40 protein-coding genes and 1 pseudogene (1 of these 41 cut by a window edge) are annotated in these 57,671 nt (G+C 43.9%); 25 read left to right on the top strand and 16 right to left on the bottom strand.

Going from position 1 to position 57,671, the window contains the following annotated elements:
• Positions 1-810: 810 nt before the first annotated feature.
• Positions 811-1,599: an SDR family oxidoreductase gene (locus ACYQ0Y_RS05850; RefSeq protein ID WP_407884488.1), complete on the bottom strand. Its 789-nt coding sequence runs from the start codon at positions 1,597-1,599 to the stop codon at positions 811-813.
• A 124-nt stretch (positions 1,600-1,723) separates the two neighbouring features.
• Between ACYQ0Y_RS05850 and ACYQ0Y_RS05845 the strand changes: the two genes are divergently transcribed.
• Positions 1,724-2,281 carry a TetR/AcrR family transcriptional regulator gene (locus tag ACYQ0Y_RS05845; protein ID WP_407884489.1) on the top strand — a complete coding sequence of 186 codons (558 nt, stop codon included), beginning with the start codon at positions 1,724-1,726 and terminating at the stop codon, positions 2,279-2,281.
• A gap of 208 nt (positions 2,282-2,489) precedes the next feature.
• On the opposite strand, the gene ACYQ0Y_RS05840 is transcribed toward ACYQ0Y_RS05845, so the two are convergent.
• The gene (locus ACYQ0Y_RS05840) at positions 2,490-3,182 is read right to left on the bottom strand and encodes a GDSL-type esterase/lipase family protein (RefSeq protein ID WP_407884491.1); all 693 of its coding nucleotides are present in this window, start codon (positions 3,180-3,182) and stop codon (positions 2,490-2,492) included.
• 123 nt (positions 3,183-3,305) lie between these two features.
• Here ACYQ0Y_RS05840 and ACYQ0Y_RS05835 point away from each other — a divergent pair, with 123 nt between their 5' ends.
• Positions 3,306-3,737: a MarR family winged helix-turn-helix transcriptional regulator gene (locus tag ACYQ0Y_RS05835; RefSeq protein WP_407884493.1), complete on the top strand. Its 432-nt coding sequence runs from the start codon at positions 3,306-3,308 to the stop codon at positions 3,735-3,737.
• Positions 3,738-3,790: 53 nt separating this feature from the next.
• On the opposite strand, the gene ACYQ0Y_RS05830 is transcribed toward ACYQ0Y_RS05835, so the two are convergent.
• A complete protein-coding gene (locus ACYQ0Y_RS05830; protein ID WP_407884495.1) occupies positions 3,791-4,486 on the bottom strand; it encodes a DUF4811 domain-containing protein in 696 nt (231 codons plus the stop codon).
• Positions 4,486-5,943, bottom strand: a complete 1,458-nt coding sequence (locus ACYQ0Y_RS05825) for an MDR family MFS transporter (RefSeq protein WP_407884555.1) — start codon at positions 5,941-5,943, stop codon at positions 4,486-4,488. The genes ACYQ0Y_RS05830 and ACYQ0Y_RS05825 overlap by 1 nt, the downstream gene beginning before the upstream one ends.
• A 224-nt stretch (positions 5,944-6,167) precedes the next feature.
• On the opposite strand from ACYQ0Y_RS05825, the gene ACYQ0Y_RS05820 reads away from it, so the two are divergent.
• Entirely contained in the window at positions 6,168-7,127 is a 960-nt protein-coding gene (locus ACYQ0Y_RS05820; RefSeq protein WP_407884497.1) for an alpha/beta hydrolase, read from the top strand.
• A 715-nt stretch (positions 7,128-7,842) separates the two neighbouring features.
• On the opposite strand, the gene ACYQ0Y_RS05815 is transcribed toward ACYQ0Y_RS05820, so the two are convergent.
• Together ACYQ0Y_RS05815 and ACYQ0Y_RS05810 are read right to left on the bottom strand one after the other, a co-directional pair.
• Entirely contained in the window at positions 7,843-9,465 is a 1,623-nt protein-coding gene (locus tag ACYQ0Y_RS05815; RefSeq protein WP_407884499.1) for an ABC transporter permease, read from the bottom strand.
• The gene (locus tag ACYQ0Y_RS05810) at positions 9,458-10,420 is read right to left on the bottom strand and encodes an ABC transporter ATP-binding protein (RefSeq protein WP_407884501.1); all 963 of its coding nucleotides are present in this window, start codon (positions 10,418-10,420) and stop codon (positions 9,458-9,460) included. The genes ACYQ0Y_RS05815 and ACYQ0Y_RS05810 overlap by 8 nt, the downstream gene beginning before the upstream one ends.
• Before the next feature lie 163 nt (positions 10,421-10,583).
• Between ACYQ0Y_RS05810 and ACYQ0Y_RS05805 the strand changes: the two genes are divergently transcribed.
• The gene (locus ACYQ0Y_RS05805) at positions 10,584-11,222 is read left to right on the top strand and encodes a TetR/AcrR family transcriptional regulator (protein WP_459935464.1); all 639 of its coding nucleotides are present in this window, start codon (positions 10,584-10,586) and stop codon (positions 11,220-11,222) included.
• An 80-nt stretch (positions 11,223-11,302) separates the two neighbouring features.
• Positions 11,303-11,974, top strand: a complete 672-nt coding sequence (locus ACYQ0Y_RS05800; RefSeq protein ID WP_407884505.1) for an HD domain-containing protein — start codon at positions 11,303-11,305, stop codon at positions 11,972-11,974.
• A 94-nt stretch (positions 11,975-12,068) separates the two neighbouring features.
• On the opposite strand, the gene ACYQ0Y_RS05795 is transcribed toward ACYQ0Y_RS05800, so the two are convergent.
• Positions 12,069-12,905 carry a LysR family transcriptional regulator gene (locus tag ACYQ0Y_RS05795; protein WP_407884507.1) on the bottom strand — a complete coding sequence of 279 codons (837 nt, stop codon included), beginning with the start codon at positions 12,903-12,905 and terminating at the stop codon, positions 12,069-12,071.
• Between the two features lie 111 nt (positions 12,906-13,016).
• Here ACYQ0Y_RS05795 and ACYQ0Y_RS05790 point away from each other — a divergent pair, with 111 nt between their 5' ends.
• The gene (locus ACYQ0Y_RS05790) at positions 13,017-14,051 is read left to right on the top strand and encodes a YeiH family protein (protein WP_407884509.1); all 1,035 of its coding nucleotides are present in this window, start codon (positions 13,017-13,019) and stop codon (positions 14,049-14,051) included.
• A 374-nt stretch (positions 14,052-14,425) separates the two neighbouring features.
• Here ACYQ0Y_RS05790 and ACYQ0Y_RS05785 read toward each other — a convergent pair whose 3' ends face one another.
• Together ACYQ0Y_RS05785 and ACYQ0Y_RS05780 are read right to left on the bottom strand one after the other, a co-directional pair.
• Positions 14,426-15,223, bottom strand: a complete 798-nt coding sequence (locus ACYQ0Y_RS05785; RefSeq protein WP_407884511.1) for a hypothetical protein — start codon at positions 15,221-15,223, stop codon at positions 14,426-14,428.
• Between the two features lies 1 nt (position 15,224).
• Positions 15,225-15,722, bottom strand: coding sequence for an aminoacyl-tRNA deacylase (locus ACYQ0Y_RS05780; protein WP_407884513.1), 498 nt, complete (start codon positions 15,720-15,722; stop codon positions 15,225-15,227).
• A gap of 113 nt (positions 15,723-15,835) precedes the next feature.
• Here ACYQ0Y_RS05780 and ACYQ0Y_RS05775 point away from each other — a divergent pair, with 113 nt between their 5' ends.
• Positions 15,836-16,564 (top strand): GntR family transcriptional regulator, encoded by a 729-nt coding sequence (locus tag ACYQ0Y_RS05775; protein WP_407884515.1) that lies wholly within the window; start codon positions 15,836-15,838, stop codon positions 16,562-16,564.
• A gap of 129 nt (positions 16,565-16,693) precedes the next feature.
• On the opposite strand, the gene ACYQ0Y_RS05770 is transcribed toward ACYQ0Y_RS05775, so the two are convergent.
• Together ACYQ0Y_RS05770 and ACYQ0Y_RS05765 are read right to left on the bottom strand one after the other, a co-directional pair.
• Positions 16,694-16,819 (bottom strand): hypothetical protein, encoded by a 126-nt coding sequence (locus ACYQ0Y_RS05770; protein ID WP_407884517.1) that lies wholly within the window; start codon positions 16,817-16,819, stop codon positions 16,694-16,696.
• Positions 16,820-16,981: 162 nt separating this feature from the next.
• Positions 16,982-17,398 (bottom strand): pyridoxamine 5'-phosphate oxidase family protein, encoded by a 417-nt coding sequence (locus ACYQ0Y_RS05765; RefSeq protein WP_407884519.1) that lies wholly within the window; start codon positions 17,396-17,398, stop codon positions 16,982-16,984.
• Between the two features lie 915 nt (positions 17,399-18,313).
• Here ACYQ0Y_RS05765 and ACYQ0Y_RS05760 point away from each other — a divergent pair.
• Entirely contained in the window at positions 18,314-20,701 is a 2,388-nt protein-coding gene (locus ACYQ0Y_RS05760; RefSeq protein ID WP_407884521.1) for a phosphoketolase family protein, read from the top strand.
• A 177-nt stretch (positions 20,702-20,878) separates the two neighbouring features.
• Positions 20,879-21,631 (top strand): CPBP family glutamic-type intramembrane protease, encoded by a 753-nt coding sequence (locus tag ACYQ0Y_RS05755; RefSeq protein WP_407884523.1) that lies wholly within the window; start codon positions 20,879-20,881, stop codon positions 21,629-21,631.
• A gap of 327 nt (positions 21,632-21,958) precedes the next feature.
• On the opposite strand, the gene ACYQ0Y_RS05750 is transcribed toward ACYQ0Y_RS05755, so the two are convergent.
• From ACYQ0Y_RS05750 to amaP, 4 genes are read right to left on the bottom strand one after another with little or no spacing between them, the layout of a single operon-like run.
• On the bottom strand, positions 21,959-22,351 hold the full coding sequence (locus ACYQ0Y_RS05750) for an Asp23/Gls24 family envelope stress response protein (RefSeq protein ID WP_407884525.1): 393 nt from the start codon (positions 22,349-22,351) through the stop codon (positions 21,959-21,961).
• Positions 22,352-22,396: 45 nt separating this feature from the next.
• Complete coding sequence (locus ACYQ0Y_RS05745) at positions 22,397-22,831, bottom strand: Asp23/Gls24 family envelope stress response protein (protein WP_407884527.1); 435 nt, start codon at positions 22,829-22,831, stop codon at positions 22,397-22,399.
• A gap of 26 nt (positions 22,832-22,857) precedes the next feature.
• The gene (locus tag ACYQ0Y_RS05740) at positions 22,858-23,043 is read right to left on the bottom strand and encodes a DUF2273 domain-containing protein (RefSeq protein ID WP_407884529.1); all 186 of its coding nucleotides are present in this window, start codon (positions 23,041-23,043) and stop codon (positions 22,858-22,860) included.
• A 19-nt stretch (positions 23,044-23,062) separates the two neighbouring features.
• Complete coding sequence (amaP, locus tag ACYQ0Y_RS05735; protein WP_407884531.1) at positions 23,063-23,623, bottom strand: alkaline shock response membrane anchor protein AmaP; 561 nt, start codon at positions 23,621-23,623, stop codon at positions 23,063-23,065.
• Positions 23,624-23,857: 234 nt separating this feature from the next.
• Here amaP and ACYQ0Y_RS05730 point away from each other — a divergent pair, with 234 nt between their 5' ends.
• The 5 genes and pseudogenes from ACYQ0Y_RS05730 to ACYQ0Y_RS05710 all read left to right on the top strand — a co-directional run bounded on the left by ACYQ0Y_RS05730 (position 23,858) and on the right by ACYQ0Y_RS05710 (position 26,555).
• A complete protein-coding gene (locus ACYQ0Y_RS05730; RefSeq protein WP_407884533.1) occupies positions 23,858-24,079 on the top strand; it encodes a hypothetical protein in 222 nt (73 codons plus the stop codon).
• A 142-nt stretch (positions 24,080-24,221) separates the two neighbouring features.
• Positions 24,222-25,067, top strand: coding sequence for a glycosyltransferase family 8 protein (locus tag ACYQ0Y_RS05725; protein ID WP_407884535.1), 846 nt, complete (start codon positions 24,222-24,224; stop codon positions 25,065-25,067).
• A 27-nt stretch (positions 25,068-25,094) separates the two neighbouring features.
• Entirely contained in the window at positions 25,095-25,430 is a 336-nt protein-coding gene (locus ACYQ0Y_RS05720; RefSeq protein ID WP_407884537.1) for a hypothetical protein, read from the top strand.
• 13 nt (positions 25,431-25,443) lie between these two features.
• Positions 25,444-25,629: pseudogene (locus tag ACYQ0Y_RS05715) on the top strand (DUF2188 domain-containing protein); the annotation flags it as partial.
• Between the two features lie 35 nt (positions 25,630-25,664).
• The gene (locus ACYQ0Y_RS05710) at positions 25,665-26,555 is read left to right on the top strand and encodes an SDR family oxidoreductase (RefSeq protein ID WP_407884538.1); all 891 of its coding nucleotides are present in this window, start codon (positions 25,665-25,667) and stop codon (positions 26,553-26,555) included.
• A gap of 113 nt (positions 26,556-26,668) precedes the next feature.
• Here ACYQ0Y_RS05710 and ACYQ0Y_RS05705 read toward each other — a convergent pair whose 3' ends face one another.
• A complete protein-coding gene (locus ACYQ0Y_RS05705) occupies positions 26,669-28,204 on the bottom strand; it encodes a glycosyltransferase (RefSeq protein WP_407884540.1) in 1,536 nt (511 codons plus the stop codon).
• Between the two features lie 312 nt (positions 28,205-28,516).
• On the opposite strand from ACYQ0Y_RS05705, the gene ACYQ0Y_RS05700 reads away from it, so the two are divergent.
• The 11 genes from ACYQ0Y_RS05700 to ACYQ0Y_RS05650 all read left to right on the top strand — a co-directional run.
• Positions 28,517-28,738 carry a hypothetical protein gene (locus ACYQ0Y_RS05700; protein WP_407884542.1) on the top strand — a complete coding sequence of 74 codons (222 nt, stop codon included), beginning with the start codon at positions 28,517-28,519 and terminating at the stop codon, positions 28,736-28,738.
• A gap of 910 nt (positions 28,739-29,648) precedes the next feature.
• A complete protein-coding gene (locus tag ACYQ0Y_RS05695) occupies positions 29,649-36,719 on the top strand; it encodes a KxYKxGKxW signal peptide domain-containing protein (RefSeq protein WP_459935463.1) in 7,071 nt (2,356 codons plus the stop codon).
• Positions 36,720-36,982: 263 nt separating this feature from the next.
• Positions 36,983-37,789, top strand: a complete 807-nt coding sequence (locus tag ACYQ0Y_RS05690; protein WP_407884908.1) for a hypothetical protein — start codon at positions 36,983-36,985, stop codon at positions 37,787-37,789.
• 38 nt (positions 37,790-37,827) lie between these two features.
• Positions 37,828-39,309: a glycosyltransferase gene (locus ACYQ0Y_RS05685; RefSeq protein WP_407884910.1), complete on the top strand. Its 1,482-nt coding sequence runs from the start codon at positions 37,828-37,830 to the stop codon at positions 39,307-39,309.
• A gap of 6 nt (positions 39,310-39,315) precedes the next feature.
• Positions 39,316-40,839: a glycosyltransferase gene (locus ACYQ0Y_RS05680; protein ID WP_407884912.1), complete on the top strand. Its 1,524-nt coding sequence runs from the start codon at positions 39,316-39,318 to the stop codon at positions 40,837-40,839.
• A gap of 1 nt (position 40,840) precedes the next feature.
• A complete protein-coding gene (locus ACYQ0Y_RS05675; RefSeq protein WP_407884914.1) occupies positions 40,841-42,367 on the top strand; it encodes a glycosyltransferase in 1,527 nt (508 codons plus the stop codon).
• 60 nt (positions 42,368-42,427) lie between these two features.
• Complete coding sequence (locus ACYQ0Y_RS05670) at positions 42,428-43,984, top strand: glycosyltransferase (RefSeq protein WP_407884916.1); 1,557 nt, start codon at positions 42,428-42,430, stop codon at positions 43,982-43,984.
• Entirely contained in the window at positions 43,985-45,466 is a 1,482-nt protein-coding gene (locus tag ACYQ0Y_RS05665; RefSeq protein WP_407884918.1) for a glycosyltransferase, read from the top strand.
• Between the two features lie 32 nt (positions 45,467-45,498).
• The gene (locus tag ACYQ0Y_RS05660) at positions 45,499-46,761 is read left to right on the top strand and encodes a sugar O-acetyltransferase (RefSeq protein WP_407884920.1); all 1,263 of its coding nucleotides are present in this window, start codon (positions 45,499-45,501) and stop codon (positions 46,759-46,761) included.
• Between the two features lie 121 nt (positions 46,762-46,882).
• A complete protein-coding gene (locus ACYQ0Y_RS05655) occupies positions 46,883-48,232 on the top strand; it encodes a DapH/DapD/GlmU-related protein (RefSeq protein WP_407884922.1) in 1,350 nt (449 codons plus the stop codon).
• A 540-nt stretch (positions 48,233-48,772) separates the two neighbouring features.
• Positions 48,773-57,671, top strand: the 5' portion of a protein-coding gene (locus tag ACYQ0Y_RS05650; RefSeq protein ID WP_459935462.1) for a mucin-binding protein. Its footprint extends 7,031 nt past the window's final position; only the first 8,899 of its 15,930 coding nucleotides appear in the window; the start codon lies at positions 48,773-48,775; its stop codon lies beyond the right edge, outside the window.

Raw genomic sequence — 57,671 nt, 5'->3', positions numbered from 1 at the left:
CACCTAAAAGCCCCCTAGCAGCGTCATCTGCTAGGGGGCTTGGTATTTCGTGTCTCAATATGTTCTTGAAGAGATATTGTAACCCGACTGTATTGAGCCTTGCAAGCATTAAGATAGCCTTAGATGGTGCCAACCTTTGATGGGTTGGCAGGTAAGACTAATGCTGAATTAAACTTTTACAGGGTTGTTCACTGCCGACCAGGCTGGGCTGCGCGGGTATTCGGCTGGAACGCCGTGAGCCTGCTCTGAACCTGGAAGAGCACCGGTTTCACAGTCAGGCTTTATCGTAAGCGAAGTACGCTAACGATAACGACACTGGCTGAGCCGATTCCCACTACGCCCAGCCTGGTCTACTTGCCGGCCAATTCGCCTATCTTTCGACTTGCGGCGTGATTGCTTCCATCGGGCATACCGAAGGCGACTTTGACCCTATTAGACAAGCTGTGGGCTTGCCATCTTCGCTATACTGTGCCAACACTCGTGTCTAGCGTTCGTTCGCGAATTTCTTTGATTCGATAGGCTTGTCGCCTAGAATCTGATTCGGCAGTTTGTTGATCGGCTTCTTCTTGGGTTCACCCTAAAGCTGCTTGTCCGGTTAAAACAAACCGGGAAAAACACTGTTGAACTTCAAACAACGAAATACCGGAATTTTCAACTGAAGTGATCATTTCGGTGATGCTTTGTTGCCATAACGGAAACAAGTGGTGACAAGAGGCGCCAACCCACTAACTAAAACTTGACACTAACGTCCATCCCCCCAAACCACCATAGCTAACTAGTTCCACATGCCGATCTTTAATTTACGTTGATTTAAATCAGGCCATTGGGAAAGTATTGCGGAATCATGGTCGTGGCTAAGCGATGTTCGGCTGGATCAGGGGCAATTTTTCCTGCTAAACGCATCCCTTTTGATAACCCTGGATTGACGCGCTTTTTATCTTGGTTCATTCCCTTAAGGGCAGCCGTAATTAAATCAGGCAACTTCATGTTTCCTGGGGCAGTCGTTGAGGATACTGATTCTAGATTAGTTTCAGCAACCATTGGCGGTACCAGCTCCATGACGTGTACTTGAGTTGCGCCAATTGATTGTAGTTGTTCGTGTAAAGCATCAGTGAACATGTGTACACCGGCTTTAGAGGCGGAATAACTAGGGTGCGTGGCCACGCCTAAATTAGCTAATCCGGAAGAAATATTGACGATGAGCGCCTCAGGTTGTGTCCGCAGTTGATTGATCAATAGTTTATCCACGGCAATCGTCCCAATTAAATTTGTTTGAATATCACTGACAAGCGCGTTTACGGACACCGATTCATCAAACAAACTGAAAGCGCGCATTGTTCCGGCAGAATTAATGACGATGTTTAGTTTGGGATAATGAGTCTTCAACCAACTCGGTAGGGCAGCGAGTGTCTCGGGCCGACTGACATCGGCTTGATAAGTGGCAAATTTTGGGTGTCGCTGTTGGACTTGCGTTAATTTTGTTTGATTGCGACCTAAGATGATGATTTGATTATCGGCTTCGTCAAGTCGTTCGGCCAACGCTAGCCCGATGCCAGAAGTGCCGCCCGTAATGAGAATAGTATTATTCGTTAATTTCATGATGACCTCCAAAAAGTATCAGATTAGTTTGGTTACAAAAACTGTTTTGCGTAACTTTTATCAAAGCTTAACGCGTTAAGTTACTAAATGCAAGTTTTGTAACAAAAAATGTTATACTAAATGCATGGCGAAATTAACGAAGGCTCAAATTCTCGACACAGCAGAATTATTAGTAGAGCAAAATGGCATTCAAGGCGTTACCTTGGCGGCGGTTGGAGCAACTCTTGGCGTTAGTCATGCCGCTTTATATAAACATTTTAGTAACAAACAAGACCTGTGGACATCGTTAGCGCTGCGGTGGTTAAATCAAGCACTGCAACGATTATTTCCATTTGATACAAGTGATCAAACGGATAAATTAACCATCGCTCACGATTGGTTATGGGCGTTAACGGTGGATAAGATGGCGGCTTATCATGATGACCCACGGATGTTTACGGTATATACAACCTATATTGACGATAATCCCAAGGCGTTAACCATTCATATTACTGATTTAGCACAAAGTTTGGCTGCCGCATTATCGACTGACAAATTGACGGTTGTGGACGCTGTTTTGCAGGCCTTTTCGATGTTTTCCGCACCGGCCTTTGCACCGAGTTGGGGGTCTGCCACTAAAGCTCAATTTGAGGGTGTATGGACACTGGTTGCTCCGGGCTTGAAAGAATCATTAACCACATAGGTTGTTAATGATTGCGATCGTCTTAGATGGAATGAACGTTGGCGATCGATATGCTTTTGAGAGGAACCAAATGGATAAATTGGTTGCCCGTTGGTAGTGATTATTTTCGGCGATGGGCTGTCTTGGGTTGGACTTTAAAAGCCGTTATTTTCTCTTAATTGGGAAAATAGCGACTCTTCGTGTGCGGCCTGTTTTGATTAACTTGAAATTAATTGAAATACGGACGAAGGTTGTTTAATACAAGTTCAAATCCGGCTGGTGATAAATGGGTGCCGTCAAAAGTGAGTTCCTTTTTCAAGTAACCATTTTTGTCTGTCAAACCAGCATTGGCATCAATGTAAGCGATCTTTAGGCTGGCAGCTAAGTCGGCCACTTTTTTATTAGCCTGTGAGAGCTGATCATTTGATCTTGTCTCGTTAAATTGATGGACTGCTCGTTCTTTTTCTGGATTTGACTGACTGAAATCAGCTTGAGCATTCATGGGATAATATTTCATAACATAAATTTGAGTTTTTGGTAGACGTATCTGAATCTGATTGAGGATTTTTCGATAATTATTTAAAAAGGTGGTCTCAGGGACATTAAAGCCTAAGTCATTGGATCCGATGTTGATAAAAATTTTGCTGGGGGCTAAGTCAAAAATTTGGACATCTAAATGGGCTAATAAGTCCGCTGTCGTCGTTGCTCGCACGCCACGATTATAAATGTGTTTCGGTAAATTTAACGCCCGTTCTTTTTCCCACTTTTCAATGGGAAAAATTTCCATGAGCGAGCTTCCGACAAATACGATCTGTCCAGCAGTGACTTGTTGATTGGCAATTGCGTATTTTGCGTATAACTCGGTTTGAAATGCTTTGATTTTTGGATCTAAATTCGTGAGGGATGTTGTCTGATCAGTCATGGCTATTGCCTCTTTTTATGTTAGTATATCTTACAGTTAGATATACTAACTTAGCGACTAACGTTCGTCAAATAATTAGTTCAACCAGTGAAACTTTGATTTGCTTTGGAAGTGAGAATGAGAATGTCAGATAAATTAGTCATGCAAAATTTGCAATTACAGACACAATTATTACAGGCGGCCCGACAACAACGCGCGTTGATTAATCAGCAATTGACAGCAACATTTGATGTGACCGATCAACAGGCTGCCGTGCTGGAATTTGTGCAAGATCATCCTGGACGTATGCAAAAGGATGTCGCAGAAATGTTACACCGCCGTGCCGCGACCGTCTCATCACTGTTAAAAAGACTTGAAACCGGGAACTATTTGATTCGAAAAATTCCAGTCGATAATACGCGCCAAAAAGTTTTATTGATCACGGAGCAAGGCCGAGCGGTGGTCGCTGCTTTCAAACAATCTCGACAGGTGGCGGCAAATAAAATGGGTTCCCAATTAACTGATGATGAACAGCAACTATTCTTGAGCTTGCTGCAAAAACTCACCAATGATTGAGTGAAAACAAATCAAAAACGTCATTCATGATGAATGGCGTTTTTTAGCAAATCCTATTTAACTTGTTGTTCAATCGCACTCTTTGTCAGTTGCTGTTCTAGCAGTAGCCGATCATTAGCTGAGATCTGAGGCTGTCGCTTTAGTGCAGCAGCCATTTTTTGGGCGACAATGGCCTGCAGTGCGTCTTGTTTAGCAGGATCCTTCATAAGTTTAGCCAATTGCTTAGCTTGTGAAGTGCTCAGCGTTAGCCAACTGTTTGGCACTTGAAACACATCTTGTCGGGAAACGAGTTGTCCGCCTTCACCAGACAAGCCAAACAACATTTGGGTCCAGCCATTTTGATATCGCCAGCGGGTGGTCTTAGTCATCAAGGTTGCGTTACTAGTGGCGCTAATGGCACGCACTTTAACGGTCGTATGCTGGCTGGGTGTGGCCTGTGGTTTTGTCTGTGAGGCGTTGGTCCGATAGAGATAAATTTTTTCCTGACCGTTACCCAGGGGTTGATACAGTAAAATGTTTGGTTGACCAGCATGTTGGTTCGGCGTGCTGCTGACCAAGGTTTGCGTGGAGGTGGTGCTGACCTTTTTCAAACCGAAATGGTAATTATCATTCGCAATGAGCAGGCCAATCATGCCCATGAATACGACTAATGAGCTGATGATCGTGATGGTACGAGCCGAACTAGCGGTCATCAAAACGACGCTGAGAAATAAACTCAAGGTGGCGAGAATTAATAACGTAATAACCATTAGCCACGCCTCCTTGAATTACCTGGCTTAATTCGAAAAGCCAAAACCAGCCCAACTAACGCAAAGATGGTTGCCGTTAAAAAGGCAGCGTGATAACCAGATAGGGTCGCGTTGATTGCATGGTTGCGATAAGCCAATGGCGTGGTATGTAACAGTGCTTTGGCCGGCATCTTATTTTGAGTCACATTGGTCAAAATTGAAATTAAAATGGCCGTCCCCATTGATGAAAAGACTTGACGTCCAGTGTTGTTAACTGAAGTGCCATGACTAAGCAAATTAATTGGGAGGGCGTTCATGCCCGTGGTTGTGACCGGCATCATGACCATTGCAATTCCGAACATCCGAATCGTGTAAAGTAACGTCACGAAGATAATTGGTGTGTTTTCCGTCAATGTGACGAAAAAGGCCGTCCCGACGGTTAATAAGAACATCCCAGTAATCGCCAAGCGACGAGCACCAATCCGATCAAAAATTCGACCAGTAATCGGACTCATGATCCCCATCATTAAGGCCCCAGGTAAGAGGATTAATCCAGAATGAAACGCTGATTCGCTGCGAACGGTTTGAATATATAATGGCAGGACCATTTCGGCGCCGACCATTGCCATATTCACGACGGCGACTTCGATAACGGATAATGTGTAGGCTGGCGAGGAAAAGACGCGTAGTTCCAAGAGCGGATTGTCGATGGTTAAGGAACGCCATACGAACAATCCGACAAAGACGAGACCAATCACTAAGGTTGTTAAGACGATTGGATTAGTCCAAGAACTTGAGCCAACACTACTAAAGGCATACAGCATACTGCCAAAACCAATGGTGGATAAAATAACTGAAAGCCAATCTGCGCTCGTCTTTTTGGTGGGGAAAATTTTGCGCATTGTAAACAGTGCAAGGGTAAACACAATCACTGGAAATGGCAGAATAACGACGAACAGAGAGCGCCATGAATAATTGAGTAATAACCAACCTGATAAAGTTGGGCCGATTGCGGGGGCCAAACCGATGACAATTCCGGCTAATCCCATGGCCGACCCACGTCTTTCTGGCGGAAAGATCGTCAACATCGTGGTCTGAAAGACGGGCGCCGTGATCCCCACCGCAATCCCTTCGATGAGTCGACCAGTTAGCAATAGACCGAATGTCGAGGCAGTCATACAGATGAAAGTTCCGACAAAAAAGATTGCCATGGCAGCGAGATATAATAATTTCGAACTAAATCGTTGCAATAAAAAAGCAGACACGGGGATGGTAATTCCCATAACGAGCATGAACCCAGTCGTGAGCCACTGAACAGCATCAGCGTTGATGTTAAAAGTCCGCATCAAGGTCGGAAACGCGGTCGTCAGGGTAGTTTGAACAATAAATGTACTGAATGTCCCGATAAGCATCGTGATGACGAGCAACAGGCGATTAAATGGCTTGCCGTTCGCGTCAACGACCTTAAATTCTGAAATCGATTCTGACACGAAAAGGCCTCCTTTGGCGTAAGATAAGTGTGATTTAAAAAACAAAAAATCCGGCAGCATTCAATTATACACGTTTTACTAATAAAATGTTAGCGACGTCGTATGGGTGATTGATTAAAAAATGAGATAAATAGTTGTTTTTGATTGACCTAAAGGCGCGCAGTTATTAGGATGAACCAGTGTTAGTTAAGGGATAGAGAGAAGGAACTTCAATGAAGAAAACGACAATGGCCAGTCTTGCCGCGCCGTTTGTTTTGGCGACCGGTGTAGCCGGGATTTCTGAACGTTTATATCAATACGCTTTTAAACGGGTTAACCAAGTCCCTGAAACCTCCGCAGAAAAGCAAAAATATGCATCCGTCTACTATGACTATGTCAAGTGGTTACGCGACCAACCAACGGAAACATGGATGTTGCATGAAGATGATCCACAGCAACAATTGGTGGCGACTTACTTAGCTGCAACGCCGGCGAGCAAACAAACGGTGATTATCTCCCACGGTTATAAAGGTAATGGAGAGACAATGGCTAACTACGCACAACTCTTCCATGAATTAGGGTATAACGTGTTGTTACCGGATGATCGGGCTCATGGCAAATCGGCCGGCCGCTACATTACCTTTGGCTGGTTGGATCGCCTAGATTATTTAGACTGGCTAAAACGCATCATTAATCACGACGGCGAAGAGGTGCGCATTGTTTTATTTGGCGTTTCTATGGGCGGAGCCACGGTTGAAATGATGAGTGGTGAGCAGTTACCAGATCAGGTTCGCGCAATTATTGCGGATTGTGGTTATTCTAGCATTGATGACGAGTTAGTTTATCTGTTGAAACGAAACTTCCACCTACCAAAGTATCCCTTTTTGCCCGCTGTAAGTGCCATTAATCGGCGACGATTGGGGTTTAATTTAAACCAAGTGTCTTCGGTAGCTCAGTTAAAGCGCAATCATCGACCGATTTTATTTATTCATGGTGAGAAAGATGTCTTCGTCCCCGCCAGCATGTTAGAAGAAAATTATGCGGCCACTCAAGGACCGAAAGTAAAATGGATCGTGCCCAATGCGACACATGCTGAAAGCTTTTGGGTGGACCCAGCCGCTTATCAGCAACACGTGCGTGACTTTCTCCAACAATATGTCGTGGATTCAACGCCGCTACCAATCGCTGAATAATAATGGCTTAAGCTTTTTGATCGATAAATAATCGATAAGATGAGGCTAAATCTGAATCAAAACCAAAAATTGACTGGTAACTTAAACTTCCATACAGGTGATTACTGCCGGCAATCCGAACTTCGCGGGCGTGCGGCTGGAACGCCGTGGACCTGCGTTGAACCCGGAAAAGCGCCGATTTCAAAGCCAGGTCTTATCGTAAGCGAAATGCGCTAACGATAACAACACAGGCTGAGCCGATGCCCGCTACGTTCAAATTGACCTACTTGCGAATTAACTCGTTTATTTTTCACAATCATGTGGGTGGCGTGTCCGTCTCGGTAATGGCAAAAATTCGCAGCACATAAATTTTACGTAGCGCATAAAGGCGACCTTCACATGATGATTCACTCATCATGTGAAGGTCGCCTTTAATATTGGTCACTAACCAGCTTACTCGTGCTCGACATCACCCAGCTTGTTTCACTCTGATTCATTGTCGAGCTCCGTCAGCCTGCTCCTTGTGCCTAGCCCAGTCTGAGCAATTGGCCAAGATCGCCAACCACTCAGACTCAGCTAGTGCTCAGGATCACCCGGCCGACTCTGCTCTAAGTCTTTGTCGAGTTACACAAGCCTGATGTCTGTGCCTAGCCCAGCCTAGTCAATTGGCCAAGATCGCCAACTGCCTAGCCTCAGCTAGTGCTCGACATCACCCAGCTTGTTTCACTCTGATTCTTTAATTAGCCGCGTCAATATCACGTCTTTGATAGCCGACCAAACCAACGATCACGATGACTAAAGCAATCCCCAACTGCCACCAGAACGTTGGCCATTGGACAGCCACAGCTGGTACGCGGCCGATAAAGCCAAAGGGCGTCAATTTTGTGGCCCAACTTGGTAGATCAAGTAAGCGACCGAAGTAACCGACACCAAAGGTTAAGCCTAAGTATCCCCAGTTGAGGGCGATTAGGCGCGGAAGCCAACCAACTAGACAAACGCTGATGGCCACCATGACTAACATCGGTGCCAAGTTGGCCGTAAAGGCGTTCACGAATAATTTTGTGGCTAAGGGGTGCTTCAGAACACTGTTGGCCGCAATTTCTAGACCAGCAACACTGGCGGCTAACGTTATCGTACTAGTGAGGAGGCCCAGGCAGGTTAAGGTGCCATTCAGGCGTAGCCGACTGATCGGCCGAGCGTGCAAAGATTCAAAGAACCCTTTTTTCTCGTCACCAACGAGTCGATTGATGATTTGAATGCCAGGAATAGCAGAGACGACGGCGAAGATAATCATTAACATAGCGATGAATGATTTAAGAATTTGGGTTTGCGCAGCGGCAGCGGCATGTGGATCGGCCAATAAGCGCATGGTCAAAGGATTCGTTTTCAAAATGCCAGCGACAGTGTCAAACACTGAGCCATACATGGCGGCAAAAAGAAACATGCCAATAACCCAGATAAGAATGGTGTTGCGTTCTAGGCGCCAGAACAAGCCAATGGGCCCCTGCAACATGAAGGAAGCCGATTTTCGACCGGGACGAGTCGCAATAATCCCGGCATTCAAGTCGCGGTGGGATCGCAGGAAGATGGCACCCCCAATAAAGATCGCTGAAGCAATTAACATGAATAAAGCGGGCAGCCAGTTGTTCTGCCGATAAGTTTGAAATTTTTCCACCCAACCTAATGGTGACAGCCAGGTGTATTTCGGATGAGAAACGTCGGCTGCCATACGACTGAGATAGGCAAGTCCAAAAATCGCATAGGAGAGACCAGTGGCTGCGCGGCTACTTTCAACGAGTTGAGCTAAGAGAATGGCAAGTACGCCGAACATCAGACCGTTGAGTCCTAGCCCAATGCCTAAGACAAAATTACCGGCAGTATCGGTGCCACGCAGGCCAGCAAATTGCAGTCCAAACGAATACAATAGGGCTAATGTACCATTAAGAACCAGTAGCTCGGTGATGGCGGCGGTTAGCGTCGCATAAGGACCAACGGCGTGAGCAGAAACCAATTCGGTGACGCCTGAGTCTTCGTCACCACGGGTGAGCGAAATGGCAAAACTAAAATTCATAATCGCCCCAAAAATGGCCATAAAGACCGTCATTTCCGACGCAAAGATGTCTGCGGTGGTATAAGGCCCACCTGGCAGCCGTCCGAATAATGAAATCATTGCTGGTGTTTTAAGGGTCGTAATAATTTGGGCGATCGCTGTCTTAGTCCCGTAAAGGTCGTTGAACTTAAAGGCGACACTAGCAAATAGACCAGCCATGACGAGCATCCAAGTGGTCATTTTTAGCCAATCGCGACGTAAATTGATCGCTAGTATACGACCAGTTCGAAAATAAGCACGTTTAGGCATGGGGTCTCACGTCCTTTGCGGTTGGCTGATCAATTGGATCTGTGGTCGTTTCCCCATAATAACGGAGGAATAAGTCTTCCAAAGTTGGCGGCGTACTCTGCAAGCTAGTGACATTATGAGCCGCTAGATAATCTATGATCTTAGGCATCGCCTCGGAGTCGGTTGCAAAAGTGGTGGTGTGATGTGCGGCATCGGTAGTGACTTGATGCACACCTGTTTGTTGGGCGAGGTCAGTGAGCGGCTGCTCGGTGGCGACAGTAATTTGTGTGCGGGTTAAATGGCGCATTTCGGTTAAGGTACCTGTTTCGATAATTTCTCCGGCGCGGATGATCCCAATCCGATCACACATGCGCTCCACTTCAGACAGAATGTGACTGGACAAGAGAACCGATTTGCCTTGTTGTTTTAACGCCAGGACGGCGTCTTGAAAGACACGTTCATTAAGTGGGTCTAGGCCCGATGTCGGTTCATCAAAGATATAGAGATCCGCATCTTGAGAAAGGGCGGCAATCAAGGCCACCTTTTGGCGATTTCCTTTCGAATAAGTACGTGCTTTTTTAGTCGGATCGAGGTCAAATTTCTTGAGTAGTTCATCTGTGCGGACGTTGTGTGCTTGGCCGCTCAGCTTTAAGAAGAGATCAATAATTTCGCCACCAGTTAAGTTTGGCCACAAGTACACATCACCGGGAACGTAGGCCAACTGACGGTGAATGCTGACCGCGTCGTGAAAGACATCCTTGCCAAAAATAGTGGCTGATCCTGATGAGGCCCGCAATAGTCCCAGTAATGTGCGAATAGTTGTTGATTTCCCGGCGCCGTTGGGACCGATAAAGCCGAAGACTTCCCCCGGACGTACATCAAACGTAATATTTTTAAGCGCCTGAAATTTGCCGAAATGCTTTTGGAGATGATCTAGGTGGACCACTGGGTTTACAGTTGGATTTGAACTTGCCATGATTGTCACTCCTTATAATTGAACTAATAAACAATCGATAGTTCAATTTTTAACGCCAGTGTAGAGCTGACGACAGGTGGTGTCAATAAAATCACTTGTAAAAAATGAACTATTGATGTATACATAATTCAAAAGTGGATAAAGTCGACTTAGAAAATGAACTATGCCCAGAAAAAAGGTGATTAAGATGGACGGGAACCAATTGCGCAAGGTTCGTAAACGCCAAGCAATTCTGAAGGCGGCCAATCAGCTGTTCATTAAAAAGGGTTATCAAGAAACTAGTGTGGCTGAAATTGCCAAAGCAGCCGGTGCATCACAAGTGACGGTTTACAAGTATTTCCCAAGCAAGTTACAACTTGGGCGGGCGGTTGCCATTGCATTGATTGAGGATGGGTATCAGTATTACGGGGCAATGTTGGTTGATCCGCAATTAGATTTTATGTCAAAAATGAAGAAAATGATGGTTGAGGCCGCTCAAGAATCCAACACGTTATCGCCAAGCTTTTATCGGTTATTAGTGGCAGAAATGCGGGGCGATAATGGCGATCATTCAGTACAACGTAGTTACGACCGTCAGAAAGCAGCTTTCTGGCATCGATTGTTTGAACAGGGTCGTGCTGAAGGCAAAATTGATGATGCCATTACCGATCGCGCACTCATGATCTACGTTGATATGTACGTCACTTATGTTCAGCGTTTAAACGGAAAAGCAAAGGATTCAACCGTGCTAGATGCTCTACATGCGGATGGTGAGCAAATTATTCAGCTGTTTTTTTATGGGTTGATCGGGGACGTAGGATAATCGTGGTTTGTTTGAACGTGCTAAGGTATGGGGATAAGTGATCATTATAGGCGCTGAACAGAATGGAGAGGAGTGTTCAAATGGGTGAACCACAAGTCGCGTCTGAACAACAGCAGTTGGTACAAATTATTAATTATTCACGTCATATTTTGGGTACTGATCGGTCTGGACATGATTTCTTTCACGTTCAACGGGTTGCCAAATTGGCGGAGCGCATTGAGGCTAGTGAGCAAACCGGACAGCGGCTCGTGATCTTGGCGGCAGCGTATTTGCACGATGTCGTGGATGATAAAGTGGTTACCGATTCGATGGCCGCCCACCAACAATTAAGTGATTATTTGAATCATATTGGTGTGAACGCAGCCCAAATCACAGCCATTTTTGAAATTATTGATCATATGTCATTTAGCGATAACCTTGAGCATTCACAAGCCTTGAGTCAGGCCGGACAGGTTGTCCAGGATGCGGATCGCATGGATGCCATTGGTGCAATTGGCATTGCTCGTGTCTTTACTTATGGTGGTCGACATCAGCGGGTGCTCTACGATCCCGACATTGCGCCACGCACGCAACTCACTAAAGCGACGTATCGCAACGAACAAGGCACGACGATCAATCATTTTTATGAAAAATTGTTGCTGATTAAAGACCAACTGAACACTGAGACAGCCAAACAATTGGCAACCGTTCGCCAACAAGTGATGCTCGATTTTTTGGCCGAATTTAAACAAGAGTGGTCTGGTGAAGCTTGAATCATCGGTCAAATAATAGTTTCGTTATAAAACGTGCCCGCAACAGGACAGGCTTTCAAGCCTATCCTGTTGCGGGTATTTTAACGTGTTTAACTTAGCGCTGCTGAGGCGATTCCGTTGTTAATTGATCTTGAAGTAATTGGGCTAGTTGATTTAATGGCGACGTGGGTGGTAATGGACGGCTCAAAAAGTAAAATTGGCGGGTGAATTGGGGTCCTAGCGATTGATAGGCAACCTGCTGTGGCAGGACGTTTTGCGACACGATTGTTTGTCCAATGCCTTGGGTTAAGAGGCGAACAATGATGTCATTGTTATTGACAACCATGACTTGTTTTGGCGTGAGGTTGTGCTGGGCTAGGTAACGATCAGTGTAATGGCGGACGCCGGATCCAGCCTCACGTAGCAACCACAATGGCCGCTTGGGATCACCAGCATGAACAAGTTGATCGGTGAAAAAAGCCCGTCGAGCAATACCACTGGCCGTCAGTGGTTGTTCGATGAAGCCAAATTCCAAATTATGAGCCACAAGTTCGTCGACAATCCCCGCCGAATTCATGAGTAAGAGTTGACAATCAAATTCTTGTAGCGCAGTTTGTGGCAATTCGGCGATGATCGGTGGCAGTTGGGTCGCCGCGATGGTGTTTGAAACGCCGATCCGACAAGTGACGTGTGGCTTAGTCGCGTGTTGAACCTGATCGACCAATTCTTGCCAACGATCCGTTAAGACTAAGCCCTCCTGATACAAAAGGTCGGCCGCGGCGGTTGGTGAAACACCGTGATGATTGCGGGTAAACAGTGGTGTTCCTAGCGTCTGTTCGAGTTGTTGAATCTGAACGGAGACGGTTGGCTGCGAGATGTATAGTTGCTCGGCGGCTTGCGAGAAGCTGCGGGTCTCATAAACAGCTTGAAAGACATTGAAAAATTTAATCATGGGTTCCCTTTCATAGATAAATGTAATAACAAGAATTTAGCATATGTATTTCCACTTGTAACGCGTTTTGGCTACGATAAGACCATCAATTAACGATGGGAGTCAGGATCAATGAAACAGCCAAGTGTTGATCGAAGTAGTATGGGGCGCAAGATTGGGCCCGGTTTGTTGGTTGCGATTGTCATTGCAGTCATTAGCCAAGGCCTAGCCCAAGTGATTCCATTAGTCGGGGGGCCGACCATTGCCATCTTACTTGGCATTGTGTTGGGTAATACGTTTATTCGTCAACCACAATTGGAACCTGGTACGCGTTATGCGGAAAGTAAATTGTTGGAATTTTCGGTGGTTCTGTTAGGGGCGACCGTGACGGTGCAAACGATCAGTCAAATTGGCTGGTCTGGCGTCCTATTTATTTTATGTCAGATGACGATTACGATCTTGGCGGCCATCGGTTTAGGTAAGGCGCTACATTTTAACGAAGGCACGACCTTGTTGATGGCTGGAGGTAATGCGGTCTGTGGATCCTCTGCAATTGCCGCAATTGCACCAGCGATCGAAGCTGATGAAGCGGATCGCGGGATGGTGATTACTTTGGTCAACTTGATGGGGACGATATTGATGTTAGGCCTGCCAGTTGTCGGACAACTTGTCTTTGGCAGCATAGCCTTAACTAAAGGGGCGCTTATCGGTGGCACCCTGCAATCAGTTGGTCAGGTGGTGGCCAGTGCCAGTATGATCAATCCGGCGACAGTTCAATTCGCGACGTTGTTTAAAATTATGCGGATTATGATGCTTGTCGTTGTGGTCTTCTTATTTGCTCGGATCCATGCCAAACATTTGGCTACTGAAGCACAAGAAGGTGCCTCAATTAGTGGAAATGGTAGTGGCAAAGTGTTGCCTTGGTATGTGGCGGCCTTTTTGGTCTTTTGCTTAATCAACAGTTTGGTGCGTTTGCCTCAGATGGTCAGTGTCAGCGCACATTGGCTGAGTGGTTGGTGCGAAATCACCGCGTTAGCAGCGATCGGTTTGCGGCTAAACTTGCAAGCCTTCCTGCGTGCTGGTAAACGGTTTGCGTTATACGGACTTGGCGTTGGGATCGTACAAGTGGTGACCGCATTATTGCTCATTGCGCTGTTGATCCACTAGTTAATGGCTGAGTTTTAACGTACCGATCGAGGGAAAAACATTGTTGCAAAAATGAGTTAGCGGACGTGCTAGCAGCTTTATTGTTTGGTAATTTTATTGATGAGGTGGCGTGACATGGTCAAGAAGTATTAAGCCTTGCCTTATGTGGTAGGAGGAACTAAATCGTTATCTTAATCACAGCAGCTTTAAACAATAAAAATGTCAAAGCTTCCACCGTACATTAAAACGTACCGGTGATGGTGGAAAGGGTTTCGCATTGAGTTGTTTTGACCATTAACTTTATTGAATCCTCCTTATATTTAAAGACGATAAACCCCCTCAACCAACTTTAACTGGCTGAGGGGGTTCATTGTATAGTAAGGATGTTCCTAATTTTAAAATTTAGTCTTGGTGATCCAATGAATGGCGATATTCACCACACCAGAAATGGCCACGACAACACTGAGTGCCAAGTAAATTGGCAGTAAATGGTGTTGGGCCCAAGTGGCGACTGGCCATTGCAACAAACCAGCACTCAAACCAATGAGGCCGAGCAATAAGGTATAGGTCGCCAAACCAGTGCTAGAATTACGTAAATCGGCACTACTGAGGTCAAAACCGCCGACACTCAAATTTGTGACAAACACCAACCACACTAGTATGTGGATCATGGCTGCCCCGATGGGGATATTGGTCACCGGTGCGTGAAACAAGGTGCCAACCTGCGGGTTGACCGCAAAGGCGAGCCAGTTAGCTGATACGGTTGGTAGTAACCAAGCAGTCAGACCGAAAATTAAAACGCTGACACCGACAATGGGCGCAAAGCCGATAAAAAAGTTGCCCATTGTTTGATAGGTACTTCCACTGTTCCAACGATGATTGACGTAGCCGAGGGTGAGCGCTTCTGGGTCATCAGGGGCTTGCTGCGGATGTGCAAATTTAATCAACCGAACACCGGTTATTTTGTGGGCGAATAATAACGCCATTAACAAATGGCTGGATTCGTGGATAATGATGCCTAGTGCACCGAGGTAGACCTGCGAATTGATGCCAAAGTGACTGGCTAGGACTTGTTTGCTATTGCGATTAATGATTGTCAGTACCCAACTAAAGAAAAGTGGCAGCCCTAAGCCATAGAAAAAGGTGGTCAGCAGACTAATCAGAACTTGCTGACCAAAATCGGCAATCGTCATGTTAATCCTCTTCTAAATCGGTAAAGGTGCCATGAACTAATTGCGCGACTGCGGCAGCATTAACTTTAACAGAGCGACCAATTTTACCGGAAGAGACAATGATATCGCCTTGAACTTGGGCAGCGTGATCAAAGTAAATCGGATATTGGTATTTTTCCCAGATACCGATCGGTGTATTAGCGCCGTGTTCGTAGCCGGTTGTCTTTAGCAGGTCTTTTAATGGCACCATGCCGACTTTTTTATTGCCAGAAGCGGCGGCTAATTTTTTGTAGCTCAGGTGGGTGTCTAACGGGACAACGCCGACTAAAGGACCAGTGACGTTGCCGGTTAAGACTAATGTTTTATAAATGTGATGTTCATCATAGTCTTCGTGGTTAACATCTAACTGAGCGACGTCACCGGCTTGGTGAGTGGCAAATTCAATTTGTTGATAAGGAATAGCCGCCTTATCTAAAATTTTTTCGACCAAGGTTTTTTGAAGTTTCTTTTTCTTTGCCATAACAGATAACCCTCTTTTAATTGGTACGGACCTAAACATAAATTGGATGGACCAATATTTTTCTGGTATACTCACACTAGACAGTATACAAGAGAAAGGAACCGAGCGTCGACATGGCAGACCTAGTTTATAAAAACGTTATGCAGGATCTGAAGCGCCGGATCAATGACAACCAGTTTCCGGATAAACGGTTGCCTGACGAACGCAGCTTAAGCGACGAGTATCAAGTGAGTCGTTCTTCGGTGAAGCGCGCCTTAAACGTGCTCGCCCAACAAGGGATTATTTTTAAGAAACGTGGCTCAGGGACCTTCGTGAACCCATTGTATTTAAAGAATCAGGCCGTGTTTAGCTATGAAGGCCGTAATTTAGGGGTCACAGACTCTATGCGAGTCGACGGCAAACATCCGGGCATTAAGCTACTAGATTTCCAAGTTGTGCCAGCGACTACCGAGCTACAACAGGATCTCTTCTTAAATGACGATGATTTCGTTTATCAAATTAAACGGCTGCGGCTGCTTGATGATGAGCCGGTAATGATTGAAACAGGCTTTATCCCGATTAAGATTATGCCCGAGTTATCTTCGACCGTGGCATCCAGCTCAATTTTCAACTACTTAGAAGACATTAAGCACGTGTCAGTGACCAAGTCTTTTATGACTGTTGCTGCTGAACCATCGACGAGTGAAGACCAACACCTATTAAGCTTGAAAGCAACTGAGCCAGTGGGTGTCCTTGGTGGGATTTTTTTCTTGGATGATGGCACGCCCTTTGAAGTCTCGAATATGCGGATTCATTATCAATTCATGAAATACAATACCTTCGTGGATTTGGATGCTGATTGATGATTTTTAAATTGAAAATATTTTTGGCTATTCCATTTCTTTGTCTGGCTCGATCAGTGTAAGTGAAGTAGTAGAGACCTTCTTCGATTAGTGTTCTGAGCTCCTTCAATCTCGTTCAAATAATTTTTGTCACTTAGTTAGTGCATTTGTAGAAACGTCGTAGGAAGCAACATAATCCTGAATGGTTAACTCTGTCTTCAACACATCTTGGATGATTTTGTACTTTTCTTCAGCATTGTACTTGGTTCTAGGCATAGAAAAAGCCCCTTTAAGTTGATACAGATGAATTATTATTTTCATCCATCAACTTAAAGGGGACTATAGCAGTTGCAGCTTCCAAGGCACTTTTATTAGTTAGCGTGGTTATTCGGTATTTTCAAAGATACAAAGGATAAATAGTTTGTGCAAATTCGATTGCTAATCATCTAAAGGTGCGTCCTCAATCACGGTGCCGGCTTCTGGACCAGCATTCAATGTCAGCGTGCGATCGATACTGATGACCACCGCCGCAATGGCTTTTGGTAATTTATTTTCAGTTGCATAAGCAGTCGCGTCGTCAAAAATCTGCCCACTTTCGTAAATCTTGACATGACCTTCAACCCGAAAGCCCTTTAAGCCAGGAAATGGATGGAAAGCAACGGCAATCTTCCCGTTAGTTTGCAAATTGTGCCAAGCTTGTCGACCGGTTTCTTCGTTGTAAATCAAATGTTCGTCGTCAAGAATCCGCATCGTACCTTTAGGGCCAACCTGTGGGTTACCATTTTCATCAACAGTTGCAATAAAAGCAAAGGCCCGGTTAACGAGGTCCTTCATCTCATCATTTAATTTTGCCATGTGAAACCCTCCAAATTATAAGCAATTAATTCGATCTAGGCTGAGTATAAATCACCTTCGAATTGGCGACCAATATTTCGCCTTTTGATTTCCGAGTTGGCACCATTAAGCAAATTAAGCTTTGCAACGCGATATTACGCCGGCGATGACTTAGTAAAAAAGGTATCGCACCGAATTTGGTTTGTGATTAATGGAACTGGCATAAGCTGGTGCTGAAAATGCGGCGCGGCTGTCTTGGTGATGAAAAATCGAAGTTTGGGCGAAAGTCTGAAAGCTCGCGCAAACTGCGAAATATAGATGAGTTAACCGTAAAGTAGATCAATCTGGACGTATCCCAGATTGGTCGGCAGTGTCTCTTTCTGTAAAAATTAAATCTGATGTTAAGTTGCGCAGGTTTGTTAATACTTTGCTTTGGTTAAAACGCGCTTGCCAGAGCTAAGTCCTGTGTACAACCAGCAACCACTACCGGGTGAAACCCACCCGTCCGTGGTTTCCAGTTGTACCCGGTCTGGCTCACGCTCTTTCCTAAACGCGCTCGCCATTGCTGAAGGTTGCGCCCAACTAACAATTGTAACCGGGCCAAGACCGCCCAATTATGATTGTCTGTTGGTGCCCACCTTCACTCACGATGGTTCACGCTCTCCGATTTTAAACCTTTTTATGTTCCTTTTAAGCTGCAATTTGTTAGGATAAGGGCAGATTAGCGGGTCAACTGAACACGTGAATCCCAGTTGATTTTCACTATGACGTAAGCGGTGAAGGTACCTTTTGATAATTGGGTCGTACCAATTTTCTAAAAGGTTGACTTTTATTCAAAAGTGTCTATCATAGAGACTGTAAATTAACCGGAAAAATGTCGGCTGATTTCACAGCAAATTTCGTATTATTAATCTATTTGAAGGAGTGTACCTATTCATGGCAGTTGATTACGACTCACAAGAATACTTGGACACAGTTGACGCCTACTGGCGCGCAGCTAACTACCTTTCTGTTGGTCAATTGTTCTTAAAGGACAACCCATTATTGAAGGGCGACTTAACCGCTGAAGACGTTAAAGTTAAGCCAATTGGTCACTGGGGGACAATCGTACCTCAGAACTTCATTTACGCACATTTGAACCGTGCGATCTTGAAGTATGACTTGAACATGTTCTATATCGAAGGTTCAGGTCACGGTGGTCAAGTGATGGTTTCAAACGCCTACCTTGATGGTTCATACACTGAACGTTACCCACGCATCACCCAAGACGAAGCGGGGATGCAACGTTTATTCAAGCAATTCTCATTCCCAGGTGGGGTTGCTTCACATGCTGCTCCTGAAACACCAGGTTCAATCCACGAAGGTGGGGAACTTGGTTACTCACTTTCACACGGTGTTGGTGCGATCTTAGATAACCCAGATGTTATCGCTGCTGTTGAAATTGGTGATGGGGAAGCTGAAACTGGCCCATTAGCAGCATCATGGATGTCCAGCAAGTTCATCAACCCAATTCACGACGGTGCTGTATTGCCAATCGTGCAAGTTAACGGGTTTAAGATTTCTAATCCAACTATCCTTTCACGGATGAGCGATACTGATGTAACCAAGTACTTCGAAGGTCTGGGCTGGTCCCCAATCTTTGTTGAAACTGATGGTGACGATCACAAGCAAGCTCACCAAGACATGGCTAAGGCCATTGACCACGCTGTTGAACAGATCAAGGCGATCCAAAAGAACGCCCGTGACAACAACGATGACTCATTACCTGTATGGCCAATGATCGTGCTTCGTGCACCTAAGGGTTGGACGGGTCCTAAGAAGGACTTAGATGGCAACCCAATTGAAAATTCATTCCGTGCGCACCAAGTGCCAATTCCGGTGGACTCAAACCACATGGAACACGTTGACATGTTGATGGACTGGATGAAGTCATACAAGCCAGAAGAATTATTCAACGAAGATGGTTCACCAAAGGACTTCTTGTCAGCTGTTGCACCTAAGGGTGACCAACGGATGGCGATGAACCCAATCACTAATGGTGGTATTCACCCAGAACCATTGAACTTGAACGATGTTCGCAAGTTTGCTGTTGCTGATGCAGACTTGAAGGACAACAAGAAGCAACGCATGGACATGGAAGTTCTTTCCAAGTTCACTGCTGACACGATGAAAGAAAACGAAAACACGTTCCGGATCATGGGACCTGACGAAACGATGTCAAACCGTCTCTGGGATGTCTTCGGTGTCACGAACCGTCAATGGATGGAAGACATTCATGAACCAAATGATGAATTCGTTGCGCACTCAGGCCGTGTCTTGGATTCACAATTATCTGAACACCAAGCTGAAGGTTGGTTAGAAGGTTACGTTCTGACTGGTCGTCACGGTTACTTTGCAACTTATGAATCATTCGGTCGTGTTGTGGACTCCATGTTGACTCAACACTACAAGTGGTTACGTAAGGCGCAAGAACAAAACTGGCGTCATGACTACCCATCATTGAACATCATCAACACTTCCACTGTTTTCCAACAAGATCACAATGGTTACACTCACCAAGACCCAGGTATGATCGGTCACTTGGCTGAAAAGGGTCATGAATTGGTTAACGAATACTTGCCAGCCGACGCTAACTCCTTGTTAGCTGTTATGAACAAGGCTTTGCAAGGTCGCGAAGAAATCAACTTGATCGTTGCTTCCAAGCACCCACGTACGCAATGGTTCTCCATTGATGAAGCAACCGAATTGGTTAACAACGGTTTGGGGATCATTCCTTGGGCTTCAAACGATGATGGTGCAGAACCTGACGTTGTGATCGCTTCTGCCGGGACTGAACCAACGATGGAAGCTTTGGCATCCATCACGCTGTTACACGACAGCTTCCCAGACTTGAAGATTCGTTACATCAACGTGGTTGACTTGCTCAAACTTCGTAAGAAGGGTGACGACCAAGACGACCGTGGTTTGACGGACGAAGAATTCGACCGTTACTTCACCACTGACAAGCCAGTTATCTTTGCCTTCCATGGCTTCGAAAACACCTTGCGTGGTTTGGTTTACGACCGTCACAACAAGAATATCCACTTCCACGGTTACCGTGAAAATGGTGACATCACCACACCATTTGACATGCGTGTCTTGAACGAATTGGACCGCTTCCACTTGGCTAAAGATGCTATCAACGCAACGCAGTACGCTGAATCTGCTGGCGAATTTACTCAACACATGGACGACATGGTTGCCAAGCACAACCAATACATCCGTGACGAAGGTACTGATTTACCAGAAGTCAACGCATGGCAATGGGAAGATATCACTAAGTAAGCTCAAAATAATTTTGAAGAGCGTCACTGTTCAATTACTGAATAGTGACGCTCTTTTGTGTAATTTGGTTTGTTTCTCCAATAGCCATTCTAGGAACTTTTTGATTTTCTGAGAACAGATGTTAGCTTTTGCTAAGTATGTCTCCTATTATTTGAACATCACATTGGAGGAATTTTTATGGCACAAGGTAACTTACTTGAACGGAAGGGTGATAAACGGCCCTTTCCAATTATTGATGATCACATCGCTGTTGGACGCCTTTGGGGATTGTTTATTTACCCAATTGTTTTATTTACTATTTTAGCTTATGCATCTGGTGAAATTCATGTAGATAGTCAGACGGAATGGCTTTTGAGTTTTGCCATCTTACCAATGATTTTATTTCTTGGTGGTTATTGGTTGATCAGTGGACAAGTACCTTGGAAGTTATTTCATCGTGTTTCTGGCAAGGAATGGCGCCACACATTATTATTATTTTTGTTGCAGTTAATTTATAGCGGACTTATTCAAATTATTTTCGCCGCTTTTCAAGCTAAGACACAGGCGAATGCCAACGCTGCACAGATAGGTGGACCCGATCGTTGGCCATTATTTTTTCAATCGACGTTTAGCGATCTATTTAGTTTAATGAATGAAGAAATTGTCGCAATTGGCGTTTTTTTAGCTTTTGCAGCGATCTTATTACAACAATTTCATTTAAAACGTAATGTGGCCATTTGGAGCGCACTGGGTGTTTCAATGTTTGTTTTTGGAATGGTTCACTTTGTTACTTACGATTGGAATATTCCTCAAATGCTATTTGTAATTGGGGTTTCAAGACTTTTTGTTACTGGATCTTATATTTATTCAAAGAGTATTTGGACTTCATTTGCGATGCATTTTACATTGGACACCGCAATTTTTTTGCTTGCAACGTTAGCGGCTCATTAACTAACAAGGTTAGGTATAATACCTAACAATTTCGTTTGCTAATTGAATACCAGTGTTTATGTACAGCATGGTGGTGTTAAAAGCGCCTTTTGTTGAATTTATTAATGTTAGATTTACGAGAGCGGGACATAAGTCGGTAAGTGATGAGCACTAAGGGCGAACTGGCAACGATGATAGTTTATTCATCGTTGCCAGTTCGCTTTTAGGCGGAGTCACTTGACTTATGTCCCGTATTTTGGCGATTTAGATTTTAGTTTTGTTTATTTAGAATGAAAAATCTGTGATTAACCACAGATTTAATTAGGTTTATTCAGTTCGACCATTTTCTCACTTGCTCTTCTTATTATTTTTTTGCTGATCACGTCGTTCTTCCGGTGTCAACAGATCTTTAACGTGGAACTTAATCGAGGTGACTGTGTAACCCGTCATCGTTCGCACAGCGGAAGTAACTTTCCGAGTAATTTTATCAAAGATATCGTTAGCATCTTTACCATATTCTAAGGTGCCATCTAATTCTAGTTCAACGGACTTATCATCTGTATCAATATCGGCTGAAACGCCCTGATCTGGTTTATTACCACCGATTTGCGAGGAGATATTATCAAAGATGCCACCCTTTAATTCAATGACGCCATCAACTTCTTGAGCCGTTTTTCCGGCAATTTTTTCTAAGACATCGTTGTCGAAGATTAATTCTTTTTTGGTCGTTGCTTCTGACATAATTAGTTTCCCTCCGTTTTTAACCTGAATTTAGATGAGTTTAAATTATTCAACTTCTCTTGTTTCGGTGGAGTGTGACGAATTCGGTTTGCCCTTTGATTGCTCTTGCCAATCACGTTTACTCATCACGTCGTTAATGTGTAAATTCAATTCAACAACGTCAAGATCAGTGAGCCCTTTAATGTCACGCACAACACGCTGAGTGACTTGGTCAAATAATTGATGGATGTCTTTACCGTATTCGACAGTAGCATTCATGTCCAAAGCGACTTGTTTCTTGCCAACTTCCGCATCGATACCTTGTGTTGGATCGGCTTGGTTACGAAAACGATCGGTGATACCGCTAAGCATGCCGCCATCAAGTGATAAAATTCCATCAACATTACGAGCCGCTAAACCAGCAATTTTTTCGATAACCCCGTCATCGTAACTTAACGTATTTTTCATTGGTGTCTGTGTTGATTTTGCATCGTTATCCATTTTCAATTACCTCTCGTGGGCGTGTTTTATTGATCTGATAAAAACCGGTTAATTTGAGTGGAAATTTGTTTGCGGTCGATCTTAACGTACTTGCCAATAAGCGCCCCAATACCAGCGATAATGGCGACTAAAATCATGCTCCAAAAGCCGTCCAGAACCCAGGCGAACCCTAGGATAAGTCCGACTAGGGCACCAAACATTGGTGGTTTCATTCAAAAATCACTCCCTTCATTAAACGACGCGAGTATCGCGTTGGTGTGGACTAATGGCTGGTTCAATCCTGATATGACGGTGCCGCAATTTGAAATCTAGCTGATCATGTAAATATTGTTTAACAACCGCTAACACATCGTTGCCTAAATTTTTGAACGGTTCAGCTTCTAAAAAAGTTGCAATTCCTTGTACACTGACGTCAACTTTTTGTTTCTTGTTGTGCGCTCGTAGGTTGACTGTGACATGGCCCATATTGGTTGATGATTCAATCCGATATTTTAGATCGTGTTCCAACGCACTTATCGGTAAAGAAACTGTTCCTCGCGGTCCTTTGAATGAAACGGTAGCGACGGTCCGTGGCTTAAAAATACCGACCAGTAGGATGAGGATACCGGTAATTATCACGATGGCGCTTAATCCAATCATGATGATTTTAATAACCTCAGGATTTAAAGCAATCCAATGATTGATCCATGATGGTATCCAAGGAGTTTTTATGCGCGCCCATATTGTTAGACAACCCAATAGGATGACGGCAATTCCACCTAAACTCACCAGCCATTTTGTTATTCGTTTCATGGACATCTATCCTTTCTGGTTGATTAACTAAATCTTATTTTCTTTATTAGTTTTTCTCAAAAAATATGCTTATTGATGGAATGATCTTATTTTATAAATCTCTTTTATAGCGGCATTAAACGGATAGGAACTAAAATACTTTGTTAACAAAAGCACATTATTTTGTACTTTTATTCAGACATGCTAGCATCGGTTCCACAGTAAACAAAGATAAGCCTATAGGAGGAACTCACTATGATTACAATTTTCCATAACGAACTAGGACATCACCGGATTCATTTTCCAAAGGGGAAGTACATTACTTTTAACCTTATTCACCCTTCGCCGACATCGGCTTATCGGATTGAAATTCTTGATACTAATCTGGAAGGTGTAAAACGACTTCAAGTTCGCTTCAGTCATTTAGGGCAAATCCTCCAATTGCGAGATAATCAATTAAGCTTTCAGCTGATTTAAATAGGTGGACGCTCAGTTTAATTGTCGACTTGAATAAATTGAGCAGGTTGTGTTAAAAGCAGATAATTTGAACCGCTAATGCAAATTCTGTAATTTTGTGGCACGAAAGAGAATTTAACGGTTTTTAAAGGAGAAGTGCCGTATGGTCCAACAGATGCATATTGCTGCGACGGTTAACAGCGACTTTGTGAAACCGCTTCAAGTGTGCCTGTTATCAATTTTGCAGAATAATCCTAGCATGAATATTTACTTCCATATCATTGGCGAACGCCTTAGTGAAAGTGAGCAAGCCTCGGCCGAAGTGTTAATTGAACGATTTACTCAATGCCGGGAAATTGAATTTCTTAACCCTAATAGAGCGCCTTATGAAGCGGCCAGGACAGACTCTAAAATTCCAACAGCTGCCTATTATCGGCTCGATTTACCGCAGATGCTGCCGAAACTTTCACGGCTGCTATACATCGACTGTGATATGGTCTGCGTCGATGCATTGATGGAATTGTGGCAGACAAATTTGCAGGGGAAAGTTATCGGAGCGGTTGAAGATGCTGGTTACGTCCCTCGGCTGAGCGAAATGGGTATTGAGTGTCAAGATCAGACCTACTTTAACTCAGGCTTGCTATTAATCGATATGGATGCTTGGCGGGAACAAGATATTACTGTTAAAGCCCAAGAATTTATTCAACAACACGGAGAGCTGCTTTTATACCACGACCAAGATGTTCTAAACGCAGTTCTTGCTGACAATTGGTATTATCTGCATCCCCGCTATAACGCACAGTCGCGTTTAGTCCGTTACGAACAGATTCACGCTGATCCACATCGAGAACAGTTGGCTGAAGAAGCGCGACAACAGCCAGCTATTATTCATTATTCTGGACGAAGTAAGCCATGGATTACTCAAGGCGTTCGGCTGCATCCATGGCGTCGTGCTTATCAAAATTATGAAGCATTATTGCATCGCTTTTCACAATTACAACGCGATTAGCGGGACCTACTTAAGGAGGAATAGGATATGACAACTGACGTGATGTTATTCGATCGGGAACAGGCACCAGTTTTGTGGTTGCAACGTGGCGAAACCGTTAATTTAGGCGCAGATGGCGATTTTGAGTTGCGATTTGACGAGCAAGCCAACGCTTATGAATTACTAAAATCACCATTTGGTAAGGGTGAACAAACGCCAAATGACCAATTCTTCTTTTTCCAGGACCTCTTTGAACTAGCGGTTAAACAAGGTTATGCCATTGGGAATAGCGCTGAATCAGCTCAGCCAATTAAGGAAGTAGAATTGGTGCCCGGCATTGGGCAAGATAATTCAAAACAAGTATTACGTTTGTACCTTAAGTGAGGGAGGGCCAATCATGCCTTGGACATATAAAGACTATCCCAGTTCCTTTAAGAACATGAACGTTAAGACGCGGCATAAAGCAATTGACATCGCTAATGCTTTGAAGCGAGACAAATACCCTGATGATCGGGCGATCCCCATCGCCATCAAACAAGCTAAAGAATGGTACGAAGATCATGTTGAAGGTAACCAAAAGTCGTAACATTTCCCCCACTGGATCAGGAGGATACCACCATGGAACCCAATTTAATTGACCCACGGCACATGTTTTATACGGACAAATTTGTTAAACAAGATCAACCCACCCCAGCCATACAAAATCAAATGCAGCCGCAGCCTGATTGTGGTGAAGAAAGTTACCAGGGACATGACGAATTAAAAGATCGTCGGGTGTTAATTACTGGTGGTGACTCAGGCATTGGTCGAGCAGCCGCAATTGCTTTTGCGCGAGAAGGCGCTGACGTCGCCATTCAATTTCTCCCCGGTGAACAAAGCGATGCGCAAGAAGTTAAACACTATATTGAACAAGCCGGCCGTAAAGCCTTACTGCTACCGTATGATTTGCGCGATGAGGCGGCGCCACAACAACTTGTTCAGCAAGTCGTTGACACTTTTGGAGGCTTAGATACATTGGTATTAAATGCTGCCCAACAAATTGCAACCGAAGACCCTTCACAGCTATCGATGGCACAGGTGCGAGATACGTTTACGATCAATATCATTGCGATGATGGCGATCGTTAAAGAGGCGCAAGGTCATTTGCCACCAGGATCAGCCATTGTAACCACAACTTCAGTTCAGGCTTTTAATCCTAGTCCACAGTTAATCGATTACGCAGCTACTAAAGCTGCAATCGCTAATTACACGATTAATTTGTCACAGATCATGGCAGAACATGGCGTGCGCGTTAATGGAGTAGCACCAGGACCGATTTGGACGCCATTACAACTGGACCATGGGCAACCGCAATCTGCCATTCCAGAATTTGGTCAGAGTTCATTAATAGGACGAGCCGGTCAACCTGCAGAATTGGCACCAGTCTATGTCTTTTTAGCCTCCAATAAAGCAAGTTATGTTACTGGTCAGATATATGGAGTTACTGGTGGCGAGGCGATTAACCTTTGATGCGAACTTGATGGGTTTCACGCTTGGTTGGCAATTTTGTGACGATATAATAGCGAAAAAAATAAGGTTTGCACGTTCATAATGGAACGGTGCGAACCTTATTTTTGGGTATATCAACTTCCTAAAACACTTCGCCATTTTTGCCAACTATTGGTTTCACTATAACGTTTGCAACTTTCAAGAGCACCATGACTAAGTCTTTGCCATTCCGTCTCAGAAGCTAATAACACTTGTGTGATCCGGCTTGCCATTGCCTCAATATCTCCGTTGTTGACTAGGTAACCATTTTTTCCATTACGGATGATTTCACCAGGTCCGTATGGTGCATCCATAGCAACGATTGGGGTACCATGTTGACAAGCTTCAACCAGCGACATGTTATAGCCTTCATCTCGGCTAGTCGATAAGGCGACCATGGCTTGATCATAAACTTTGTTAATGTTGGGCGTGTAAGGGGAAAAGTTGACCGCTGTTTCTAAGTTATTACCTTTAATCTGTTGTTGTAACTGTACGAATAAATCTGGATCATTAGTTAACCCATGAATCGATAATGTTGCTTGAGGAACAATTTGTTTTACCTTAGCAAACGTTTCTATCAGCCGGGGCAAAGCTTTTTGATAGCTGATTCTAGCGATTGCAATACAATGAAAAGATCGACGTTGATCAAATCGCAAAATCGGTTTGTCGTAGTCTGCTAACACGACTGGAGGAATAGCAGACACCTTCAATTGGACGGGCATTCGTTGACTTAGGTCAGCAGCTTCTCGATGAGAACCACAGATTAACCCTGTAATTTGGTCAGCCATTTTTTGAACTAAAAGTAAAAATGGAGGTAAGTTTCCTAAAATTGGATGTTCAAAATAATCTGTCATGATGTTGTGCTCGTAAACAAATAGTTTGGCTGGCCTTTGTTTCATATATTTTGTCGGTGCTAAGGTAGCAACTTCAAAATCAGATATAAAAGCATTGTCTTCACCGGTGTTCTGATTCATCACGTCGTAAAAGTATGCGACTAATTCTGGCAGGCCAGAAAAAATCTGTTTGACTTGACCCAAATCATCGAATACGACATAGCTGTGCGAAGTTAGTTGACTATGGTCAATGCGGCTCAGATGATGTTGAATTCGGCGTCGATGATGTGCATCATAGTATATCTCTTGGTTTAAGTTACCTGTTTGGTCATAGAAGCAAGAACAATTTAAGAAACCACGGCTATCATAACGATTAGTTTGCACAAATTTTCCATTGATACCATACCAATCAATGGTCATGATGCGTGCATTTGCGAAGGCCTCGATTGTCGCAACAGGTTCTGCCGTGATGACTTGAATTCGGACATTATTGGCGTTAACTGCTTGCCAATACACAGTATTCACTCGTTGCCACGGAAGCGATAAATCAATAAGATCTTTAGCTGTCAAATTGACAGTAGGAACATCAACAACTCCTTGGTACCAATCAAAGCAGTTTATATAATCATCAGTCGTCAATCCTAAACGAGTCGCATAGTGATTATTTTGAGCGTTGGGTAATACAGTTAAAAATTTAATGTTTTTTCCGTGATGTTTGAATAGTTTTCTACGCTTGATCTGAGCATGCTCAACACCGGATACATTCCAGCGAAACCAATCAGTCAGAAAGAAAATCATTAAATTCACCTTGTTTCCGTGGTTTAAAGCGGTTTGGTTAGCTATTAGCCAAAGGTTGCTTGATTGACGAACGTTATCCGGGCTAAACCATTTTCAGATTTCATTATGGCATAAATTCAGTAATAAAACGTTTAAATATATGTGCACGCTAATGACTTTATTGCAGATTTATTTGTTATCGATCCCGAAATTGGTGAATTTCCCAAAAAACTTTGTTACAAAAAGCACATAATTTTATCTTGCTTTGTAGACATGTTAGTATCGAGTTTATTAATAAAACTAATAGAAATCATTACATTGGAGGATTTAACTATGATTACAATTTTTCATAACGAACTTGGCCGACACTGCGTTAACTTTCCTAAAGGTAAATACATCACGTTTAACTTAGAGCATAGTCCTAAGACAACCGGCTATCGATTGGAGATATTGGATACTAATTTGGTTGGGCTCAAGCAACTACAATTAAGTTTTAATCACTTAGGTCAAATCTTTCAGCTACACGAACAAGCTTTGAGTTTTCATTTAATTTAAAGGTTAAGCGCGACAAACGTTTGAGGCTTCCCTTTATTTTGTGATTTATTGCTGAGAACATGCATTTTTTCACTGGAAAAATATCAAGTGGAGCCAAAATTTTCGAAATTGTTTTGTTGGTCAATAATAAGAGTCCACGCTAGCTGTAACGTGGTTAAATTGCGCTTCATTGCACCAAGTAAAAGCATTACGCATTATTCTTTTATTGAATTTTTGAATTTGTGATGTCACAAAGTCACCTGTTTAATCCAGACAGACACTAGCTAGCCGCAAGCTGGTTAAATGTGTGAAGCTATGGGTGAATAAATGATATAGCTAAAATAGCGGTTTAAACTGCGGCAATCAAAAAGGCAGGCCAAGTCGGCACTGCCTTTTTGGTGCTCAAAATATTCATGAACCTGGCTAATTTGATGATCAGTCACGATTTCTGTCAATACTAATCATTGCATTATTAGCACCTTGGTGTCGACCAAAGTAATCTCTGGTCTGTAATGATGCTTTTGTTTTAACCGACTTCAGGCTAATTAAGTAGTGATAATGGCTAGATTTGTCTCGATTAGTGCATCAATTATTGGTATAAGGCTAAAAGTTTGTAGTAAGGATGATATTTTTCCTAACCAATATAAACATTCGCAATTAAAAATGTTTGTGAAATATGAAAAAACATTGTATATTTCCAAAACGTGATCATAATGGTTTGTCACTTGATAACACCACAACTATGCTGAGTTTATTAACCTCATTATTAATGTAGGAGTCGGGCATTTTCTAAGAAAGATTGTGCACCCCTTTAACGCTCACAATTAAGGGGGTATAAATTTTATAATAGGTGGTGTATGGTAAGAGCGTAAAATTGTTTTCCACTTTAATAGTAAAGGCCTAGATGAATTACCAAGGAGGAGATTTCTTCATGGAAGAATTTAATCGAAAACAAAAGCGATTGGTCCGTGATTTAACCGACAAGAACACCCACTTTAAGATGTATAAAGCGGGTAAATTGTGGTTTTATTCCGGCATTACGCTGTTGACCTTTGGACTGGGAGGGTTGTTCCAGAACATCTCCGTCCAAGCGTCAACGACTGAAACTAGTACAACAACAGAACTTCAGCAATCTCAAGCAAGTAGTCAGGGATCGGGGTCATCTGTCACCTTAAGTTCAACGGTATCGAGTCAAGCTTCAACTGATACGAGTGCGACCTCTGCAGTGACCACCTCTGCAACATCAGCAACATTTTCAATTAGCAGTACTGCTAGTTCTCTGGCACCATCCGCCACGGCTCAATCTGTTGCCGCCAGTGTGACGAGTAGTGCGATTAAGTCGAATGCATCCGTAGATGCAACTTCACAAGTTGTTAGTGCGGCCGAATCAGAGACTACGAGCGCAGTTCAAAGTTCAGCACCTTTGGCAAGTACAAGTGCAGACGTGAGTGCTCAAGATAGTGGAACGTTGCAGCAGCTAGCCGTGTTGGGCGCTCAATATGATGCAGCTACTAACACTATTTCAGTTAATACTGACGACGCGACAACGGTTAACCAGGTAAAGAATTTGGCACGCCAATTAGGTTCAACTGATGAACTTGGGACGCCAGAGGTCGCCGCAGTAGCAGCTGATTCAACGGCCACTTCAGAAACATCTGCACAGGCCAGTGAAGACTACGCAATGGGGAATGGGTGGGCCCTTCAAGATATTGCAGCCATTCCTGCAAGTAACCTTGGTGATGTTGCGTCATTGTATACTCAGTATTCAATATATGCTGAGAGTCAAGCAGCAGGCGAAAACCCAGCTTTCTTTTCTCTAGGTACTGGTGAGAAAGATGCCACTAAAGTTACAGATAACTTTACAGTTTACAAAAATACAGATGGTACGGCTTATTTAAATAACGGCGCCCCGATACCTATCATTGGTACGCCAACTCGGCCTTCTCGTGGCTATGTTACCAGTCAGCTTGCTTTCCAGCAGGCTTATTTAGGAACTATCCAAGCTTGGTATCAACAACTGTCTAATTACTTTAACCAAATAGCTTCTGTTGCTTATGCGAATAATCAGGCTCTAGCGAATTATTCTAATTATGATAAAGATTCCATTACTGTTTCAAGTGGCTTAGCTGGTTGGCTGGGTAATATTGTTGGAGCGGCAACGAATATCCTTGGTAATGGTCTGAGCCAGGCGTTTGGGTTTACTAAAGCTATTGCAGATGATCCTTCCACGGCAGCAATCTTTAATTATTTAAGCAAAAACATTTCGGACAACCCTACTTCTACTGATCCACATTATACTCAGGGCAGTATTGCAACATCGGTCAATGCTACGATTTCAACAGTTAACAATTTAATCAACACGGTCATTCCATACGTTCAAAGCATTATTCAAAATTATGCTTATAATTCGATTCAGTCTTTAGGTTTAAAACAAGGTGATTTATCGAAGCCATTAACTGGAGCAAACTCGATTGATTTGCCTGATACACTCTATCAGGCTTTGACAAGTAATGATGCGTTGACTGCGTTAATGTCAGCTGTGAGCTTGACTGACGCGGCTAAAAGCGGTATTGCAAACTCCGTATATCAAGGCTTAGCCATTGCAATCCGAGCAGCGATTGAAAACAATGCCTCGAAAGGTATGGACGAATCTTTATCATACTTGCTTGAAGGTTCTAATAATGGGCTAAGCGTTGCCGACGCCAAGAAGGCTTTTTCATCAATCAGTGGCTTTGATGTAGCGGATCCGACGAAGGCGGCCGCTAACGACCAAACTGCCCAGACATCACTGGTAGCTGAATCAGAAGGTTATTCATTTGCTAACAAATATGGCACTTCATTGATTAATCTAGCGGTAAAAGACGCTTTAAATGGCAGCCTTCAATCAACGACTGATTCAACAGCATTTTTGACCTATTTAAAGAACGCAGGTGTATTATCGGCCAACGACTATAATGGTTTAATTAATGGAACCATTGGGGCGACGACAGGCTTTAATCAGCAAAGTACCATTTATACACCTTCTAGCACAGGTGCGATTAATTTCTTAGCCGGGTTATATAATGCTGAGTCTGCAGCCGTTGAACAAGCTATTCAAGATTATACAAATAACCCAGGTAAAATTGGTCAAGTGCCAGTGTGGACGAACCCTTCTACGGGGACGACCTACGAGTTACAGGATTATGTTCAAGTTTGGAATTATCTAAAGTCAACTGGAGTTGCGGAAAAAGCGATTGGCAGTGCTGACACCACTTCACATGATTTGGCGAAGGAAAAGAATGGGGGAAACAACCCTCATGTTAATGGTGCTGATACAGTCGCAAGCTTATCAAAAGATGCCAAAACTGCGTATCTATTGAGCTCTCAATTAAATCAATCTAACGTAATCAGTGGTTTAAGTACGAGTAAAGTAAGTGATGGGATTAATCAGTTGCTGCCATCGATCTATATAAACATTTACAATACTGAAGCTGATAAGACTAATGCTGCATTTGCAGCTGGGGTTGCCGAGTTTAATCGACAGACGTCAACGACTACTTTTGAACAGACCGGGATTCTTGATGGACCTGATAAGAGTCAAGATCCAAATGGGTGGTCAGGCGAGAGCGATGGCACTGCATCACTATATACTAGTGGTAATCCTGTCACAGGGACAGCTTTCTTAGACGGATTTGGTTCTGTAAGTGATAGTTTGATTCGGGTTGAAATTAAAACGGCTGCAGCTGATGGTCAATCAGGCTTTCCAACTTCCGGATCCACATACGTCTATACAGTCTTGAAGTCAACACCAACTCAAATAACTGCGCCAATTGTGAGTGGGTGGACCGCTGTTGATGCAACCTTGCCAGTAACTTCGAGCATTGTGAATGCTGGACAATTGGCGAACGGTTTCCAAACAGGTACGTTAACATTTACCTACACTAAAAATACGATTCCTATTACTAATGTTGCCGTGACACTAGGAAATGGCAGTTACACTTGGGACAACGGCAATGTTAGTAGCCATGTTTACATTAGTACTGATGCAACACCGTTGGCTACGGTAACGTTGCCGACGACTTCGCTGACAGTCCAATTGACAAGTGACGATATTCAAATGGCCAGCGATGGTAGCAAAGTGGGGTCGTACAGTTATAGCTTATCTGCTGCTGGACTTCAAAAAGTCTTGGCAGCAATTCAAAGTTATAATTCGGCTAATAGTACGAATTTTGGTATTGATCCAACTGCGATCACCGCAGGAACAATCAATGTTACGACTGCCTCTGCTGAAACTGATGTCAGTCAAGGTTCTATGCTATATGATAGTACAACTAAAGCCAGCCAATTTGGCAACACGGCTAATGTACCAGTGGTAACTGTTAGTGTACCTAATGCAAATTACGCGATTACCGTCGCACTAACGAATGCTGATGTAACGTTCACCACCGATGGTACGGCAGTGGGATCGTACACTTTTACATTGAACGCCAGCGGTTTGGCAAAGGTTCAGGCCGCAATTAACGCTGATGCGGTATTGAATGGTAACGTGACAATTCCAGCTGTTGGAGACGCTAGTTACAACAGTACATTTACTATCATTGATAATTACATTGCTGCAACGACGGTGACTGGTAGCAACGGCTCGAAATATTTTGATGGGCAGAATGCCAGTCAATTTGCAGCAGGTGGGACGCTAACTGTTTCCTATGCTGGTGCTGATGGCGTGACACATGTTTATCAATTATTAGCTAGTGATGTCACTATTCAAAATGATGGCTCTCAAGTAGGAAGTTACCAGTACACATTAAGTAGTACCGGTCAAGCTAATTTGCGAGATTCAGCAACACGTAATGGGCTGACATTAACAGCCGCACAATTAGCCGGTGTTAGCGGAACCATCACGATTAATGCAACTGGGACCGTTACGATCCATTACGTGGATGAAAACGGACACCCAATCTTTAGCGATACTGTCATCAATAACGGTATTTACAACACGCAATTTAATATCACTGCGCCAGTGCTTAATGGGTACACATTAATCAGTTCCCCGATCGCAAGTGGATTCTACAGCGACGCTAACCAAGTATTTACATTCACTTATCAAGATTCGAACACTGGGGAAAATAATACTGGTACAAATAATACTGGTGATAGCAACACGGGTAACTCGAACTCTGGTTCGAACAACACCGGTGATAGTAACACTGGGAACAGCAATTCCGGTTCGAATAACACCGGTGACAGTAATACTGGTAACTCAAACAGTGGTTCGAACAACACCGGTGACAGCAATACAGGTAATTCGAACTCTGGCTCGAACAACACCGGTGACAGCAATACAGGTAATTCGAACTCTGGCTCGAACAACACCGGTGATAGTAATACTGGTAATTCAAACTCCGGTTCGAATAACACTGGTGACAGCAACACAGGTAACTCAAACAGTGGTTCGAACAACACCGGTGACAGCAATACAGGTAATTCGAACAGTGGTTCGAATAACGCCGGTGATAGTAATACTGGTAATTCAAACTCCGGTTCGAATAACACTGGTGACAGCAACACAGGTAACTCAAACAGTGGTTCGAACAACACCGGTGATAGCAACACCGGTAATTCAAACTCTGGTTCGAATAACACCGGTGATTCCAACACAGGTAACTCGAACTCTGGCTCGAACAACACTGGTGACAGCAACACTGGGAACAGTAACTCTGGCTCGAACAACACTGGTGACAGCAACACTGGGAACAGTAACTCTGGCTCAAATAACACCGGTGACAGCAATACGGGTAACTCGAATTCTGGCTCAAATAACACCGGTGACAGCAATACGGGTAACTCGAACTCTGGCTGGAATAACACCGGTGACAGCAATACCGGTAACTCAAACAGTGGTTCGAACAACACCGGTGATTCCAACACCGGTAATTCGAACAGTGGTTCGAACAACACCGGTGACAGCAACACCGGTAATTCGAACAGTGGCTCGAACAACACCGGTGACAGCAATACAGGTAACTCGAACTCTGGTTCAAACAACACTGGTGACAGCAACACAGGTAATTCAAACTCCGGCTCGAATAACACTGGTGATAGCAATACAGGTAACTCGAACTCTGGCTCGAACAACACCGGTGACAGCAATACAGGTAACTCGAACAGTGGTTCGAATAACACTGGTGATAGCAACACTGGGAACAGCAACTCTGGCTCGAATAACACCGGTGACAGCAACACCGGTAACTCGAACTCTGGTTCAAACAACACTGGTGATAGCAACACAGGTAATTCAAACTCCGGCTCAAACAACACTGGTGACAGCAACACAGGTAATTCAAACTCTGGCTCGAACAACACCGGTGACAGCAATACCGGTAACTCAAACAGTGGTAATTCGAACAGTGGTTCGAACAACACCGGTGACAGTAACACTGGTAACTCGAACTCCGGTTCAAACAATACTGGTGACAGCAATACTGGTAACTCGAACTCTGGTTCAAACAACACTGGTGACAGCAACACAGGTAATTCAAACTCCGGCTCGAATAACACTGGTGACAGTAATACTGGGAACAGTAACAGTGGTTCGAATAACACTGGCGATTCCAACACCGGTAACTCAAACTCTGGTTCAAACAACACTGGTGACAGCAACACTGGGAATAGCAACTCTGGTTCGAACAACACCGGTGATAACAACATTGGTGACAATAACACCGGTAACAACAACACCGGTTCGAACAATACTGGGAATAATAATGTTGGTAACGGAAACGTTGGTGATAATTTGATTGGTGATAATTTGGCTAATCCGGTTATGACAACAAAGCCAGCCACTGGTGTTAGTGGCATTTATCAATGGAAGCCTGGTGATAGTTTGACTTCATTAGTCGATGATCATGGGCAAGCGGTTGATCTCAGTACAGTTGAGTTCCGGAAAGTTGACCAGCTTGATTCGGTTGACACTATTCCAAGTAACGTAATTGAATACACGGTCACTGGCTCACTAACTGATGTCGGAACCGCAACAATCGCGTTTGCCTGGGGTAATGTTAAAGACGGTAAAGGAAACTATGTTACTGGCACATCGACAGTAACATTGACTCAGACGCAAGCCGACATGGTGGTTAAGGATAGTTCACAACCTGTTGGCAACGACTGGACACCGGCCCAAAACCTTTTGAAGGTTATTGACGCGAACGGAAATGAAGTTCCTCTGGATCAGATTGCGTTTGTCCATGTGGATCAATTCGACACACTCATCACCGATAATGTAATTGAATGGACTGGTACTGTTGACATCAACCAACCGGGAACTTATACCATTACAGTTGGATTCTCCGATCCGGTCATTAAGACATTTACGGTAACTGTCTTGGCTGGTTCTGACACTGGTAACTCGAGCTCCGGCAACAGTAACAGCGGTTCGAACAACACTGGCAACTCAAACTCGGGTAACAGTAACAGTGGTTCAAACAACACCGGTAACTCGAGCTCCGGCAACAGTAACAGCGGTTCGAACAACACTGGCAACTCAAACTCGGGTAACAGTAACAGTGGTTCAAACAACACCGGCAACTCGAACTCCGGCAACAGTAACAGCGGTTCGAACAACACTGGCAACTCAAATTCGGGTAACAGTAACAGTGGCGCGAACAACACTGGCAACTCAAACTCGGGTAACAGTAACAGTGGTTCCAATAACACTGGAGTTTCTAACTCTGGTAACAACAATGGTGGTTCTAACCATGCTGGAACTGGTTCAACCAACGAACAGGGCCCAATCGGTTTGGAAAATCAGCCTAAAACACCGAAATTTGGTGTTAGTCAGATGGTTGCTAATGTGACTCGAGCGGGCTCTGGTTCGCAGAATAAAGACACTAAGCAATCTGCTAATGAACAGGCTGGCTTGCCAGAAACTGATGCGACTTCAGACGATGCGCTATTAATGGTTGGTCTAACTGGATTAATTGCTGCATTAGGATTGTTGGGAACTAAGAAACGTCGTCATGACTAGAAAATTTAATGACTGACGTAAAGAAGGACTCGCAATTTTGCGGGTCCTTCTTACTTACATAATTCATTTTTGAATGATCGAAAGGAAATGGGTGTTTTTAGGTAATAAACGTCGTCGTCCATGGTCTATAAGCATGATAAAACAGGCGAATTGGTACTACTTGAGTGGTATAGTTAAAGTAGTAGAACAGTTACGTATCGATGTATTTTTTGATAATGATTGATAATATGGTGGAGGAAATGCCAGATATTTTGGAGGCCTAAATGAATTACGTTTTTATAAATTGGTATGACGAAATGGATGATCGCTTGATGACGGCACTTTCTCGAGCTGAAGCATTAGCTGGTCAGTCTCAAGTAGTTGTTTTGAATTATAATCGTTTCTTTCATCGCGACCTTCAGCAACAACAGCAATGGTTCAGTCATGTGGATCAAAATATGTTCGATGTCTTAAATCAAACGATGGTTAAACCAGATAACCCGTCGAGCTTGGCCGATTTACGAATCATGGCCGATGAGCCGACTGTACGACAGGATAACGTGATCTATTTTTTTCAAAACGGGCGTAAATTATTGGCGGTGACGTTATTTCAAAATAGCAAAAATGATGCCGAATTGGTCGACAGCGTTCACTACTTTGATCCGTTTGGTAATGAAATCTCTGGTGACTATTATGATGTTCGTGGATTTAAGAGTATGAGTGTGATCAATGGTGTGAACGGCGGGGTTGCGCAAGAAGTGATGTTCGATTTATCCGGACACGAAAAGACTATCTTTTTTTACCAACAGGTTCACGATGATGTGACTAATACCATGATTCAACATTATGATGAACAAATGGCATCATTTACCAGTCGAGAGCAGTTGATTAGCTACTTTTGCCGTCAGTACGGAGTTAAGGAACATGACACCGTGCTGTTACCAAAGTCATTAAATTTTTTGAATGGTAGTCTACCTACTGCCAATGTTTGGCAATGGGATGATCAAGCATTAAGGTCATTGGCACGAGATAACGCCGTACTTACTTGGAATAAGTTAGATCAAACGTCTTTGTCAAAATTATTGAAATGAACAAAAACGTTGTGAATGGTAGGGGGTGTTGATCAGGTATGAATTACTTTGTTACGAACCAACTATACTATCAACTATCTGGTATCGAAATTGCCCAAAAGCAGCGTCTCAATCTTTTTCACCAGCATAATGAAGCGGCTAAGATTATTACTGTTGAATATAGTGCTTACGGACATTTGAATTTAATGCATAACGGTTTGACTGATCGGCAGACCATTAACTTATTTGATTATTTTCAAGAAGCCACTGTTGGTTTAGTCCCGATTGAAACGGCGGTTACTGTTGCGCGACTTGGCCGATTAACCGGTAATCCGAACGTTCAGCTCTTTCAGAATCGAGATGATGGCTTTAATTATCCCTTTGTTAGCCAACAGGTCAGCAGTGTCAATTGGTCTGATCCAACCACTGGACGCCCACTTCGCCAAGATTGGTATGATGTTCGGGGATTTAGATCAAGCAGCCATTTCTTCGATCAAGACGGTCGTGAAAATTGGGTGATTTATTGGAATTATCGAACACAGAAGCCCGCAATCATCCATTGGCGGCGGTCTGGTTCATATCTATTGAATTATCAACGACGGCAATATAATTTTGAAAATTTTATTGCATTAAAGCGCTTTTTCTTTGATGAATTAGTTGAAACGCCAAATACGAGATTCTTTTCTGATCGTGCGGAAACCACCAATGCTGCTTTGTTTCAAATGAAACATCAGGTGATCATTTATATCATGCTACATTCCGCTCACACTTATGATCGAAATCAACCGTTAACATCACGTTTAAATAACTCGATGGCTTTCGAAATGCAACATGCGGATCGATTCAAGGGGTTTATCACAGGGACTCCCCGACAAGCACAGGATGTTCAAGTTAGAACGGGTAAACCAGCCATTTCGATCCCGATAGGTTTTGTGAATAAACCAATCCCCGTTGAGCAATTAAATCCAGTCAGTCAGCGAGAGCAAACGGTGATTTATGTGTCACGTGTGAGTCGCGAAAAGAGAATTGAAGATTTTATTCAAATCGTTGGCCAATTGCATGCCAAATTACCGGATTTACGTGCAGAAATTTGGGGTTATGTCACAGACGATGAATACTTTAGGGAATTGCAAGACCAAATTACGCGTTTGGGACTAAAGGAGGTTGTTTCATTTAAAGGTTTTACGCTCGATTTGACTCGCGTCTATCAGCGTGTCCGTTTATTAGTTTTAACCAGCCGATATGAAGCATTTAATTTATCCATCATTGAAAGCATGACGCAAGGGACGCCGGTGGCTGCCTATGATGTTCATTACGGTCCCAAAGATATCATTCAAGCTGGTGAAGATGGTTTCATTAGTGAGAGTGGCAACATTAATCAGATGGTCAATGGCATTACTAGCCTATTGATAGATGATGAGCAATGGACGCAATTTAGTGAACGTGCCGCGCAAAATATCACGCGTTTTAACAGTGAAATGGTTTGGCAGCGATGGGATAATTTGCTTCAAAATGGCGTTCAATCACTACAGGAGGACTAGGTGATTATGAATTACTTTTTAACAAATATGCTCGATTATAATTTAAGTGGGATTGAACAGGCGCAAATGGAACGGCTCCATTTATTTGATCGACATCATCAGCCGAGTAAGATCATTGTCCGGCGATACAATCGCTTTTTGCAACTGAACGCGACACGAGCAGGCTTAAAGGATGGGGATTTTGTTGGTATGTACGATTTTTTCCAGCAGGCTATGTCAGCCAACGTGAAGCCCGCTAAAATAAAAGATTTAAAGTTAAATCAGCTAGAGGGTCCCATTCATGAGGCGAATAAATATACTTTTTTTCAAGCTGGCCGAATTGCCGTCGAAGTGATTTTGTTTCCGGATAGTAATGATTATCAGCGTGATCAAATTGACACCGTGCGTTATTTCAAACGCAATGGGCAATTAGCCCAAGCAGATTATTATGACGTACGCGGCTTTAAGAGCATGAGTGATCTTTATGGACGTGATGGTGGAGTCGCCCGCGAAATTATGTATGATCCTAAAGGCCATGAGCGAATTGCGTCTGTCTATCAAGCACTACCAAATGGCAATATCGAAGCAACCGGATTCCAAGTTAACGATCAAGATGGGCGCCACTTATTTGATGACGAGCCCGCGATGTTTGCTTACTTTTTAGACCGATTGAATTTGCTGGATGATGGCAATCGTTTCATCGATGACCGACCGAACTTAATTGATGATGGCCTGTTTCAGATGAAGACTTCAGCCACTGTTTATTGTTATTGGCACAATGTGTTTAGTCCGAACTATTTACAGCAACAACCGACGGACGTTTATCAAACGTTGCAAAATCAGATTGACCATCAGGCCAAAATAGCCGGGTGGCTGACGCCAACCGCAACTGAAGCGGCTGCATTGGCAAAAGTATTGCCTGATGATGCCAAGGTTGACGTGGTTCCATCAATCGTGTTAGAGAATCTACCGGCCGAGGTGGCAAGTATTTCTAAGCGGCCAATGCGGTTAGTTGCTGCGACACGAATCGATGCGCAAAAGCAATTGGATCAAATGATCGCGGCGTTTGCGCAAATTGTGCGTGAACATCCACAGGCCCATTTAGATATCTTTGGTGATATTTCTGATCGTAATGTTCAGCGTGAATTGGATGACAGTGTGCGTCGTTTACGCTTGCAACGAGCGGTCACATTTCGCTCGTTTACGGCTAAAAAGCAAGACATGTTTGAATCAGCGCAACTTTACCTATTAACCAGTGCATACGAAGGCTTTAACCGGGGAATGGTCGAAGCAGCCAGTTTTGGTGTGCCAACAGTAGGTTACGATCTGAATTACGGCCCCCGTGATTTTATTGACCCTGAAAATAGTGGTCTATTAACGCCGATAAATAACGTCAACGAGTTTGCCAAACAGACGAGCCAATTACTGACTGATTCAGATCGCCTGATTGTGATGAGTCATTTGGCAAGACAACGCGCACAGCAATACGACGCTGAATCCATTTGGCGTGCTTACACTGCAGCTGGGGTTGTTGATAGAAAAGAGGGATGAAATGTATTACTTTTTAACGCAAATGTTAGATTGGAATCTTTCAGGGATTGAAGTTGCGCAAAGGACGCGTCTTCGGCTATTTAAGGACCATCAGATTGCCGCTAAAATTGCGACCCGCGATTACAATCGCTATCTTCATTTAAATATACGCCGAATGGGGCTTACAGATGCTGATGTAGTGAACTTATTCAACTTTTTCCAAGGCGTTGAGATATATACTGGCACGATTACGCACGTTGATGATCTGCATTTTCCAGGCTTAACCCGGTCGTTTGTTGATGGCTGGCGATATCTTTATCAGGATCAGGGTAAGTTACGCGTAGAAATTCATGTCTTTACGGATCAAACGATGTATGAAAAGGATCAAGTAGAACAAGTCATCATCTATGATCGTTACGGACATATAGTTGAAAGAGATTTATACGATGTACGGGGCTTCTTAAGTTCGATTGATTGGTATAGCCAGCGGGATGGAATCGCGCAAACAGACTACTTGAACACTACTGGTACAACGGTATTATCGGTAAATTATACGTCTACAGATCAACCACTAAACGGTACTTGGTGCCTCACATATAAAGGCCAGCAGTATTTCTTTGGGGACTTAGATGAATTAAATACCTTCTTTTATGACACATTAAATGAACAAAATGTTGGGCTGAACACGTTCATTGGCGATCGGACAGAGATTGTTGATCCGGCCTTACTAAATATGAAAACGCAAGCGCGTCGGTTTGATTATGTGCATAACATTCAAGTCGATGATCCGAACAATCCGTTAACTAGTCCATTAGGATCAGTTTTTAAGAATGAAGCCGATCACTCCAACCGGCTCAATGCATTAATCGTCCCGACAAATCGTCAGCGAGAGGACCTCACCGCACGGATTCCGGCTATGGAAGTTGTTACAGCCCGACAAGTTTATGTTTTGCCACAGCCGGTTGTTCCAATGGGTGACCGTAAGCGGGGCAAAATTTTGTGTGTCGCACGTATTCACCCACAAAAGGGGCTTGAAGATTTGATTGGCGCTTTTGCAAAAGTGCACCAACAATTACCTTTTACAACACTTGAAATTCGCGGTTATGTAAATGATGAAAAACTAAATCAAAAATTACATCAGCAGGTCGTCGATTTAGGGTTAACTGATGTTGTATCCTTTGAAGATTACTTGCCGAGTCTAAGCGATGTGTACGATTCCGCGCAAGCAGTTGCATTAACAAGCCGGTATGAAGGTTTGCCGATGACATTAGTTGAAGGACTTTCTCATGGCGTCCCTTTAGCGGCTTACGATTGTAATTATGGCCCAGCTGAGGTGGTTCAAGATGGTATTAATGGTCATTTAGTTGCCAATTTTGATATTGACGGCATGGCGACGGCGTTGATAGATTTGCTAGCCGATGAAGCACAATTGAATCAATGGAGTGAACGCGCTTATCGAAGCGCCGGTCGCTTCAGTGAAGACAATATTTGGCAAGAATGGCAACACAATGTCATTGATAATCATGAGCGTGATCATGAAATTCAATAACACGTAAAAGCTAATTAATTTGCTGATAATGACTTAAGCCTTTTTGAGGGATGGTGCAAAATGTACTATTTTTTGACTGACACATTTGCTTCACAGCTTTCTGGAATCGAACATGCGCAGATCAAGCGGTTACGCTTATTTCAAGCACATGGGATTGCAGCCAAAATAATTGTTCGTCGCTACAATCGTTTTATGGCAAGAGACTTATCTGCCAATGATCTAACAACCGATGAAGTGATTAACTGTTTTGACATTTTGCAACAAGCAGACCAGGCATCATCTGAGTCAGTGACCATTCAAGCTGTGATTCCAGATGATGATCGACTGACAATCGTTGAACAGGACGGGGCAATTATTGTGATGGCAGGACAACGACGGTTATTCGTCATCCATGGTTTTAATCAACAAATTGCACGGACTGATTTGGTTGATCACGTTGAATATTTTGATCAGGTGGGATCCCTGGTTCAGGCTGACTACTACGACCCGCGGGGCTTTAAGAGCATGACCGATTTTTATGGTCAAGATGGCGGTGTCACTAAGGAAGTCAATTATCGCGTGGATGGTCAACCGGTGGTTACGTCCTTTTATCAACGTAATCCGCAAACAGGCAATATTGGAGATACACTATGGATCCTTTCAACTGATCAAGGTGAGCACATTTATGATAATAGTGATGAAGTGATCGCGTATGTGTTGGACCGGCTTGCCAGTCAAGATCAAACTCTAGCGACGTTTATCTCTGATCGGGCTTACGCAATGGATACGCCAATGCGGTTAATGAAGCAACCAGCAAAACATTATGTTTATTGGCACAATATTTATACGCCTGACTATGATCATCCAGCTACTGGTCAGGCATATGACACATTTGCCATGGAGATGAAATTTGCCGACGCATTCGATGGTTTAATTGTGCCTTCGCAGCGCGAGCGCGATGACATGGCTGCGCGAATTAAGGAACAGGGGATTGATGAAGCAGACTTACCAGTATGGCGCATTCCGGCGCCAACGGTGAGCGATGAAATTTTACAAGCTCCTCAACAAGACTTCACCCAGCGTCGTTCCTATCATGTTATTTGTGTGGCTCGCATTCATGAACAAAAACGGCTAGAGGATTTAATTAGCGCGTTCACTATCACACATCAATCGATCCCTGAAGCTACTTTGTCTATTCATGGGTATGTCAATGACAATGAGTTATATCAGCAGTTACAACAACAAGTTGCAGCGGCTGGACTAACGACAGCGGTGAAATTCGTTTCGTATACGAATGATATTGATAATGTTTACAACGAGGCACAATTGTTGGCTCTCTCCAGTCGCTATGAAGGGTTAAATATGGCGTTGGTTGAAGCACAAGCGCACGGTGTTCCCCTAGTAGCCTACGATTGTAATTACGGTAGTGCCGACGTTATTGTCGATGGGCAGAACGGTTATTTAGTTGAAAATAGCAATGTTGATCAACTTGCTCAGCGCATGCGACAACTTCTAGAGAATCAGGCTCAACTTGCAGAGATGTCCAAGCATGCCTATGAACTTGCGGATCGTTTTTCCGAATCTAATATTTGGCAGCTTTGGAAAGATGCTGGCATCGTAAGCGAGGAGGAGAAATAAATGAATGAATTTTTAATTGATCAGTTAAGCGAAACTCCATCTGAACTAGATCAAGCACAAATTGAGCGATGGCAACTTCGATTAGGCCAGCAGCAAGATGATCGGCTCGTTACGTTACAATATGATCGATTGGGATTTAAACGGCGTGCAGGATTTGCTGGCTTGAAATCATTGAATTTATTTGATTATTGTCAACGTGTTGGGAAATACATTGGACCCAAAGCACGGCTGGATGATTTGCAATTTGACAACCTATCCAAACAACCTGGTAATGGCGATGTGATTAATTTCACTAATGAACGCCAGCGAGTGGTGGTGCGGGTAACGTTGCTTTCTGCTGGAATTGCTGACGAGACTGACCAGATTGACCAAATCGCTTACTTTGATCAGCATGATCGACTTGTGCGAAGCATCTACTATGATAGCCGTGGTTTTAAAAGTCTAGAAGCGACATACGGACAAGACGGTGGTGTCGCACTGGAACAATTTTTTGATACGGATGGCGCAGTGCGATTGACTTTTGGTTACCATCGTGAAGGTGAGCAAATTAAGATCGCATTAATTCGGCTACATGCTCGTGACGGTCAATGGCGAGTATTCCAACAATTTCATCAATTAGTTGCTTATTTTTTTGACACTCTAAATCAGCGTGGACACCATCGCTTTATTGCTAATTCAGTTGTTCAACTCAGCGCCTTAGCAGACATGCACACACCGGCAGAAAATTTCATGATGCTGGATCAAATGCAGACTAACGATTATCGGCGATTACAGTCAGGCCAACCTACACAAGCTTTTCAACAACTGCTTGCTGCAATACCTGCAGATATACCGCTAGTTGCTGCCACTGCGCAACAAGCTGCTGATATAGCTGACCGGTGGCCAGAACTAACCGTCAAAGCTGTTACGCCGATTATGCCGATACCAGAGCCATCTGCAAAGTTACAGGGTCAGCGGCTCATCATGAACGCAGCGATTACACCGGTGAATCGCCTAGAAGATGGCATTAAAGCATTTCGGCGCGTCTATCGTGAGTTACCGACCGCCACGCTCACAATTTATGGAACAGTTGTGGACCACCAGCTTTTTTCACAGTTGCAAACATTGGTTAACACTAGTGGACTTAGCGAAGCCGTCACTTTTAAAACCGATGCAACTAAGATTGAAGAAATTACAAGAAATGCGGATTTGTTCTTGTTAACCAGCCATTACGAAGTGTATCCAACGGCGATGGCTGAGATAATGGCGGCTGGGGTGCCTGCAATTGCCTATGAGATTAACTATGGTGTGTCGACTCTCATTGAGGATGGCGTAGAGGGACGGCTTGTCGCAACTGGTGATTCGAAACAATTAGCCCAGACTACGATTGATATTTTACAAAATGATGCGCTTCGTCAAAAAATGGGTGTAGCGGCACGAAGCAAGATTGAACGTATCAATCAACAAATTGCTGTACCTGAATGGGCTGAGTTATTAAAGTAGTTTGAGGCGATTTTAAAGAGGTGGTCAACAACATGTCGACAAAGCAGTCAATTATTACGCGAACGTTCAATGATGATGCGATTAAAGGGACCTTTGTACTATCAACGGAGCAAACAGACCTGATATTACAACACTATAACATCAATGATGGTCAACGATTTTCTGGCAGCGGGTTATTACCGGTGCAGTTGCGTTATTTGTATGGCGAAATGGGCAACATGGATATCTTTGCGGCTGGTGGGGACTTAAATGCCGAAAAAATCGCCGCTCAGTTTCATCAAAGAATTGAGACTGAGGAACTTGGTTTTCGCTTGTTTAATGTTGATGGGCAATCGTTAATTTCTGGTAAGTTCTTTGATACTAGTCGACAAACAGTTCAAGAACTATCTGAATTTCGTGTTGATGGCGGGGAAGATTTACGTCATTACTACCTGCCAGATGGTCACGAATTTAAACGATTTAAATTTGCGGCTAACAATTGGGTCGCTAGGAAGGACTATTTGAATACCGATGGCGACATTATTATTCGCGAATATTTTGACTTTGAACGACATGAAGGCGAAATACCATTTAAAATAGAGGTCCTGCATGGTTGGTTGAAGGAAACTTACACGAACTTTACGTCGCTTGTTGTGGCTTGGAATCGTTTGCTAGCAGAACCGTATCAAAAGCTCTTCTCATTGACTGGTGAGGTTGGTAAAGGAGACGCGGTTCTTGCCAGCGAGCATGAAGTAGCAAGTCTGCGACAAAAAGTGAACACAGTTCGAGAACAACAGCATGCCGGCCATCGTCTGTTGACCGAACCTCTTTATGGAAATGAGATGCGCCAGCGTCAACAGTCAATTAACCAAGAAACTGATGCGCAGAAACGTCTTAAATTATTTCAACAGACATTTGGTACGACAGGTCCGGACGTATACTTTGCAGGTAACGTCTTCTTTGATTTTCCCGAAGATGTTCATTTAGGCAATCATTTTTGGGCCAATCACAATATTACTTTTATTGGTGGGGCCAAGATTACATTTGGCAATCATTGTCTAGTTGGACCGAATGTAAGCTTTTACACCTCTAATCATCCATTAAATGCCGAGAGTCGTTTATTTGAGGGCTATAGTTATGCAAAACCCATTACTATTGGTGATAATGTCTGGATTGGCGGTTCGGTCACAATCTTACCAGGAACGACAATCGGCAATAATGCTGTCATCAGTGCGGGCAGTGTTGTCAGCGGAACGATTCCCGATCAGGTACTAGTTGCTGGGAACCCAGCTAGAATAATTAAAACCATTCGGTAAGCAAGGTTGTATTCGTGCGGAAGACCGGGCATTCGATCAGTGGTCGGTTTCTTTTGATTCCTTGACAAATGATTTGTGTCAAATGCAGTGTTTGAAAATTAATTATATTTGGGTGTGGAAAATGATATTTATTGTTGCAAAACAACCTGATTTCCAAGCGGTCCGCTTAGTTAAACTGCTTAATAAAAATGGACAGTCGGCAAAAATTTTATTAACGCAATTTACGGCGAAATTTTCGACCTTACTGGCGACTAATAACCTGACATCTGCTGAATGTATTAACGAGTATGACTATTTAAGCGGTTTAGCAATTAAGCCAGAATCATTTTCCACAATTCTTGAAGCATTGATTCCAAATTTGTCGTCATTAACTCTTGCTAAACAGGAAAACCAAGCGTTTCAGGATTATTTTAATGAAGACCGTAAAGTGGCGACCGTACGCATTAGAAAAGCCGTTCCTATCAACGTAACTTTGTACCGAGAAAACGGCAATTATGAAACTTTCGCAATCGACGAGCGCGGCTTTGTCAGTTTACATCAGTTCCATCAAGCAGACGGACGCATCGTGCATTCTCAATATTTGGCAGGCCGTGAGCATATTGTGCTGGATGTCATGGATGATTATATCGACTGGTACCGACACGGAGATGCCAAGGCTCTCCGGGTGAAAAACTGGGATGAATTATTAGTCGCCGTTTTAAAGGACATGGTTGTTGAGAATGATCAGCTAGCGACCATCTTAACCATGACTGATGAGGTGACCGTTGGTTTAAATGATTTGTCTCATGTATCAGTGTTTACCAATATTCTGCATGGCGACAATCGTGATAAGTTACCAGAACAATTGGCGAGATTACTTCCGCCAATAAAGCAGCCAAAGACTGAAGCTGAGTTGGATCTGTTAGGACGCTGGCATCATGTAGACTGGGGCGATCCACAATATCAGCAACAAAACCAAGGGACAATTTATGTAAATGGTGCGCAGAGCCACGATGAGGCGGTTAGGTTATTCGTAAACAATGTGGCGAGTGTTGGAGATGCAATTTCGATTTATCCGCCCTATTATTTACAACTGGGTTCAAAAGTACGTGTTGGTGATCAATTCTATGCCAATGTGGGCTGTAGCTTGGTTGGTGGCGGACAGATTGAAATCGGCGATAATTGCATGTTGGGGCCTAATGTGCAATTAGTGACACCAGATCATCCGCGCAACCCAATTTCACGGCACATCAACAATGTTTTTCGCGGAAAAAACATTAAAATCGGTAACAACTTTTGGGCCGGTGCAGGTGCGATTATTCTTGGTGGTGTCACATTAGGGGATAACGTGATCGTTGGTGCTGGATCAGTCGTGACTAAGTCCTTTGGTGATAATGTCGTGATTGCCGGCAATCCAGCGCGCCTGATTCGTGAGATAGATCTTACAGATTTTGATGAAGACCGCGAAGCTCGAGAATGGCATGATGAGTAATGTGTCGATTATCGGCGAGAAAATTTTTATTGGCTTAACATTGGTTAAATTGCTTATCTGTAGTGGCGATACTTGTTGATCGTCTAAAAATAGGCAAAAATTTTGCAGTATTTGATGATGATGAATTTTCAGCGATTTTTCTTTTAAGCGCTAAAAGTTTGTGGCATCTAAGGTTTTATAAATTTGATGGATATAAGTTGTCCCTTGACTAGTCATATTGCGTTGGGATGGCAACTTATTTGTTTTGATTATTGATAAATAACAATATTTAAAAAATGTTTTGCATAAGTTTCATAACAATACTTAAAAAAACAGACAACCGGTGTTAATATTAACGTGTGAAATTGTTTTAGCGTTTTATTTTTAAATGTGGTTAAACGCGTTTACAATTGCCCAGGCAATGATTTTTAAATTGTGGTTGCCTATAAAACAATTGTTGAAGCGGCGCAGTTAATAAATTGTGTAAATCTTAATGAGACACAATGTTATTTGCTGAACAGAGGGACGGAACGCGTAATGACAATCTGGAGGGGGACAAGTATGAAGAACTTTGCGGGTAAAAATCGACGTTTGCAGCGAGCACTAACAGATCGCAATACGCATTTTAAAATGTACAAGGCTGGTAAATTGTGGCTTTATTCGGGCATTACAATGTTGACGTTTGGATTGGTGGCATTGCAACCGACTTTAGCTAAGGCTGATATCGAGTCGACAGCTAATCCAACGACAATAATTGGCGGATCGGATGCTGCTAAAACAAGCAACAATCAGGCGTCATCATTATCCTTGAGTCAAGTGACATCTGCGTCGGCTGATGTGGCGAGTTCTGCAGTGGGTACGGCTTCGTCGGCTGAAACTGTCAATAATGATTCAATTCAGCCTGTGACGAAAACGTCCGTTCAAGCTGGCTCTGCTAGTTTGGCAAAAGACGCATCAAATGTAGCGTCGGGCAATACTAGCGATAAAAAGACCTCCTCAAGCTCCACAATTGCCGCCGGGTCTCTTGAGGCAGCCTCTTTAGCAACTAGTGAAACGGACGTAACCAGTAATACAGGGGATAGTCTTAATAATCGTTTTCAAGCGCTAACGACGGCCTTACCATCAGGATATTCAGCCACGTTAACTGATGGTACGGTGACAGTGTCAGGTTCTTCAGATGATCAGTTAACAGCGGTTAAAGATTTACTGGCTAAAAATGGTTTTGATACTAATGTGGTCATTAATTTAACGGATGCTGCAGCAAGCTTGAATGGTAATGTAATTGATCCAACGGCCGTAGCCGGGGCCGAGTATGTGGCGGCCAATTCGACGGACTTTCAAGCAGGCATGTCGGCGGCAACAAAAGATGCAAGCCTACTAAGTCCGATGGTTTTCTATGCTTTGAGTCAGTGGCTTACACCAGCGAATGCGGGTAGTGATAATATTGATAGCTATTATGCAGGATTATCTGTTGCTGGTAATTTCAAGCTCAGTGGTGCGACAAATAAGGTTGATTACATCGCTGGATATCGTTATACGATGGCTCAAATGTATAACGGAATTTATGCTTTTACAAAAGCATTAACTGCCAATATTCCAACACCAAATGAATCTACTGATACGACTTATTATGATGACTTGGCAAATAGTTTTTGGAAAGAGGGTACGCAAGCGCAGGCTGGTTTAACTGCGGCCAATCTTGCATCGTTGGTAACACTTTTCTTGGGTAATAGTTTAAGTGCAGGACTCGCTTCGAATACTACGCTCGCTCCTAATGGCATTCCTGTTGTTCCACGGGCTGGGAAAACGTACACCTATGTCGGATATAAGGCTTCAGATAATTCGTATACCTTTTTGACTAGTAATACCGATACAGCTGACTATGATAACTTTTTTTCGATAGCACAAATTAATGACCCAATCAATAATACTTTGTCGCTCTACGTTGGCCTAATCGCCGATGAGGCAACTTTTAATACGACTGCACATGCTTTTGAACAATTAGGTTCAATGAATACTTTAGGGTTGGTCCCTACGCAAAATGCGAGTGCGGCAGATGTCTACGCTGCAATTGCGAACAACTTGAACGCTGTTTCTAATGGTTTAGGCATGCCTGCAACTATTTCAGAATTAGTTTCTGGGATGCCTGAAATGGACGTTAACGTCGCTGCATACTTAGGCGGCAAGGATCCACTATCGACATTACAGCTAATGTTTGCTTATGCTAACTCAACGCTAAGTGACGGTTTTTTGCATTATATTGTTGGCTATGACGCAAACAAACAGCAACCGATTTACCTCGGCACAGCAGAGGACCAGACGACATTAGGTGTAGAAACAAATGGGGTTGCAGCCACTAAAGATACGGTTATGCAGTATGGTGTCCGAATTCAGTATGGGTTGTTTGGCGATATTTATACACAGTTGAGGCAGGCAATTGTTTACGCGATCGCTGGAGCGTATTCAGTACAACGTAATAAAGATCTGAATATCATCGAGCAAGGTGATAGCGGTGATAATAAAGCTGCATATGAAGCACTAATTTCAGCCGCTGCGCCAACCTTTAGTACCAGCTCCGGATTGACAATTACAGAATTGGCCCAAAAGTACGCAGACTATCAAATTGCCCAACTTGTCGCTTTGCGTACGCAAGCGGCCACCGATAGTGAAAATGGTAAATTACTGACGAGTCAAGCTGATTTTGATCAGTGGATGTTGGAAGCCAAAGGCGGTCAAGCGGTCCTCAACGCTGTTATGAAGGATTCTACGAGTAATCAAGATGTTGCTCAGCAGACGACCTATACTGCGGCGACTAATTATGCATCTTTCGGTGGTGCAACGAAACAGCTATATTACGATATCTATTTATCTGGAGTCGATGAAACAAAATATTCGATTGTTCAAGTGAAGTTCCAAGGTGTCGATGCCAATGGAAATTCAATCGTTAACGATGCTATTAGTCGTTTGGCTACTAAGGTACCCGTGGATATCGCAGCCGTGACCGATCCGAGCTTAGGTCAAGCAGTTAATACGACTTATCTATTAGGGAAGGATCTTTTACCAGTTCCGCCTGCTGGATGGATATATGCAACAAATGCGACTAAGCCACAACAAAGTTCGCCAACGATCGTAACGATCTATCGCGATCCAAGTAATCCATATAGTTATACGGTTAAATTAATACAAGCTTCCACTGTGACTTTTAATCCTGTAAATGCCAATACTGGTGTAAGTATGGACGGTAGTTGGACGGAAACCGGAGCAATTGGCAGCACCTACAATGAATCTAGCCATCAAAACATCGTTATTGGTGGGGTGACCTACTACGCAACGGATGTGACCCAATTAAGCGGGACTTTTGGCAGTACTGATTCATTTGTCACAGTGCAATATTTGCCAGCGACTAAAGTAACGTATCAATTTAACGCCGTGGATGAAAATGATAATTCAATTCAGACAACAGTGGCTTCTAGTTGGTCGACGTCTGGATTAACCAATGATGCCTATGATATGTCCACGACCATTCCAACAACGTTACCAGGTTATACCTTACAGTCTGGGCAAATGCTAACTGGAAAATTTGGTAGTGCAAATGAAATTTTAAATGTTGTTTTCACACGTAACGTTGAAGCTGCTAATGTGACGATCAACGTTACTGGCACATCTACGACTGATCAGTTGATCAAGACTGTCTACTACCAAATTGATGGCCAAGGAGCAACTATGTCTGTTAATGTGGTGCAGACTGGAACCAGTCAAGTCTACACCGCCGCTTTACCTAATTTACACTTTGGTGATAACGTGACTGTTTGGGCAGTCACACCGACTGGTGCAAGCCTTGATCAGGCTTCCGCTGATCACTTACAGATGCAAGATGGTTCCAACCAATTTACGCTGAACTATATCATCCCTGTTCAAAATGCAACGATTCAAATTCAAGATGACACGACCAATACTGCTTTAACAACCGCTTTGCCAACAACGGGCAGTGCCGGATCGGCCATTGATTTTGCTGACTTTTTAAGCAAAAACGTCACAGGTTCGGATAATCTTAACCTGGTCAAAATTCTTGGCAGCGATGGCACTGATTACACGGTGACGCCTGCATATTTTGATGACGATACGACAACAACTCAGTCGTTTGTTATTCACGTCACGCACAAGATTGCAACGGCTACGGCCACGACGACACAGACGATTCATTACGTTGACACACCAAGTTCGACCGCAGTCACAGATAATGTGCAAACGATTAGTTGGAATACGAGTCATGACTTGTTTGCAGACACTTGGCAAGCAACGCCAACCACTCAAACGACGGCGGTTGAGTCGCCGGTGATTGCTGGTTATACACCAGATAAGACTACTGTTCCAGCAAGTAGTAATGAAACGTTGACTACACAGCCAGCAGATAACACCATCAATGTAACTTACACGGCTAATCCGGCCACAATCGTCTTTAATTACGTGGATGATGAGGAAAGTGGCAAGGTTATTTCTACATCGGCACTATTGAATGGTGTTACAGACCAGACCGGTTCTTACAATGTCACTGTCCCAACCAACTATCAGTTGGCTGAAAATCAAGCAAAGACAATATCTTATACGTTTGGCGTTGGCGAAACTACGTTAACCGTTCATTTGGTTCACCAGCACAATATTGGCACAATGACCACGAATCGGACAATTACGTATGTCGGGGCCGGTGCTAAGACACCAGCGGTGCAAACGCAATCTGTTGCTTGGCAAACCGATGAAGATGCTGTGACTGGCGTGATCACTTATACACCAACACAGGCTGACGCTGTGCCAACACCAGCAGTCGCCGGTTATACGCCCGACCAAGCTAATGTTCCAGCCACAACATTTACAGCAACAACAACCAAACCAACGGATAGTACCGTTACGGTGACCTACAAGGCCAACCCAGCGACGGTCACCGTGACTTACGTGGATGACGATGCCAGTGGCAAGACAGTTGGGACGCCAGAAACGTTAAATGGTGTCACTGACGAGGTTGGTTCTTACAATGTCACTGTACCAACAAACTATCAGGTGGCTGATGGTCAATTAGAGACGGTTGCCTACACGTTTGGCGTTGGTGACACTGCGTTAACCGTTCATTTGGTTCACCAGCATAAGATCGGCTCAATGACGACGAACCGGATAATCACATATGTCGGGGCCGGTGCTAAGACACCAGCAGCGCAAACACAACCAATTGCTTGGCAGACCGACGAAGATGCCGTGACTGGCGTAATTACCTATACGCCAACAACGCAGGCTGATGCAGTAACGGCACCAACAGTCGCCGGTTATACGCCGGATCAGATGGCTGTTTCAGCAACAACGTATACACCAACAACGACTAAGCCAACGGACAATCCTGTAACCGTGACCTACACGGCTAATCCGGCGACGATCACCGTGACTTACGTGGACGATGACACAACAGGTCAGACGGTCGGCCAACCAGAAGTTCTGAATGGAATTACTGATCAGACCGGTTCATATATAGTCATCGTTCCGGCTAATTATGAATTGGCTAAGGCTCAGACACCGACGATTGCTTACACGTTTGGCGCCGGTAACACGGCACTGACGGTGCATCTGATTCACCAGCATGTTGCTGGCACAATGACCACAAACCGAACAATCACGTATGTCGGGGCCGGTGCTAAAACACCAGCAAACCAAACACAATCTGTTGCTTGGCAGACCGACGAAGATGCTGTAACTGGCGTAATCACTTATACACCAACAACGCAGGCTGAAGCCGTGACTTCCCTAAACGTTGCTGGTTATACCGCTGATCAACCAGTTGTTTCCGCGACTAATTTCCCAGTAACAACAACCAAACCTACGGACAGCACCGTAACTGTAACCTACACCGCTAACCCGGCAACGATCACCGTGACTTACGTGGATGACGACACTAATCAGACGGTTGGTACGGCTGAAACATTAACCGGTGTGACAGATGGTACCGGTTCATACACTGTGAAATTGCCGGCCAATTATCAATTGGCCAAGGATCAAGCTGAGACGATCGCTTACACATTTGGCGTTGGCGATACGCCGTTGATTGTGCATCTGATTCATCAACACGTTATGGGCACAATGACGATCAACCGGATCGTGACCTACACCGGTGCTGGCGATAAAACGCCGGCAAATCAGACACAGCCAATCACTTGGCAAACCGATGAAGATGCCGTTACTGGCGTGACAAACTATACACCAACAACGCAAGCGGACGCAGTTTCTGCGCCAACGATCGCTGGCTATACGGTAGATAAAAGTAGTGTTCCAGCGACTAACTTTATCAAGACAACAACACAGCCAACGGATAATACGGTTACGGTCACTTATACAGCTAACCCAGCGACGATCACGGTTAATTACGTGGACGCCGACGATGCTAACAATGCAGTTGGGGAACCAGTCACGTTAACCGGTGTCACGGATGGTACTGGAACGTATACCGTTGTTGTGCCAACAAATTATCAATTGGCTACTGGTCAATCAGGGACCATTGATTATGTCTTTGCCGCTGGCACTAGTGAGGTAACAGTTCGTTTGGCGCACCAGCACAATATTGGTACGCTGACCACGAACCGAACAATTAATTACACTGGTGCCGGTGCCAATACACCAGCCAAACAAATACAACCAATTACCTGGCAAACGGATCAAGACGCCGTGAACGGGATAACCACTTACACGCCAACAACGCAAGCTAAGGCAGTAACAACGCCAAGCATCGTAGGCTATACGGCGGATGTGACAAGCGTTCCAGATACTACGTTGACCGCGACGACGACTCAGCCAGCCGACAGTAACGTTATCGTCACTTATACGGCCGTTTCGACTACGTTTACGGTAAAAGCAACTGGTGGTACTACCACTGGATTAGGCTTTGACTATTCAATCAACGGTGGGCCAACTATTCATGCTAAATTTGGTGATGTCATTGCTGCGACTTTTGGTGATGCCGTAACCATTTCTAATCCCGATCAACAGGACGGGTACACACTCGATAAAAAGAACAATTATGCCATTAGTAGTTTGGGCATTGATGGCAGTGCCGCTAATATGCTAACCGTTAACTATTTAAAGAACAAAGTGACGGTTAATTCAAAAGCAGTCGTTAGAACAATTGTTTATGTGGTTTCTGATGACGGTGTTGCGGCGCCTTCGTCCATCATTCAGAAGGTACAATTTAGTCAAACGGTCACTACTGATCCCAATGATGGATCAGTCATTAGTACGTCAGATTGGGAGGTTGCTTTAGGAGGAGACCCAACTTGGGCAGCTGTGACAAGTCCAACATTTACAGGATACACAGTTGATACACCAGAAGTTGATGCCGAGACCGTAACTTCTGACACGAAAAATGTCACTATCATGGTGACATATACAGCGAACAATACCGGTAACAACAATACTGGCAATAACAACACTGGTGACAGTAATACAGGTAACTCGAACAGTGGTTCGAACAACACCGGTGACAGTAACACTGGTAACTCGAACTCCGGTTCAAACAATACTGGTGACAGCAATACTGGTAACTCGAACAGTGGCTCGAACAACACTGGTGACAGCAACACAGGTAATTCAAACTCCGGCTCGAATAACACTGGTGATAGCAATACCGGTAACTCGAACTCTGGTTCAAACAACACCGGTGACAGCAATACAGGTAACTCGAACAGTGGTTCGAACAACACCGGTGACAGCAACACTGGGAACAGTAACAGTGGTTCAAATAACACCGGTGACAGCAATACCGGTAACTCGAACTCTGGCTCGAATAACACTGGTGATAGCAACACTGGGAACAGCAACTCTGGCTCGAATAACACCGGTGACAGCAACACCGGTAACTCGAACTCTGGTTCAAACAACACTGGTGATAGCAACACAGGTAATTCAAACTCTGGCTCGAACAACACCGGTGACAACAATACCGGTAACTCAAACAGTGGTAATTCGAACAGTGGTTCGAACAACACCGGTGACAGTAACACTGGTAACTCGAACTCCGGTTCAAACAACACTGGTGACAGCAACACCGGTAACTCGAACTCTGGTTCAAACAACACCGGTGACAGCAACACAGGTAATTCGAACTCTGGCTCGAATAACACCGGTGACAGCAACACCGGTAACTCGAACTCTGGTTCAAACAACACCGGTGATTCCAACACTGGGAACAGTAACAGCGGTTCAAACAACACTGGTGATAGCAATACCGGTAACTCGAACTCTGGTTCAAACAACACCGGTGACAGCAATACCGGTAACTCGAACAGTGGTTCGAACAACACCGGTGACAGCAACACTGGGAACAGTAACAGTGGTTCAAACAACACCGGTGACAGCAATACCGGTAACTCGAACTCTGGCTCGAACAACGCCGGTGACAGCAATACTGGTAACTCGAACTCTGGTTCAAACAACACCGGTGATAGCAACACAGGTAATTCGAACTCAGGTTCAAACAACACTGGTAACAACAACACCGGGAACTCAAACAGTGGTAATTCGAACAGTGGTTCGAACAACACTGGTGACAGCAACACGGGTAACTCGAACTCCGGCTCGAACAACACTGGTGACAGTAATACTGGGAACAGTAACTCTGGCTCGAATAACACTGGTGATAGCAACACAGGTAATTCGAACTCAGGTTCAAACAATACTGGTAACAACAACACCGGGAACTCAAACAGTGGTAATTCGAACAGTGGTTCGAACAACACTGGTGACAGCAATACTGGTAACTCGAACTCGGGTTCAAACAACACCGGTGATAGCAACACAGGTAATTCGAACTCAGGTTCAAACAATACTGGTGATAGCAACACCGGTAACTCGAACTCAGGTTCAAATAACACTGGTGACAGCAACACAGGTAACTCGAACTCTGGCTCGAATAACACCGGTGATAGCAACACTGGGAACAGTAACTCAGGTTCAAATAACACTGGTGACAGCAACACAGGTAATTCGAACTCAGGTTCAAACAATACTGGTGATAGCAACACCGGTAACTCGAACTCAGGTTCAAATAACACTGGTGACAGCAACACCGGGAACAGTAACAGCGGCTCGAATAACACTGGTGATAGCAACACGGGTAACTCGAACTCGGGTTCAAACAACACCGGTGATAGCAACACAGGTAATTCGAACTCAGGTTCAAACAACACCGGTGACAACAATACCGGTGACAGCAACACCGGTAACTCGAACTCCGGCTCGAATAACACCGGTGACAGTAATACTGGGAACAGTAACAGCGGCTCGAATAACACTGGTAACAACAACACCGGGAACTCAAACAGTGGTAATTCGAACAGTGGTTCGAACAACACTGGTGACAGTAATACTGGGAACAGTAACAGCGGCTCGAATAACACTGGTGATAGCAACACAGGTAATTCGAACTCAG

Source organism: Furfurilactobacillus curtus (assembly GCF_054657915.1).
Note: the sequence above shows the minus strand (reverse complement) of the source record. Positions and strands in the feature narration are given on the sequence as shown.

What these genes read in the sequence shown, in the direction of transcription:
- ACYQ0Y_RS05835 (WP_407884493.1), top strand. Translation starts at nt 3,306, where the DNA reads ATGTCAGATAAATTAGTCATGCAAAATTTGCAATTACAGACACAATTA.
- ACYQ0Y_RS05660 (WP_407884920.1), top strand. Translation starts at nt 45,499, where the DNA reads ATGTCGACAAAGCAGTCAATTATTACGCGAACGTTCAATGATGATGCG.
- ACYQ0Y_RS05730 (WP_407884533.1), top strand. Translation starts at nt 23,858, where the DNA reads ATGATTACAATTTTCCATAACGAACTAGGACATCACCGGATTCATTTT.
- ACYQ0Y_RS05795 (WP_407884507.1), bottom strand. Translation starts at nt 12,905, where the DNA reads ATGATTAAATTTTTCAATGTCTTTCAAGCTGTTTATGAGACCCGCAGC.
- amaP (WP_407884531.1), bottom strand. Translation starts at nt 23,623, where the DNA reads ATGAAACGAATAACAAAATGGCTGGTGAGTTTAGGTGGAATTGCCGTC.
- ACYQ0Y_RS05780 (WP_407884513.1), bottom strand. Translation starts at nt 15,722, where the DNA reads ATGGCAAAGAAAAAGAAACTTCAAAAAACCTTGGTCGAAAAAATTTTA.
- ACYQ0Y_RS05765 (WP_407884519.1), bottom strand. Translation starts at nt 17,398, where the DNA reads ATGGCAAAATTAAATGATGAGATGAAGGACCTCGTTAACCGGGCCTTT.
- ACYQ0Y_RS05775 (WP_407884515.1), top strand. Translation starts at nt 15,836, where the DNA reads ATGGCAGACCTAGTTTATAAAAACGTTATGCAGGATCTGAAGCGCCGG.
- ACYQ0Y_RS05675 (WP_407884914.1), top strand. Translation starts at nt 40,841, where the DNA reads ATGTATTACTTTTTAACGCAAATGTTAGATTGGAATCTTTCAGGGATT.
- ACYQ0Y_RS05815 (WP_407884499.1), bottom strand. Translation starts at nt 9,465, where the DNA reads ATGCCTAAACGTGCTTATTTTCGAACTGGTCGTATACTAGCGATCAAT.
- ACYQ0Y_RS05845 (WP_407884489.1), top strand. Translation starts at nt 1,724, where the DNA reads ATGGCGAAATTAACGAAGGCTCAAATTCTCGACACAGCAGAATTATTA.
- ACYQ0Y_RS05790 (WP_407884509.1), top strand. Translation starts at nt 13,017, where the DNA reads ATGAAACAGCCAAGTGTTGATCGAAGTAGTATGGGGCGCAAGATTGGG.
- ACYQ0Y_RS05670 (WP_407884916.1), top strand. Translation starts at nt 42,428, where the DNA reads ATGTACTATTTTTTGACTGACACATTTGCTTCACAGCTTTCTGGAATC.
- ACYQ0Y_RS05850 (WP_407884488.1), bottom strand. Translation starts at nt 1,599, where the DNA reads ATGAAATTAACGAATAATACTATTCTCATTACGGGCGGCACTTCTGGC.
- ACYQ0Y_RS05745 (WP_407884527.1), bottom strand. Translation starts at nt 22,831, where the DNA reads ATGGATAACGATGCAAAATCAACACAGACACCAATGAAAAATACGTTA.
- ACYQ0Y_RS05750 (WP_407884525.1), bottom strand. Translation starts at nt 22,351, where the DNA reads ATGTCAGAAGCAACGACCAAAAAAGAATTAATCTTCGACAACGATGTC.
- ACYQ0Y_RS05720 (WP_407884537.1), top strand. Translation starts at nt 25,095, where the DNA reads ATGACAACTGACGTGATGTTATTCGATCGGGAACAGGCACCAGTTTTG.
- ACYQ0Y_RS05810 (WP_407884501.1), bottom strand. Translation starts at nt 10,420, where the DNA reads ATGGCAAGTTCAAATCCAACTGTAAACCCAGTGGTCCACCTAGATCAT.
- ACYQ0Y_RS05710 (WP_407884538.1), top strand. Translation starts at nt 25,665, where the DNA reads ATGGAACCCAATTTAATTGACCCACGGCACATGTTTTATACGGACAAA.
- ACYQ0Y_RS05685 (WP_407884910.1), top strand. Translation starts at nt 37,828, where the DNA reads ATGAATTACTTTGTTACGAACCAACTATACTATCAACTATCTGGTATC.
- ACYQ0Y_RS05705 (WP_407884540.1), bottom strand. Translation starts at nt 28,204, where the DNA reads ATGATTTTCTTTCTGACTGATTGGTTTCGCTGGAATGTATCCGGTGTT.
- ACYQ0Y_RS05690 (WP_407884908.1), top strand. Translation starts at nt 36,983, where the DNA reads ATGAATTACGTTTTTATAAATTGGTATGACGAAATGGATGATCGCTTG.
- ACYQ0Y_RS05695 (WP_459935463.1), top strand. Translation starts at nt 29,649, where the DNA reads ATGGAAGAATTTAATCGAAAACAAAAGCGATTGGTCCGTGATTTAACC.
- ACYQ0Y_RS05760 (WP_407884521.1), top strand. Translation starts at nt 18,314, where the DNA reads ATGGCAGTTGATTACGACTCACAAGAATACTTGGACACAGTTGACGCC.
- ACYQ0Y_RS05805 (WP_459935464.1), top strand. Translation starts at nt 10,584, where the DNA reads ATGCCCAGAAAAAAGGTGATTAAGATGGACGGGAACCAATTGCGCAAG.
- ACYQ0Y_RS05830 (WP_407884495.1), bottom strand. Translation starts at nt 4,486, where the DNA reads ATGGTTATTACGTTATTAATTCTCGCCACCTTGAGTTTATTTCTCAGC.
- ACYQ0Y_RS05740 (WP_407884529.1), bottom strand. Translation starts at nt 23,043, where the DNA reads ATGAAACCACCAATGTTTGGTGCCCTAGTCGGACTTATCCTAGGGTTC.
- ACYQ0Y_RS05800 (WP_407884505.1), top strand. Translation starts at nt 11,303, where the DNA reads ATGGGTGAACCACAAGTCGCGTCTGAACAACAGCAGTTGGTACAAATT.
- ACYQ0Y_RS05725 (WP_407884535.1), top strand. Translation starts at nt 24,222, where the DNA reads ATGGTCCAACAGATGCATATTGCTGCGACGGTTAACAGCGACTTTGTG.
- ACYQ0Y_RS05785 (WP_407884511.1), bottom strand. Translation starts at nt 15,223, where the DNA reads ATGACGATTGCCGATTTTGGTCAGCAAGTTCTGATTAGTCTGCTGACC.
- ACYQ0Y_RS05820 (WP_407884497.1), top strand. Translation starts at nt 6,168, where the DNA reads ATGAAGAAAACGACAATGGCCAGTCTTGCCGCGCCGTTTGTTTTGGCG.
- ACYQ0Y_RS05840 (WP_407884491.1), bottom strand. Translation starts at nt 3,182, where the DNA reads ATGACTGATCAGACAACATCCCTCACGAATTTAGATCCAAAAATCAAA.
- ACYQ0Y_RS05770 (WP_407884517.1), bottom strand. Translation starts at nt 16,819, where the DNA reads ATGCCTAGAACCAAGTACAATGCTGAAGAAAAGTACAAAATCATCCAA.
- ACYQ0Y_RS05700 (WP_407884542.1), top strand. Translation starts at nt 28,517, where the DNA reads ATGATTACAATTTTTCATAACGAACTTGGCCGACACTGCGTTAACTTT.
- ACYQ0Y_RS05655 (WP_407884922.1), top strand. Translation starts at nt 46,883, where the DNA reads ATGATATTTATTGTTGCAAAACAACCTGATTTCCAAGCGGTCCGCTTA.
- ACYQ0Y_RS05665 (WP_407884918.1), top strand. Translation starts at nt 43,985, where the DNA reads ATGAATGAATTTTTAATTGATCAGTTAAGCGAAACTCCATCTGAACTA.
- ACYQ0Y_RS05680 (WP_407884912.1), top strand. Translation starts at nt 39,316, where the DNA reads ATGAATTACTTTTTAACAAATATGCTCGATTATAATTTAAGTGGGATT.
- ACYQ0Y_RS05755 (WP_407884523.1), top strand. Translation starts at nt 20,879, where the DNA reads ATGGCACAAGGTAACTTACTTGAACGGAAGGGTGATAAACGGCCCTTT.